The sequence below is a fragment of the Ruegeria sp. AK4 genome (genome assembly GCF_056541025.1).
Window position 1 is genome coordinate 1 of the sequence record NZ_JBQFXS010000007.1, and the last position, 57495, is coordinate 57495.

Below are 57495 nucleotides of genomic sequence, written 5' to 3' on the forward strand. Positions count from 1 at the left end.
CCGGCGCGCTTGCCCAAAACAACGACGACGAATATGAAAACCAAACCCGCAGACTCTCGTTATGAATGAGGGAGCCTCGGGGGGCAGGTCATGTTTCTTAAAAACATCACCCATCAATACATTCGAGTAGCGTCAGGTTCACACATGCGAACCACATAATAACATTGGACTTCAACATGCTCAGTCACTTTAAGGTTGTCAAAAATGCGCGTATTCAGATCAGTTGTTTTTGCGATCATTTGCACTCTTGTGGCCACTGCATCAGTTCCAAGAAGTAGCATTGCCCAAACCTGGGACATCGCATCCCAGCACTCGGTCAGCGGCGTAACGGTGTATGATGCGGATGAGCTGTTAACTTTTGCCGGTCAGTTGGCCTTTGATCGATCAGGGCGCATTACAGCGGTGGAGGTCGCATCAACGATCACTCAGATCTACCGAGAAGACGGCTACTTCTTGGCTGAGGCGTGGCCTGGTCCCGATGGGCAGAGCATAGTTGTTGATGAAGGGCGCATTCAAACCATCGAAATTGAAGGCGTAGATACTCGCACGTTCAAAACACTAGAGAAGATTTTTCAGCCCCTCACCACCGCATATCCAATAACTCTCAAACGATTTGAGCGGGCGGTTATGCTAGCCGAGGACATACCCGATTTGGACGTGTCGACCGAACTTGATTACCCGGATCAGGCTGGTGCTCGGCTGAGGGTATTGGGAGAACCTCTGCGCAAACAAGCCGGTAGTGCGACACTCGACAACCCTCCGCGTGAGCTTGGAGAAGCGCTCAGCTTCTATGTCGTACAAGAGTTTTATTCAACGCTGACCGTCGGGGATTTGCTGCGATTTGAGGGATCAGGCAATTACAATTGGGACAAAGACGATGAACACTCTTTATGGGGCGCTCTTACCTATCGCACGCCGCTGAACAGCAATGGTCTGTACGGTGAGATCTTCTACGGGAACATAAACGCAAAACGTGACCTCTCGGGGGACTTTGCGAGAACAGATATTGACGGCGAGAACTTCACAGTCGCGATGGGTTACCCCGTGATCCGCGATGTGGCCCGTTATGGGTATCTTCTGTTGGACTATCGCCTTTCAAAAGCGGACTCAGTCAGTGGTGGCGTTCCACTATCCAGTGACGCGAGTGTCGTTGGCCTTACATATCTTTACGGGCAAAACTATCCAAAGGGACAAGCTCTGGAAGCGGGGCTAACCTTATCTTTTGGTGACAATGACAACGACACGACAGACGCGAATTTTGACGACGGGGACTCTTCGTTCTGGCATCTACGAGGCGGCGTCGGATACGAAAGCCCGCTAACGGGCTTGTCTCCCAACACAGCTTGGCGAACCGAGATCTGGGGGCAGTACACAACAGACCGGCTGCCCTCGGTCGAAGAGTACTTCCTTGGTGATCGTTATGCTTTGCGCGGATATCGTTTTGACGAAGTGGATGGCGATTCCGGGATTTCCGCGATTTTCGAAGTGTCTCATTCCTACTTCCCCAGTTCCCAGAGCATACATCGCTTAACGCCCTTTGCCTTTTTCGACGTGGGTTACATCTCGAACAATGACCCTGCGAGTTTCGAAGTTGATAATGCTACACTGGCGTCGACAGGTCTGGGTTTGGACATTGAGTTTAAGAAAAATCTATTTCTGTCCGGATATGTCGGTGTCCCTTTGAGAGACGGCCCTTTGACCGACTCTGGCGATCCTGGCGCGTATCTTGCTCTGACAACAAGTTGGTGAGAATGTTATGAAACTGAACCGAATTGCTGTACTTACCGCAACTTGTCTAATTACAGAACTGGCCGTTACTCAGGTCTTTGCCCGCGGAAATCACTACGGGTGGTGCCGAGGTGTAGGGAACCCACACCAGTCGAGCCAAGGGTGCGGGCAGGCTGGTGGGCAAGGGGCAGGTAATCAAGTTACTGGCCCAACTCAGCCGGTGGCAAATCAGTTGCCGCCTAAGGGAACGCAGCAAACGCCCACGTCCGTTACTGTTCCAGTCCTTGCGCCGGGCGCGGTCCCGAACGCAATTCCCGGTCAGGTTCCTATTGCGACACCGATAGCGGTTCCTGGTCAGGTTCCCACGCCGGTAGTAGCGCCAACTCTAGCTCCGCCTTTGGCACCAAACGCGACACCAAACCGGGTTCCGACAGCCGTTCCCAATCAGGTTCCACCATTGGTCGCCGGTCCTACCGCGGTGCCGTCGCAAGTTCCGACTGCAACTCCCAATCAAGTTCCGGTCGCTACCCCTGGCCAGGTTCCGCCTCAACCCACCGGCCCAACAGCGGTGCCGCCACTTGTGCCCACCGCAACACCAAACCAAATACCAGTCGCAGTTCCTGGTCAGGTCCCACCTCAGCCCACTGGACAAACTGCTGTGCCACCGCTCGTCCCAACTGCAACACCAAACCAGATTCCGGTCGCAGTGCCCGGCCGTGTTCCGCAACCCAGCGGTACTACGGCGACACCACCGCTTGTCCCAACCGCAACCCCCAATCAGGTTCCCACGGCGGTTCCTGGCCAGGTTCCACAGTTGACACCAAAACCGACGGCAACTCACGTGGCAGTCCCAGGGCATCCGAAGCCACAAGGCGTCGTGACAATCATGCGCCCTAAGCCGAGGCCGACAACCGGTACTGTCCAGCAACCTGGCACAACACAAGTGACCCACCATCTAACGCACCAAAGCAATGCGAAGAAACACGATCACGTCGCAGCAACACCTGGACGACATGACCCGCACGACCTACCGAGATTCCGCAACGCGGCGGCCAAGGAAGACTGGGAATGCGTTGCCAGCGGATTTGGACAGCGCCGTTATGATGCTGGGCGAGGCGTGTTGCTGAACAACGGAGCGTTACGGCACCTGGGAAACGTGGACGCAATGGCACGGGATGTGCCTGCAAGGCATCCAAAACATTCTGGATGCATTATTTCGGTCAAACGAAAGCAGCGCTGAAGCTCGCATGGTAGGTTTTGCTCGGACAATGAGATTAGTCGACCAATAGTTCGTCAATTGTCATCTGGATAATTGGATTTCGTATTGCCCATATTCCCTGGCGTTTACGTTGGCTGACGTAGCCCAAAAATGCTCTGTACCTAAATTTGCCTCAATTAGGACAACAATCTAAAGTGCCGCACTTCCAAGAAGAGCCTCCGACCATCTGGGACGGTCAGGTCGGGCAAGCGAAACGTTGAACGGCAACTTTGCAAAGTCAGCTTTCTGCGCATAGCCGCCGTCGGTTGATCGCGCAGCATCGGTCACAATGGGCTCGAAGCGGACATCCACCGAAACGCGGCGAATGTCTGGTTTGCGGACAAAGCGAACCTTCGTTGTATACGCCCCAATGTCTGCTTCCAGACATCTGAAAAGAAACGGGCGTTTTATGATCCATAGGTACTGGCAGGGGGATTATGGCCTGTGTGCGGAATAAGAGACGGAGGTAAACCGATACTGATGTTTGATCTGCAACAAGTGGGAGCAGACATTCTGCCAATGGTGGGCATTCTGATATCTCGTATCAGCCAGGCGGTTGTGTTTACTTTCCGAAAGCATTTTATTGCAGATTTATGCTGCATCCCGGATTACCTCGCGCGGTAGTCACGTTTCTTGTCATGGCCCAACTTAAGTAGTTGAAATTTGAACACGGATAGATTTGGCTGCCCTGTGTCCGATCATCATGCTCGGAGCATTTGTATTTGCCGAAGTGATTTTTGGCATGATCGAGGCGTCGGCCACCCAAAGGCCATCAATACCCTTAACGTTCAGATCTGGCGTGATTGGGTTTGTACCATCAACTCCCATGCTAATCGTTCCTACTGGGTGGTAAGCCGTTCCGCAGTGAGATCGCACATAATCAGCAATCTGTGCGTCAGTAACCACACACTCACCCGGATATACCTCCGGTGCTGACATATACTCAAACGGCGCGGCAGCAAGAACATGCCGCAATTTCTTTATTCCTTTGACCAGAACAGCAACGTCGGCAGGATCGGAAAGGATGCCAAGATCGATCTCGGGCGAAATGCGCGGGTCCTTTGATACCAGTGAAAGTTGGCCTCGCGACAAGGGTCGACACACGCCAACATCCGCAAAGTAGCCCGAACCAAGTGTGATCGAACGGCCTTTATGACCCATCATATAAGGAATGAAGTGGGTCTGTACGTCCGGCCTGATGTCGCCATCCGGCCCTGGGGGCATCGCACGAAAGAATGCACCGGCCTCAACGAAATTGGATGTCATGCGGCCCCGCCGCTGCAAGAGCCAGTGGAAGGGTGAAACTGCCCAGGCCAGAGCCTGGTTCGCCGTCAGGCCGTAGCCGGAGTTTGGTCCCTTGTGATGAACGCCGCAAGCTGGATGGTCGTGCAAGTTTTTGCCTACCCCCGGCGCATTTACTTGGACGTTGATACCAAGTTCTTGGAGATGAGCGGCTGGGCCGACGCCAGATCGCATCAGAATCGCGGGTGACCCAATGCTTCCAGCGCTTAGGATAATACCGCACCGTGCGGTGACAATCCTTCGGTCTACGAGAACAACGTGTCTGGCGCGATCTACTTCAAATTCAATCCGATCGACATTGGCTCCCGTTATCGTTTCCAATCGGCCGGTCTGTTTTGCAGGGCGAAGAAAAGCGTCCGCTGCGGACCAACGCCGGCCGTTTCGCATATTTGTGTGAAAGACGCCTGCACTTTCGTGTTCCGGTGTAGGAGGCGCAAAGCCATTCGAACCAAACGATCGACCGAATGCCTCAGAAATTGGATGCGGCTCCGGTAGTCTGCGCGGTTCAATACGGGCTTCGACCTCTTCGAAGTCCTGTTCGACGTCCGACCACGACCATCCTGGCACCGACCAGTTGTCAAAATCGTCATGACGACCGCGAAACCAGACCATCGAGTTGATCGAGCTGGACCCACCCAGCATTCGGCCGCGGTTAACGTCCAGAATACGATTTGCCGCGCCAGGTTGGGACTTCGATTTGAATTTCCAGTCCCGGCTGCTCCCCATTGTGTAAAGAAGCCCAAACGGTATTTTCACCTGCGGGACGGCATCCGTGGGCCCGGCTTCCAAAACGCATACCGTCCCAATATTCGCTTCGGCGAGGCCGCTAGCTACTGCACAGCCCGCTGACCCCGCGCCAACAACCACAAAGTCAAACTCCAAAACCCAGCTCCTGATTTGATCTGTAACTCTTGAAAATTGCCAATTATTCGGCAATCCGGCTAACAAGCTGATCACCTACTACTTCAAGTTCGAATACGTTTGCAACTTTTTTCAGATTTGCCGGACTGGAGAAGACTTCTGCTCGTGGGTGGTTGGCTTGGTCAGAACTGATATAGTTATTTTTCTTTTTGCTACGTTTTTCAATTCCAATATTGGTCGGAATGCATACTCATGCAAAAAGATCCGAGACTAAGGTTCAACTACACGTTCAACAAGATGCTTTGATCATCCACTTGCGATACGAACCCAAGGTCTCAAACGGGCTCGTTCCAAGCCTTCTCTAGATAGTAGGATGTGCCAAAACTCAACCGTGTGTGTCACCGGCGGTAACGGTCATTTTTGTCCCTCATAACCGCCCGGACAGAATCCCTGAAATATCTTGTGCCGCAAACCCTTGGCAAAACCGCATCTGGTTTTGTCACGTTATTGGCCACCCTTGAAGAGCAGACGTCAGTGCGATGCGCAGCATCGGTCGAAGTGGGCTCACATCGGACCTTCGCCGCGATCTGTACCAAGGGCCGGTCTGGTTTGGATCGACTTTCGCTGCACGCCGCATGAATAGGCAACACTCGGACAAAGCGGCTATTGGTCAAAACCAGAGTAGGTATTATTCAAAAAAGAGTTTGGAAGAGAGGGCGCGTTAGGGAATTAGTTTTGTGGACGTTCGCCAAAGGCCAAATCCAGCTCCCGCAACCAAACTTTCCACAATGAGAACCGGCGCGGCCTCACCGTCGGTGCTATCAGTCAAAGCCAAAATAAATGGCTTGAGGTTCTTTACTCGTTAGTTTTGTGATGCTGGTAGCCAAACGATACCGCGAAAAGAAGGGGCGCACAGCAGCGTGCCCCTTCCTTTGGGCGTTGTCGTCGCTAGCCAGTCACGCCGATCTGAGGGCAGTTCTTCGCCTGCATGGCTTGCGTGATGGCATCGTAGTTCCCTTTAGCCTGGGCCAACTGGTCGGCGTGATCCTGCGTCGCGGCTAGTGCGAACGCAGCAGGCCAGAACAGGACAAGTGTAACACCGGTGATGACCGCATCATTCGTCGATGATTTTTTCTGATCCGCCGTCAACTTGTTGACGTTGCTCGCAATCTGGTTGCGCTCTGCGTGCAACTGCTGGCACGAACGTCCATCGAAGATCGCAGGGCTGACATACGTGGCCCCGACTTTGTCCGGTCACTGCGCACAAGCGGCGACAAATGGTAGCAGGGCAACAGTTGCGATAAACCTGCGCATGAAATACTCCTTTACATACAAGCGGTTGTGGTCCGGAGACACCACGGGAATGCGGCAGCACTATGGCGATCTCAATCCTTACTGATGACATTGCAAGTGTATTTAGGGGTGTCGCTCGCCTGCATTTTTGCAGCGCGCAGGTTCGATATTCGCGCCGACATTTCCCATAGATTTGCACTTCGAAAGCAAGCGACCGACCCAAGGGGGCGAACGCCTTAGTACTAGTCACGTTAAGCCTCAAATTGAAGCCGGAACGGAGTCCGCCGTCAGCAAATTCTAGCAAGCCATTGATCTTGAGTCTTATCGTGCAATGCACGGTCATTGGCATCTCAAGAGCAGTGGTTTGCGCCGCAGGCGGCGAATTCGTGGTCTTAGCCCATGCCTTCCGAATGCTGCGCGATGCCTAAATAGCGGCTAAGCGTCGAAAAGCAGACATCATTCGCTACTAAGGCGGCACAAACTTAACATCGAAACGAATTGTCAGCTTCGCAAGGCGACCTATCCAATGCTGACATTGGTATAAGGAAAGAACGCTTAAACAGAGATGCTTGTTGGTCCTCGAACGCGCTGCGTAGTGTCCATACCGATGCGCCAAAACCTACGATGCGCCGCCGTTCATTCAGATCACTTCGTTTTATGACGGGCGGCTCACGGCCCAACTCGCCTCGGTCTGTTCCCGCATGATGAACTTCTGAGGTTTGCCAGTGACAGTCATTGGAAATTCGGAAACTTGCCGGATATGAGCCGGAATCTTGTAGTGCGCGATTTGGTTTTTGCAGAAATTGCGAAGGTCCTCTTCATCCAAAGCGACTTGACTTCGCCCTATAACCCAGGCGGCAACGATTTCGCCAAATTTAGGGTCGCTGACACCAAACACTTGGGCGTCCACAATGTCCGGATGTGTCAGCAAAAACTCTTCGATCTCGCGCGGATAGATGTTCTCGCCCCCGCGAATGATCATATCCTTGAGCCGTCCGGTGATGCGGCAAAATCCGTTTTCGTCCAAAATTGCCAGATCACCCGTATGCATCCAGCCGTCCTGAATGCTCTCGGCGGTCTTTTCGTCGTCGGACCAATAGCCTGCCATGACCGAGTAGCCCCTTGTGCATAGCTCTCCCGGAACGCCGACTGGTGTGGTGGCGCCCTCTGCATCAACGATTTTGACCTCGAGATGCGGCATAATCCGGCCCACGGTTTCGCATCGCTTTTCCAGCGGATCGGTTGTGAAACTCTGAAAGGAAACCGGCGAGGTTTCGGTCATGCCATAAGCTATCGTCACCTCCTTCATGCTCATCTGATCCTGCACACGACGCATGATTTCAACCGGGCAAAGCGAGCCTGCCATGATACCTGTGCGCATATTCGAAAGGTCGCGGCGTTGCTGGTCCAGTGCCTCAAGCATGGCCACAAACATTGTGGGTACACCGTAAAGCGCGGTGCAGCGTTCTGCGGCAAGTGTATCGAGTGTTTTGCTCGGCTCGAACGCTTCTCCTGAGAATACCATTGTTGCGCCTTTGCTGACCACGCCCAGAACGCCCATCACCATTCCGAAACAATGATAGAGCGGCACGGGAATGCACAACCGATCCGCGTCGGTCATGTTGATACGATCCGTGACCGACCGGGCATTGTTGACGATATTGAAATGAGAAAGCGTGGCACCCTTTGGCTGCCCGGTCGTACCAGAGGTAAACTGGATATTGATGGGATCTTCGGGCGCCAGAGTTCCGGTAATCTGGTCAAGCTTGGCCTGGCCATGGGTATCTGGCGGTTGGAGCAACTGATTGAACCCGATCATTCCTTCAGGCGGAGAGTCGGTCATGGCAATGACCGACCGCAACTCGGGCAACCGCGCGGCCTGCAAGGCGCCGGGGTCTGATATGGCCAACTCAGGAGCCAATTCCGAGATCATCCCAAGATAGTCGGAGGATTTGAACCGGTCCGCCAACACCAGTGCCCGGCACCCCACTTTGTTCAGTGCGTATTCAAGTTCGGATAACCGATAGGCGGGGTTTATATTCACCAAGATGACCCCAATGCGTGCGGTCGCGAATTGCGTCAGCACCCATTCGAGCCGGTTGGGCGACCACAAACCCAGCCTGTCACCCTTTTCCAATCCAAGCGCGTGAAGTCCCAGCGCCAATTCGTCGACTCTTTGGGCAAAATCTTTGTAGCTCAGCCGCGCTCCGCCATCAGTAAAAACGCAACATTCTTTGTCACCGTGAGTGGTAACAGCAGCACGAAGCAAGTCGGGAATCGTAATGTGCTGCAGCGAAGGTTGGTTTGCGCCCCTGACATGGGACCGGTTGTTGAGCGGGGCAAGATCACTGTTGGAATCTGGGGTCATTGGGGTTGCTCCTGCAATTTCAAAGCTGGTCGCGCCAATAGTCGCCTTTCCCAACGGGCGCATTCATGTTCACCAAGGGATTGGGCAAGACCAATGCCAATCAGGGTGCTGAGTTCCGGCTGCGCGGTAGGGCTCAAACGTATGTCAAGCCCGACGACCTGCACCAAAATGCCGGTGCCGCTTTGCCCCCTGAGGTGCCCCTTTACCCGGAACAGCGCGTCGGGACGTGATGCCAATGCATTGGCCAGATGCCTGGGGTCGAAACTCCGGTCACTTAAGTGGGACCATTTGGTATAGGCAGCGTGCGGTCGGCTTGCGGCCTCTTCCAGAACGGCATCCGGTAACAGGATCGAGGAAAAATCAAGCTCTGCGGCAGACACAACCTGAGCTTTGGGATTCAGAGCGGACAAGCACTGTCGCAATGATGACGTCACAGGAGACTTGGCGACGGCCAGAAGATCAGCGTTCGATATCTGACCTTCAATTTGTGGCGCTATCCTCGTGTCGCCAAGCAAGTCGGCAATCTGATCGCCGTCCACAACGGTGACGATTCCCGCGTAAGCCAGTTCAGGTTCGGCGCGGGCTACTTGCGCAATGCGGGCCGGGTCCGCGATTCCGCTGGCTTCAATCAACAGATGATCCGGTCTTGGATGACGGTCCAGCACGTCACCAACGGCCATGAAAAGATCCGCCCCCATGGTGCAGCAGACGCAGCCATTGGCCAGTTCGATGGTATCTTCATCGGCAGAGATCAGCAGGGTCGCGTCAATGTTGATCGCGCCGAAATCATTAACAAGAACAAGGATGCGTAACCCGTGATCTTCAGACAAAAGGCGATTGATCAGTGTGGTTTTCCCAGCGCCGAGATACCCTCCGATGACCGAAAGCGGTAGCGTGTTCATGGCCTGTGCACCTCGCCACCAAGAACAGTGCCCAACACCTCGATATCTTTCAGAATCGTGCTGTCGACCTGCGTAGGATCTTGATTCAGAAGCACAAAATCTGCCATCTTGCCCACCTGAATCGAGCCGATTTCACCATCCATCTTCAGGGTCTGCGCAGCACCCAATGTGATTGCGTACAGGGCCTCTTCAACCGATATTTTTTGCGCCGCGCCAAGAATCTGGCCGCTCATCGTCAGGCGATTGACAGCGCACCATGCGGTGAACAACGGGGCCATAGGTGTAACCGGGGCATCGGAATGAATGGTTGTTATCACACCGGCGTCCAGACTGTCGCGCACCGCATCCATTGCATGCGCCCTTTCCGGGCCGATTGTGAGAGCTGCGTGCTGGTCGCCAAAATACCAAAGGTGATTTGCGAATATGTTGCACGCCACCCCCAATTCGGCGGCGCGGCAGAACAGGGCGGCGTCCATCATCTGGCAATGCTGCAAGACATGGCGTGCGCCCGGCCAGGGGTGTTTCCGCGCCGCTGCTTCCAGCGCATCCAGCGATACTTCGGCAGCCTCATCGCCATTGACATGAATGTGCATCTGCACGCCGTTTTTCTGCATCTCTTCGCAGAGCTGATAGATTAGTTCAGGCGGCGTATTCCAGATCCCGTTCGGTTGCCCGCCGACATATCCCGGCGCGCGCACGCGGGCTGTCCAGCCCTGAATGGACCCGTCCGTCATTAGCTTAACCGATCCCAGACGCAATTTGTCGGTTGAGGCCTTGCGCAGGCTCAGCGCATTGGCCGCAATATCGGCAGGGGTCGCACCCATGGCGCCCACCGCCGGGATCAGCCGAACGGGAAAGTCGGGTCGCGCTGTGACGTTTGTCAATCGTTGAACATCATGCTCATCCAGCGTCGCAAAAAGGTCCGTAACTGTTGTGACACCCGCCCGGAGACATACCTGTCCGTAGGTGGTCAAGGCCTCTTCGGTTTGCGTCAGCGCGCGAAAATCGATCCCCATGCGCCGCATGACCGGAAACATCGCGGCCATCTCCTGCAACTCGCCACTCGGTTCGCCGTCATCGTTCCTGATAACGCCTTCCAGGTTGGTCGTTGCGTCATAACCGGCCAATGCGAGCGCAGGGCTGTTTGCGCAGAGCAGGTGGAAGTTTGAAAAGATAATCGCAATCGGACGATCCGTGCTGACCTGATCAAGATGTTTGCGCCCGAGCCGCTCACTGGCCAGAAAAATCGGATCGAAGCCCCAACCGACAAGCGGCTCGCCCGGCGCAAGTGTCGCTTCGAACTGCTTCAACCGAGCGATGACCTGATTAATGTCCGTCATCCCCTTGTGCAGTTTGCCCGCTGGGTCGATCCGATCATGAAAGCCGCAATAGGCATAAGACCACATCGCGCCTGCCATCAGATGCGCGTGACCTTCGACAAATCCTGGCATCAAGATGCTGTCCGACAGGTCGACGGTTTCCTCTGCTCCGCCCCAGATATCGGCACAATCGGCTCCGCCCACCGCCAAAATCCGACCATCCCGCACAGCGACATGTGAGGCTCGAGGCTGAGTTCTGTCCATGGTCAGTATTGATTTTGCAGCGAAAAGGGTTGTCTTAGCCATTGTTAACCTGTCGATCTTCTTTACAGCTATCCAAGCTTGGAAGCCGGGAAAAATAGAATTAGTGTTGGACTATCCGGCAAAAAATGATGGTTATCCAGTGCGGTTCTCGATCAAACAACTGACTTACTTCGACGCGGCACTTCGCACGGGGTCGATTGCAAAGGCGTCGACCGACGTGAATATTTCGCAGTCTTCGATCACGGCCGCCATCGACATAATCGAGGAAACAACTGGGGCCGAACTGCTGCGCCGAATGCCGGCCAAGGGGATCGTGCCGACCGACAAGGGCCTGGAAGTCGGAGCACGCATTCGCGACTTTCTCGAACAGGCCCGCATATTCGAAGCAGACTTACTGACGTTGACGGGTGATCCTGCGGGAACCTTGCGGCTTGGGTGCTATGCGCCCACCGCCCCGTATGTATTGCCGCCTATCCTGAAAAGGATTTCGCAGGACTATCCGCAGATCCGGGTCGAGATCAAGGAAGGCGATATGGTTTCTATCATTGAGTACCTGAACGCCGGGGTTGTCGATCTTGCACTGACCTATCGGCGCGCGGCTCCGAAGGCGCAGCCCTTTCTTCCCATGTTCGAAGCGAAGCCAATTGCCATGATACCGGATGTCTCGCCTTTGGCGCGGAAAAAAGAGATCGCATTATCCGAGCTGGCTGACCTGCCGATGATTCTGCTCGATCTGCCCGGGGCCCCCAGTTACTTTGAAAGTCTTTTCGCGGCCGAAGGGCTTTCCTTCAATGTAGCGCATACCACCAAAAGCTCGTCCGTCTTGCGCGGTTTGGTTGGCGCAAACCTTGGGTATGCGGTGTTGAACATCTGTGGCCCACTGGACCGCAAGGGCCAGAATGGCTACGTGGCCAAGCCCATCAAGGGAGAACATGACTCACCGCATTACGGTGTCGCTTACACCGGTGCGGGCAAGCGCTCCTCGCTTGTCCAAAATGTGTTGAAGACCTGTCGCGAAATCGCCGAGCAGGATGGATTTGGGCATCTTTTGACACCGGACGCGATCGACTGACAGCTATCCACTAAAAAATAGAACAATAGTTCAGTAAAAGACTGTTTTGTGGGTTATAGCGGAGTAGCTAGTCTTCCAAATCATAAATACTGCCGGCTGACACCAGCCTGCGAGATAAAAAAATATCGCAAGGAGGACTACATGCTATTCAAACACTTGAAGAAAATGTCGATTTCAGCGGTGGCGCTCACGCTTACTGCAGCATCCGCATGGGCGGCTGACATTACGATGAATGTCGGATTCGGTGCCCCCGAGGATTCTATCTATGGCCGGTTCGGTGCCATTTTCCAGGAAAAGGTGGCCGAACACACCAATGGCAATATCGAGGTCAAGCTTCGCTGTTGTAACCAGATTTCCAGCGAAGATGAGGCCTTCAAGGCCATGCAGCTGGGCACTGTTGACGGGTTTTTCATCACCGCCAACAATATATCACCGCATTGGCCGATGATGGATGTTACCGTTCTGCCATATATCTTTCAGAACAAGGAACATCTTGACCGCGTTCTGAATGGTGATGTCGGGCAGATGATGAAGGACAAGTTGCAAGCCGATACCAGCGTGCATCTGCTTGCTTTCGGTCCGGCGCTCTATCGTGATTTCTACAATTCGGTTCGACCCGTGAATACAATGGCCGACATGAAGGGGCTGAAAGTCCGTGTTCCCAAGAACGAGGTAATGATCGCCACGTTTGAAGCCTTTGGTGCAAATCCCGTACCTCTGGCATGGTCGGAAACCCCAACGGCGCTGCAAACCGGAACGGTGGACGGTGGCGACAACGGAACTTCGTTCATCCGTGATATGAAGTTCTTTGAATTTGAGCCGCATCTGGTGATCCTTGAGCACTTCGTGGCTTTCGCGCCGCTTTTTGCCTCTGACACGTTCATGAGCAAGCTGAACGATGAACAGCGCGCGCAAATTCTGGCCGCCGCTGAAGATGCAGGTGCAACCTTTGCCGCTGAAGTCGCGAGCGAGACCGAAGAAATTCGCAACTGGCTGGCGACCGAAGGCGGAATGGCGCGGACAGACCCGGACCGGGCTGAATTTATCGCTGCGGCGCAAGGCGTTCAGCAGGAGTTCGCTGAAAAGCGCGGGCCGGAGTTCATCGCTTTGGTCGAGGCCATTCAGGCCGCGGCCCAATAAACCGCGATGCAAACAAAAAGGGCGCCAATCACGGTGCCCTTTTTCAGCGAAGATACCGGGAGGGGAACATGTCGGGCATCAGATGGCTCGGGCGGCATTTCGAAGAACTGATCTGTTGTACATGTCTGGCGATCATAGCTGTCGCTGTCTTTGCACAGGTCGTCGCCCGATATGTATTCGAAGTCGCCCTGCACTGGACGGAAGAAACGGCGGCAATCTGTATGGTTTGGGCGGTGTACACAGGCGCATCGCTTTGCGTCCGCGAACGTTTCCACATTCGCATTATGGTTGCCGTTCAGGCCCTGCCGCAGGGCATCGGAAAATACGTCATCTTCGTAGCGGATATTTTCTGGGCCTTCTTCTGCCTCTTCATGATGCGGATCAGCTGGGACTACCTCTACGTCTTCTGGCGCTTCCCAGAGACCAGCCCGAGTCTGGGTATCAACCAGTTTTACCCGCAGACCATCCTCGTGATCGGCTATGGCCTGATGCTGATCCGGTTGTTTCAGACCTATGTGGTCTGGTGGCAAGAGGGCAGAAATGGATTGCCGGGGATGCTTGAGGAAGAGTGGGAAACCACGACACAGGATCAGGAGCGTCCGCTATGAGCCCGTTGATGATTCTGGCTGTCGCCTTTGTCGTGCTGACGACCATGGGTGTGCCGCTGTTCGTTTCGGTGGGGCTGACCACCGCGTTGGCCCTCTTCCTGATCGACATACCCTATACATTGATTGCACAAACAGGCTACGGCAGTTTGACGCCGTTTCCGTTGCTGACAATTCCTCTCTTCGTTTTGGCCGGTCGTTTGATGGAGGTGGGTGGCATGGCGACCCGCATGATCGCCATCGCAACCAATCTTGTGGGGGCCTATCGCGGTTCGATGGGTCTGGTCACCGTTTTCGCGTGTATGCTTTTTGCCGCTCTTTCAGGGTCAGGACCCGCGACCACAGCCGCAATCGGCTCAGTCACCGTTCCCGCGATGAAACGGGACGGATACGACGTACCCTTCGCCGCTTCGATTACCGCCAGCGCAGGCGCGTTGGGCAGTCTCATACCGCCCTCAAACCTGCTGATTATCTATGGGCTGGTGTCGGAAACGTCGATCCCACGCCTGTTTCTGGCGGGCCTGATCCCAGGCGTGATGGTGACGTTTCTGTTGATGGTCACAACCTACATCATCGCCCGCAGGCGAGGTTACGGCGGCGACGGCGATCCGTTCTCGTGGCAGCCTTTCCTGAAAGCAGCGTGGGATGGCAAGTGGTCAATCGGTGCACCTGTCCTGATCCTTGGCGGCATCTATGGCGGGGCTTTCACGCCGACCGAGGCGGCAGGCGTCGCAGTTTTCTATGCATTGTTCGTTGGGCTGTTCGTCTATCGGGAACTTACCGTTAAAAAGGTAATTGAAGCTTTGCGCTTCACCGCGCTGTTGACCGGTATTCTGATCCTTCTGACGCCAACTCTGGCCTTCGGACAGCTGACGGCTTTCTATGACGTGCCCACGGCCGTACAGGAAGGCATCACGTCGCTGACCACCAACGTCTTTCTGGTCCTGCTGCTGATCGGGATTTTCTACATCTTTATTGGCACGTTTATGGAAAGCCTGGCGCAGATCGTCCTGTTCACCGCCGTCTTCCTGCCCCTGGTCTCCTCGCTTGGCGTCGATCCGGTAATGTTTGGTATCTTCACAGTAATCACCTGCGAAATCGGTTTTCTGACGCCACCTTTAGGAGCAAACCTGACAGTTGCAGCGCGCATTTCGGGTATTTCTATTGAGCGGATCTCGGTCGCTGTTCTGCCTTTCATTATGGCCTATGTTATCGGCATGGTGATCCTGATCTTCTTCCCGGATCTGACGACCTTCTTGCCCGACTGGTTGTACGGAGAGGCAAAATGACCAGTCACGACCTGATCCTGAAAGGCGGCACGATCCTTGATGGATCAGGCGCCGAGGGATTTGTCGGTGACCTTGCCATCAAAGGGGAAACCATCAGTGCGATCGAACGCGCGGATGAGTTGAATCTGCGTGATGCTGCGGAAGTGATTGACGTATCGGGGCTTGTGGTTGCCCCGGGGTTTATCGACATGCACACGCATTCAGATTTTACCCTCATCGCCGATGGCCGGGCCGAGAGTCAGGTGCATCAGGGTGTGACCACCGAAGTGATTGGCCAGTGCGGCATAAGCTGCGCCCCCGTCAATTCGCCAGAGGACATCCGGCGCGTGGCTCCCTGGTACACGGCAAAAGCCAAACACGACCAATGGCTGGGGTTCGGCGATTACCTCGATGTTCTGGACAAAACCGAGTTGGGCGTCAACGTGATGGCTTTTGTCGGGCACGGAACCGTTCATCGCGCTGTTTTGGGGGATGAGCTTCATCCAGGCAAAACAGCAGACATCGCGAAAATGGCGCGGCTTGTTGATAAATGCATGGATGAAGGAGCGGGCGGGTTTTCATCCGGTCTGGAGTATTTCCCGGGCTCGCTGGCATCACCCGAGCATTTGGTGCCAATGTGTGAAGTCGCGGCAAAATACAAGCGGCTTTATGCAACTCATGTGCGCAACCGCGACACGCAATATGATCTGGGTTTCGCCGAGGCTATCACAACGGCACAGAAATCTGGCGCCAAACTGCAGATCAGCCACATCCAGCCAAAATTCGGCGCGCCTGATCATGCCATGAACCATTCGCTTGAGATGATCGAACTGGCACGGCAGCAGGACGTAGACATTGCCTTTGACGTCATTCCCCATGACTGGAACCACACGCTGATGGTCGCCATTCTGCCCAAATGGGCCCAGGCGGGAACTCTGGACGACATTCTTGCACGTCTTGCCGACCCTGAATGCCGGGAAAAGATCAAGGCCAACCCGCAACCAATGTGGCTGATCGTCAAGGCCGAGAAGTGGTCTGACATCGTACTTCTGAATGCGACGGTCAACAAAGATATCGTTGGTGCGGATTTCGCCGAGATCGGTCGAATGCGCGGGTGCGATCCCTACGATGCAGTTCTGGATATCCTGTTGGAAGAGGGCGAAAATCTCATGGCCTGCATGTGGTCCTCGAAATCCTTTCGCGATTCAGACGTTGAACTGTGTCTAGAGCAACCTGAATGTGCCGTGATCTCGGACACGGTGGCGATTGCCAACGAGGGTATTCTGAAAGACCACGTCGGTTCGCTCTCAGGTTACGGGTGGGCCGCTCGTTTCCTGCAGTATTATGTTCGCGACCGAGGCGCTCTTACTCTGGCAGAAGGCGTTTCCAAACTGACCATGATACCGTCCAAACGCCTGGGTCTCAAAGACCGTGGTCAATTGAAACCGCGTCACAAGGCGGATATCTGCGTCTTTGACCAGGTCAATATCGCCAGCAACGCCACAGCCCGAAATCCGCGTCGATATGCTTCAGGTGTCGCTTATGTCTTGGTCAACGGGCAACTGTCCATGCGCGAAGGCAAACGAACCCGGGTAAACGCTGGTCAGGTGATACGCGAGTTCGCGGGATCAAGCTAGGAAACCATATCGGAGCTCAAATTGGCCTTATCGCCTTGGCGTTGCAAACAGTGACTCAGTACCGGTGCTCTGGCAGACTTTCCACCACCGTTTTCAGCCGCGCAGGAGGATTGATACCGTCTGAATACAATCGTGACTGAACGGCTAACGACGTTAGTCTTTCGATGAACGTCCGCTTTTTTCTCGGACGCTGGCCCTTTGTAGTAGCAGTGAACTCACGTTTCCCGCCCCGGGCGTTTGTTTTTGCTGTCGCAGCAGCACGCAAAGCGGACTTTGGTTTACAGAAGTGGAGTGGTAACTTTGTCCTTCGCTTTGTTGGTCTTACCAGGTTGCTGCGAAAGTATGGTTCCGGTTCGAGTCAAAACAACGCGTTCGAACGACCGGATTGGTGACGCACGTTGCATCGCAACAAAATCATGCTGCATCTGCGAAGCGCAAAAACTGAATGTCTGGAAAGTCCTGCTAAGCAGCCAGTAGATCGCCCATCCCTTCACCACTTCTCGCCGAATGGCCGAATATCGAGCTCGAACGTCCAAGCAGATTTGTCTTGATGCGCAATCATCAATGCCGTTTCCGCAATGCGCTGGGGATCGATAAAGAATTCGTCCGGCTCGTTTGGAGCGAAGTTCGTTCGGGTGTCTTCCGTGTCGATCACGCCGTCGATGACCAAATACGCAACGTGCACGCCTTTCGGACCCAGTTGCTTGGCAAGCGCGTTCGCCAATGTGCGTTGGGCGGACTTCGAGGGGGCAAACGCTGTTGTCCAGACGTTCCCCCGGAGCGCTGCAGTGGCCCCGGATACGATGATTGCACCGGAGCCACGTTCGCACATTTGAGGCCCCAAAGCCTTGGCGGCGGCGAAGAGACCCAGCGCTCCAACACGCCAACTTTGTTCGAACTGGAGCTCGGAAACATCGTCCAAAGCTCCAAACTGGGCGAGGTCTGCGTTGTAAATTACGACGTCGATGGGACCAAGATCGCTTTGCACGGATGTAAGAGCCCCCTTGAGATTGTCAGGGTCGCCCGCGTCGCATTTGTAGGTCCGAACCGATGTATCGGTCGCTTCCGCTCCGTCAAACCCCGCTCCCGACCTACTCAGCAGGCCAAGACTGTATCCGGCTTGATTGAAGGTCTCGGCATAAGCAGCTCCAAGACCCGGACCAAAGCCGATGATTGCACATACCTTACCCCCCATGGCGAAACCCTCCTCAAAGCATGTGGAACGCGGTCAATCCTATCACGAAGGGGCCTTGCAACATAGCGAACGGCAGCTTTGTCCGGGTAGTGTTGAAAAAGTCCGTTGATTGGATGGCCTTTCGCAGATTCGCTCGTTTTGAGAGTGGAGGGCAAGGCGGTGACCCTTGCGGCACGCCGGATGATCGACCGGATTACGGATCGATTTGACATGACACCACGCAAGCTGGTCGGCGATACGGGTTACGGATCGGCAGAGATGCTGGGCTGGCTCGTTGAAGACCGCGGCATCGCCCCGGTATTCCGGTCTGGGACAAGTCCAAACGAACTGATGGCACATTCTTATGCAAAGACTTTGTCTATGACCCCACGACCGACAGCTACACATGCCCGGGCGAAAAAAAACTGCGGACATACCGCCGGAACTTCACCAAGCCACGAAAACCCATTGGCGGCAAAGACGGGTTCATCAGATACCGCGCCTCAAAGCACGGTTGCGATATGTGCCCACTAAAGCCGCAGTGCTGCCCGGGAGACCCAGGGAGGCGCTTGATGCGCTCTGCCCATGAAGCCGCGCGTGACATTGCACGAAAAATCCGAAAGACCGATGCCTACCTGACCTCGTTCATCCAAAGGCGAAAAGTCGAGATGCTCTTCGCACACCTGAAGCGATACATCGGCGTCCCGATGATGCGGCCCCGAAGACCCAAAGGCGCATATGAGCAATTCCAACTCGCAGCAACCGCCCAAAACCTCAGGAAACTCGCCAAGCTGGTCCCGGCACCGGCACCAACAGGCTGAGAAGAAGAGCTCAGTGGCTTGCGGCTTCAACCTTCGAAACCCCAACCGCTGTCTATGTCAACACAATCTCCGCAATGCAGACCTTGATGAACCGTGCGGCTAAGGTTCGCTTCATGCGAGCAGTGATGGCTGCACAATCCTTTTGGGACTGGGCGGCAATGGTTTTAGGAAAGGTGCGGCAATCGCATTAGAATACGCAATTTAAATACGATGCGTGAAGCGGCCAATGGATTGCAGTTGGGCATAACTGATTCATCTGTCGCATGGGGTGGCAACCAAGCGCAATTGGGATGGTGGGTTTTTTGGCGGGTATCGCCATTAGAGCCGAAAAATACCATTTAAATTCAACGATATATGGCGGAGACGAAGGGATTCGAACCCTCGAGACGGTTTCCCGCCTACTCCCTTAGCAGGGGAGCGCCTTCGACCACTCGGCCACGTCTCCGTCGATGGGTATATCCTTGCAAGCGGCGGGAATACAAGGCGAAATTTCCAATTTGTGCGGGAGGTGGTCAAAACTCCTGAACCCGTTGAAATCAGGGAAAAACACGCCGCTTCCTCTGAGGTTTCGGCAGTGTTTTCAGAGTTTTTCTGACCCTAAGCCGCGCCCGCCAGGTTCAAATGAGCCAACGGCGCTGCGGCGGGACGGGGCGCGGCGATCCGTTATGCATCGCAATCGGCCCTTTTCGGGGCCGGACCGCCAGATAGGGTCAGGCTTTGATGGCCTGTCTCCTCCGGTTTGGGCGGTCCGGTGTTTGTTTTCACCTAGGTTACAGGCTTTGCCTATTTGAAGACATCCACCAGGTCCGAGACGCTGACGCCCTCTTTGATCTCTTTCAGGCGTGCGAAGATCATTGCGATGGCGACACCGCTCAGCCCATAGGCGAAGCCGTTGACGACGACCTGCACGAGGGTCAGCGGCCCGAAACCCGCGGTCGGTGTGGTTGCGAAGCTGCCGGTCAAAATGGCGACGACAAAGGCCAGCGCAAAAGAGATCAGCATGATGCAGAGGAACACCAGCACCAGCGCGCCGACGATGGGCCAGCGGTAGCCCCGGGTCAGGTCGGCGCTGCGCCGCAGGGCACCAAAGCCTGCGCCATCGATCACGATCGCGGGTGCGACGACAGAGAACACGCCGTACAGCCAGACGCCGGGGACGATGAAGAACAGCAGTCCGATCATGTTGCAGATGCCGACCACGATCGACAAAACCGCAATCGCGGGCAGATTGCTGAGGGCCGCGCCAAAATACCGGCCGATCTGCGCGGGACGTCCCAATTTGGCGTCATAGGCCAATTGAACCACCATTGCAGTTGTCAGCGCGACGGCCACCAATGTGATCAAAAACGTCACCATGAACACGAGGCCCAATCCGGCAAAGTCGATCTCGCCGGTCGGGTTGGCCCCGATGGACTGGTTCAGAAAAGGGGCGGTGGTCAGAATAATCTCGATCAGCGCGGGGATGAAACCCAGCAGAATTACAATGTGAATCTTCTTGAAAAGGATCGAAAAGGTTTCCGCGACAACCGCGCCTGTGCCGAAGGGTATGTGGGTGTCGGGATGGGGCATATCTGTCATGTTAAAGTCCTGAACTCAGTTAATGCTCCGCAGATAAGGCCGCATGGTCGCTATCACCCTCAAGACGAAAGTTGGGTTTTGTTTTCCCGGATTGGTAAAACTGCAACAGATGGGCCTAGTCCCGAGATTCGGCGTGGCGTTTGTCTTTGCGCTTCTCGCCAAAAAGCTGGCGCTGTTCCAGAAACGCACGCTGCGCCTTGTAGAATGCCTCGAGAAAAGCCTGATGGTCCTGCTCGCGCACCGGATCGGCATATTCGATCTTCTGGCGAATCTGGGTGACAACGGCGGCCAGTGTCTGTTTCTGGCGTTTATATGCCTCGGGGCCCATGGCGCGGTTTGCGGCGCGCAGCACGCTTTCGAGCGTTTGCAGCTCGTAGGCTCCGTAATATTCCAGCTGATGCGACAGGAACCGGAATTTCGGCTGCACGGCGGACGGTGGCCGGGCCATTTTCGTCATGTCCGGCAACAGGATCGGTTTTGGCAGGTGGATCACGAAGGTCCCGGCGACGAAATCGCCCAGCCGCTGCCTGCGCCGGTTGAACAGCGGCACGGACAGAACCGCAAGCACCCAGATCAGCGACAGGATTGACGGTATCAGCATTGCGGTGTTCAGGGTCACGACCATTGTGCCGGGCAGGAAAATCTCGGCCTCTTTCATCAGGTTGCGCACGACCAGAGATTGCGTGGTCAGCGCCTGACCATCGGCCGAGACCACCTTGATCCTCATCATCCGTTTGCCGATGGTCTGCCCGTTCCAGATGAGCTCGGATGCCGCGTAATAGGGGATGCGGATGAAGAAGAACAGCATGGCGGCAATCGCCGTTGCGGTGCCCGAGCTGACGAGTTCCAGCGCCAGCGCCAGCAGGAAAACGGCGATGGCGCCAACGACGGTGATCACAAGATCGGTCAGTTGCGCGGCGGTTCGCACGCCGACGCCAGCGACCCGGAAGTACAGAGGCACGCCTTCGGGCGGCAGCAGGCGGTCCAGCGCGGGTTTGGTCATGACCGTTTTCTCCCGCCCAGCAGGAACCAGAGCAGCCAGAGCAGGCCGATCCCCCAGCCAATCGCGATACGGGTGCTGCGGTCCTGCACCAACTGGCGTCCGAACCCTTCGAGCAGCGCGGCGGCCACCAGCATCAGCGCCGCAATCAGGGCCAGCTTGACCGCGTCATGGCCCGCTGCGCGCAAGGCGGCTTTTCGTGTCTGCTGGCCCGGAAACAGGACCGCAAGACCCAGCTTCAACCCTCCGGCCCCGGCGATGCAGATCGCAGACAGTTCGGTCACGCCATGGATCGAGAGCCAACCGAATATGTCCCAGCCCAGCCCCCGGTCGACATGCAGCGCGTAGAAAACGCCCAGCATCAGGCCGTTATAGAACAGCAGCAAAACCGTCGGCGCGCATAGAAAGGCGCCAAGGCCAAAGACGAGGATGGCGATGCGGGTGTTGTGGGAAAACAGGTAGGTGGCAAAGGCCCCAAGACCGTTGCTTGAGGCGTCGCCATAGATGCGTGAACGCAGGAATTCGGTCGTAGCCTCTGGCCCCCGCCCGCCGGCCAGTTCGGGGGCCATGAAGACATAGAACCATTCGGGATTGTCGAAATAGAAGAAATACCCGGCAACCGTCCCGGCCGCCATGCACAGAAACCCCAGCAGCGTCACCCGCCAGGATGACCGCATCGCCCGCGGGCCGCCGCTGGTCAGGAACTTGCGGAGGATGCCGCCCAGTCTTTGCTGCGGGGCATAGACGCTCAGATAGGCGCGGCTGGTCAGGGCTTCGAGATATTCAAGCAATCCGCGGTCCAGCGATATTTCGCGCGCGATGGACAGGGATGTGGTGGCCTGACGGTAGAGGTCGGCCAGATCGCGCGCCTCCTGAAAGCTCATGCGGTGCAGGCCCCGGGTTTCGGCCTTGTCGACAAGCGCGGATAATCTGCGCCAGTCGCCTTCGCGCTCCTGCCGGAACCGGGCCGAGCGGATCAGATCGCCCCGTGCCATCAGATCATCTCCCGCGCTTTGATTTCCAGATAGGTCGAGATCAGCCGGGCCGAGGCGGTGCCGGGTTCCGCATCGATCACGGTGATGCCCAACTGGTGCAGCCGTTCCAGCACCAGACGGCGTTCCTGTAGCAATTGGCCGGTCGACACGGTCCGGGCCACCCCGTCCATGTCCTGCGGCGGCTGGCTGACCTGCGCCTCGAGAACTGGATCGCGCAGCGCCACGAAAACAATCAGGTGACGTTTGGCCAGAATGCTGACATTTTCCACCATCAACTCGGCCGAGGTTGTATCGACGAAATCCGAGAATACGATGATCAGGCTGCGCTTTGGTGTCCGCGCGTTCAACTCGGTCATCGCCAGCGTGTGATTGGTCTCGACGCTTTCATAAGCCAGTTCGGCGGTGCGGCTGCGTAGGCGGGTGAACGCAGCGCGCCCCGGTTCGGGGGGCAGGAACAGCCGGGGTTTGGCGTCATAGGCGTAAAGCCCGACCAGATCGCCGCCGATGGCCGCCGCCCACGCCGTTGCCAGCGCCGCAGTGATGGCGTGGTCGATCTTGGGTAGGCCCGCGATTTCCTCGCGCATCTGAAAGCCGTTATCTAGGGCAATGATCACATGGTGGTTGCGCTCGGCCCGGACCTCTTTGGCGACCAGCGCGCGGTGCCGGGCCGAGCGTTTCCAGTCAATCGAGCTGGCATCCATGCCGGGGACAAATTCGCGAAGCTGATGAAACTCGGTGCCTTCGCCGATGGCCCGGTTTTCCTTGACGCCGAACAACCGGGACTGAACGGTTGTGGAAATTTCACCCGACTGCACCCTGCGGATATTCGGGATCACTGCGATTTCTAGGCCAAAGGCGACCTTGGGCACAAACTCGAACAGGCGCAGGCGCGAGGTCCAGGACAGCCACAGGTTCGACAGCACCCATGTCCCGCGCCGGATGGCCCGGAAGGGAATGCGGGCATGGCCCGTGGACAGGTCGACATTCGCGGGGCCTTGCAGGCCCTGGGGCCAGTCCAGTTCTCCGCGCAGACCTTGGGTGGTGGGGCTGACGGTGAGGTCGATCTGCGCGTCTTCGCCGACAAAGATATCTCCCAGCGGTTCGACTGAGATCGCCCGTTTGCGCGGCCAGGACAGCAACAGATCGCCGACCGCCAGCAGGCCCAGCACCGCCCACGGCAACCCGGCCACGGGGCGCGTGGCCTCGCCCATGATCACGGCGGCCAGCGACAGGCAAAGCGCCGCGCAGGCCGCGATCAGCAATATGCGGGATGGCCGGATCAGCGGGGGGCCTCGATCTGGTTGAGGATGTTTTCCAGAACCTGCCGCGCGCCGCGTCCTTCGATCTCGGCCGAAGGCGACAGGACGATCCGGTGCTGCAGCGCGGGGATGATCAGGGTCTTGACGTCATCGGGGATGGCAAAGTCGCGCCCGTTCAGCGCCGCTGTCGCGCGGGCCGCCCCGGCGATGGCATCCGCCGCACGGGTCGAGGCGCCAAAGGCGATATCGGCACTTTCGCGGGTGGCGCGCACCAGCCGCAGGATATAGGCTAGAATGTCGTCATCCAGCACGATCCCGTCGATCAGGCCGCGCGCCGCGGCCATGGTGGGCGCGTCCAGCAGGGGTTTTACCGTCTCTACCGCGCCCAGGAAATCCAGCGGCCGGCTTGCATGCTGGCGCAGGATCGACAGTTCGACCTCTTCGGGCGGAAAGATCAGGTTCACCTTGAACAGGAACCGGTCCAGCTGCGCCTCGGGCAGGGGATAGGTGCCTTGCTGCTCGATCGGGTTCTGGGTCGCGACAACGATGAATTCCGAGCCCAGCGAATGGTCGGTGCCATCAATCGTCACCATCCGCTCGTTCATCGCCTGCAGCAAAGCGGCCTGCGTTTTCGGCGGGGCGCGGTTGATCTCATCCGCCAGCAGAATCTGGCTGAAAACCGGGCCTTTGGTCAGAACGAACTCGCTGGTCTGAAAGTTGTAGATCGAGGTGCCCAGAACGTCGCCCGGCATCAGGTCGGGGGTGAACTGGATGCGCCCGAATTCCAGGTTCAGCGCGCCGGCAAAGCTGCGCGCCAGCAGGGTCTTTGCGGTTCCCGGCGGGCCTTCCAGCAGGACATGGCCGCGGGCAAACAGGGCGGTCAGCAAAAGGTCGATCACCTCATGCTGGCCCTGAACAACCTTGCCGATCTCGGCCCGCATGGCCTCGGCATGGGCGAATAAGTCATCAAGCGTCATCGGCAAGCTGCTCCAATATCGATTCAAATTGGTCTACGTAATGTATCGCGTCGTTGGGCCCCAGATGCGCGGGCAGGGCGCGGATCTTTGCGATCACATCCTCCAGCCGCGCCGCGAGGTCGGGCTTTCGGGCCCGGACGAAATTCAGATAGGCCACCTCGGGCGAGGTCTGGGTTTTGTGGCCTGCGCCAAACACCTGCGCCGCGCGGGCGCGCAGGCGGGTGTCGATGAAATCCGACAGCATGGCCCCGTCCTGATCCGTCATCCGCATCAGCCGCGCGCGCACCCGGTTGGCCCGGCGCTTGCCGGTTCCCTGCGCCAGCGGCAGGTCCGCGACCTGCCCGCTGCGCAGGCCACCGCGCCAGATTGCCAGCGCCAGCAGCAGCCCCGCGCCGATCCACAGGATCAGAAACGGCGGTTCGAACAGGCGTTTCAGGTCCTCCCAAGTGCGGTCCCGCTGAACCGCCTGTTCCGGCTTTGTCAGCCAGTTCCGGTCGCTGTAGTCGATGATGATCCGCTTATCCCCTGCAATACCGGGCAGCAGTTGCGCGGCGATAAACGCGTTGTCGCCCAAGGTCAGGCCGTGATTGTTCAGCAGATCGGGGTCGGACAGAACATAGACGTGATCCTGTTCGCCGTCCCCCGGCAGGGGGCACCGCCCCAGCAGCATTGCCCCGTTCCGGCCCAACAGGGGCTCGCACCCGAGCCCCTCAAAGGTCTGGGCCGCATAGATCCGCGCAACCAGATCGCGGTCTGAATTCAGCGCATACTCCCGAAACGGAGACCGCACAAAAGAGACACGCCCGACCTCGGGCCCCAGCACCTGATGCAGCACGGCCTGAATATCAGCGCGCGGGGCAATCAGAACCGGATGCCCGAACCCGGTCAGACGCATGCCGCTGCGCCACTTGGGCAGGATGACAAGGCTGGGTACGGCTTGCGCCCGTTCACGGATGACGTCGACGTCCTGATCAAACTCATCCGCCTGAAACAGCAGGTCTTCCTTGGTCTTGGCCGGGGTCCGGTCGGTGCCGGGATGGGTGTCGTAGATCGGTTGCACCAGCAGCCCGATGGTGCTGCGGTCCAGAGGCCACCCTCCGGTAAAGCTTTGGGCGGCGTGGCCTTCGCTGGTCAGCCAGTAATCCAGCCCGTCAAACCCGCTGGCGGATTCGCGCAGCGCGTATTGCCGCCCGGCCAGGATGTAAAGAAAGATGCCTGCGCACAGCACCACGACGACGCCGATCACGATCCAGTCCAGCCGCATCCGGCCATCGGTGTCGTAGAGGGTGATATCCGTCATGCGGGCACCTCGCGCAGGATCGGGCGGACGCGCGCGACCAGCGCGTCGAAATCCGTCTGACTGATCGAACGATGGCCGAAATTCACCCGCTCGCTCGCCAGCACCAGCGCACGCAGGTCCGGCATGTACCACAGGCTTTGGGGCAGGCTGCGCAGCGCCTCGCGATGGGTCCAGCTGCGTTTGAACAGCACCTCATTGGCGGCAAGGCAGCGGGTCAGGGCCATCTGCGCAAGACCCACAACAGCCAAGTCGCGATTGCCTGACCTGAGCAGGGCGTCAAGGTCCGGCAGCCTGTTTGCGTCCGGCATTTGATCCTCTGGCGACTGACCGGGCTTTCGCCGCGCATTCTCGCCGGCCGAGCGGAACGATACCGAGGCCCGCCCGGCGCCGAAATAGACGAGGGTGAAAATGAAAACCAGAACCAGCGCAGAAATGCCCGCCACGATCAAGCCTTCGCTGTCACCCTCGGACGGGTCCGTTTCAGGCGCGTCGTCCTTTTTCGGGGTAAACTCCGTGTCCAGCGGCGGGGCGGGTTGGGTCGGGTCGAAATAGACCACATCCGTGTCAATGCCCCGATACCGGACGGCCTTTTGATACGCGGCGCCGGATGCGCTGAGGTCCGGCTGGGAAAGCGCTGAATCCTGCGCGCGGGCGACAGTAGCGGCGCAGATATGCACAATGGAAATCAGGACCAGAAGAAATCGCATCGCGGTATCGTTAGTTCACTCTCTTTCCGCATGCAACAACCCGCGCCTTATCACGCTTGGATTGTCAGACACCGGTGCGGCAGCTTTGCCACTGTGCCCCAGCGTCATGCTTTGATGTGACTATATGATGACCATTTGCCATGCCGTCCGGATGGGCGTGTCCGGCCTCAGAGCATGTTTTCAGCCTCCAGCACCTTCCGGGCCACACGGAAACACTCCAGCGCCTGCGGGACGCCGCAATAGATCCCGATCACGTGGATGATGGCGCGGATTTCCTCGCGGGAAACACCGTTGTTGATGGCCCCCCGGCAGTGAATCTCCCACTCATGCATCTTTCCCAAAGCTCCGATCATGGACAGGTTCATCATCGAGCGCGTCTTGGCGTCGATCACCTCGTCCCCCCAGCCGAAGCCCCAGCACCATGCGGTCATCGCCTCCTGAAACGGGCGGGTGAACTCATCGGCGGCGGCCAGGTTCTTTTCCACATATTCGGCCCCCAGCGTGCCTTTGCGCTGCGCCAGCCCTTTCAGGAAAAGGTCTTCGTTGAAAGTGTCGGCCATGTCAGGTCTCCGGTTCGTCAGCAGGTCAGGCGATGGTGATAGAGGTGATCATAATGCGGTTTCATCCGGCGATGCACCTGCCTGACCCGATCCGGTGCATCACCGATATCGATATACGAGCGGGGCTGGGGCGCAAGCCCGGTCGAATTGGCCAGATTGGCATGGAACGACCCGCCATCCCACCAGCTATGCGCCGACGGGTCGCCGCCCGCCTGCCATGTCAGGGCATGTTCAAGGAACGGGATGCCCACCGCCGCGCAAAACTCTTGCGTCATCCCATGCGGGTCTTCCAGCAGATCGTCGCTGTCGATCACCGGCGGCGGGGTTCCGTTCAACGCCGTCAGCAGATCGAACAGGGCGCGTTGTTCCGGAAAACCAACCTCCCCTTCGGCAAAATCCGGCCAGCGTTTGTACATCGAGGTGATGGTCTTGGCCGGATCGCGGATCAGGAAGGCGTGGTTGAAGTGGGACAGGAATTCCGCATCCCACATGTGGTTGATGTAATGGGGGAAATCCTTGATGAAAACCGGACCGCGTTCCGCACGCGCCTGAATGTCGGCCCAGACTGACTCCAGCGTCAGGCCCGGTGTCGTCACGTCCCCCGGCTGAAACCGGTGCCACAGCGGATCTTCGCCCTGATACCAGGCCTCGCCAAACGGTTCGTGCAGGCATTCCATATCGCCGCGCTGGCGCATCATCCATTCAAAGGCGGTCGAGGTCGAGCGGGGCACGGCCCACAGCGCGAGGATTTTGTGCATGATCTCAGGTTCCTTGGTGCCGGAGCCGTTTCAACAACCGGCCATGCGCTGTTGCAGGCGCAAGGCCGAGCGATTTGAAAATACGCCAGTAAAGCGCGATGTCATGGCCGATCACCGGCTTGCCCAGGGCGGCCTCTAGCTGGTCGGCCAGATGCAGCGGGCGCTGCGGCAGGCCATCCGGCCCGGTGCGGAAATTGCACATGCCGTTGATCAGGATCGCATCCGCCTGCGGCGCCTGCTCGGCCACATATTCAAAGCTCTTCATCGCCAGATCACTGTCGAACACCCAACGGCAGGCGTTGATATCCTCCTGACTGTCAAACCACCCCTGATCGTGGAAATTGCCCGCATAAAGCACATCGAACCCGGCCTCCTGCAGAAACCCGACCGTGCCCTGCCACCATGCGGGCCAGTGATAGGCAGCGTTCAGCGCCACCTTTTCCACATTCATCTCGCGCAGCGCTTCGATCATGGCATAGCCCGCCATGTGAAACCGGGTGCCATACTTGTCCGACAGATCCGCGCAATGCTGCCGCACGCCTTCAACCCCCAGCCCGCAGGCATGAACCCAGTTCGAGCCGACCTGACCGCACACATCCACCCCGTTGCGCGACATGCAATGCACGAAATCCTCGAGCATGCCGAAATTCTGTTTACGCTGATCCAGCCCGTGCACATAGTCCGGCACATGCAGCATCCAGCCATGCACGCCGACCGTTTCCGGGCAGATGCGCAGAAAATCCGACGGGGCGGCGTCAAAATCGAAGGGCGGACAGGTGAAGCCGACCTGATGCGGGAACAGCTTGTGTTCGGGTCGCCAGTCTTCGGGCATCAGCATGGGGATTCTCCGGTCAAGGATCCACCGCCTCGCGCATCCATTGTTGCAACCGGGCAATCGAGTGTTCCGACATCACGCCACAGCCCGGGTCCAGCACCAGCGGGCCGGGGCGGTAGCCGCGGGATTTCAGGCCGCGGTGGACGCTCTCGACCAGACGGATGTCTTCCTCGACCGTGGTTTCGCGGTCCTGCACCGCCAACTGCCGGATTACCGCGCTTTCCGAGCCGCCCTCGGTATACCAGCCGCGCCAGACGGTGCAGTGGTCGGCATCGTTTGCGCGCCAGTGATAGGTGTTCAGCACATTGCCTGGGTAGCACTGGAACGAGAACATTGGCCACAGGAACCACGACTGATAATCCCCCGCATGCGGCACCGACAGGTCGATGGGATAGGTCATTTTGTCGAGGCTTTGGCACTCGGTGGTATGGCGCAGCACATAGCCGCCGCCCGCGTCGGGTTGGATGTCATAGGTCTCGGGCTTGACCACGCCTTCGGCAAAGGTCGGATGGTTGGTGGGGCAGTGGTAGCATTCCGAGTAGTTCTCGATACTGACCTTCCAGTTGCAGTTTTCGGGAATCTCGACCCATTCCAGCGGTTCCAGATCGTCGATATGCGGAACGAAGGCGCGGATTTCCTCACGCACGCCGGGATACCACTCGTCCATCGGCGCGGCGGTGTCGTCGAGATTAACGAAGATGAAGCCGTTGAACACCTCGGTCCGCACCGAGGTCAGGCAGATGGTACTGCGGTCAAAGCCGGGGACGGATTTGATGTTGGGCCCGGCGCGCAACTGGCCGGACAACTCATAAGTCCAGGCGTGATAGGGGCAGACGACCACGCGGGTGTTGCCTGCGCCCGTCACCATCTCATGGGCGCGGTGTTGGCAGACGTTATAGAAGGTACGGATTTCGCCGTCGCGGCCGCGGATGCAAAACAGGCTCTGACCGGCGATCTCGAAGGCGAAATAATCACCCGGTTCCCGCACCTGCGCCACATGGCCCGCGAACTGCCAGGTTCGGGCCAGCAATCCCTGCAGTTCCTGCTCGAATATCGCAGGGTCGGTGTAATAGCGCGCGTCCAGCGAGTGGGTCAGGGGGGCGTTCATTCGGGCTCCTCCGCGTAGAGGCCAAGTTGGTGTCTGCGTTGGTGAAACCGCTCCACCCGCTCGACGATCTCATCGCTGGACACGGCAATCACGAAGGACAGCAGCGTTTCCAGCAAGGCGATGGTCGAGACGGAGGAGGGGAAGAATTGCGGCGTGTCGGCGGCCACGACAAAGCCGTGCTGCGCGTTCAGGATGACCGGGCTGGCCGGGCTGTCCGAAATGCCCACCACGGTCAGCCCCTGTTGGCGGGCCAGCTTTATCGCGTCGATCACCTCGGTCCGGTAGGGGTGGCAGGTGATGGCGATCAGCACGTCCTGTTCATCGGCCCAGGCCAGATCGTCGACAGGGGTTGAGCCGGGGCGGGGAATGGCGTGGAACTGTTTCATCCCCGTCGAGGCCAGATAGGTGAAGTTGCGCGCGTTGGCGTTGTTGACACCGACGCCCAGCGTGAAAATCTGGCGGCAGGTCCAGATATCCTCGGCTGCGGATTTCAGGCTTGCGGCATCGATCCCGGCAAAGGTTTCCTCGATATTGCGGATCGCAGCGCCCACCATATCGGCATAGAGCCCGCCCAGTTCCCCGGACTTGCCGATATCCTGCAACCACCGCGCGCGGTCGGGAAAGGACACGGTGCCCTGCCGAATCGCGTCGCGGAAGGGGGCGCGGAAATCTTCATAGCCTTCGAACCCTACCTGCCGGGCCATGCGAACAAACGTGTTGGGCTTGACCTTTGCGGCCTCGGCAATCTCGCGCACGGTCGAAACCCCAACATCCGTTGGGTTTTCCAGCACATACCGCGCGGCCTTCTGAGCCTCGGGCGTCAGGGCCTCCCATTCCGCGCTCAGGCGGTCGAGAACGATTGATGATACATTTGTGTCATTCATGATTGACGATGGTACAAATGTGGAATTAGCCTGTCGAGCAGAAAAGCGACTCGGGAAGAGGAAATGTCATGTCCGAGAAGAAATTGCCGTCACACGCCCGCGTGGTCATCGTTGGAGGCGGCGTCATGGGGGTCGGTCTGGCCTATCATCTGGCGCATGAAGGCTGGGGCGACGATACCGTCCTGCTGGAAAAGGCCGAGCTGACCAGTGGCAGCACCTGGCACGCGGCGGGGCAGATCACCCATTCGACCTCGAGCTTCGGGCTGGGCAAATGTGTGGATTACAACATCGGGCTTTACTCCGGTGCGTTGGAGGCCGAGACGGGCCAGCCCGTCACATGGCATGGCTGCGGCTCGTTCCGTCTGGCCTATACCGAGGATGAGATGGACTGGCTGCGCCACACCCTGTCGGTGGGCCGGTCGCTGGGCTTCAACATCGAACTGGTCGGGCCGGAAAAGGTGGCGGAACTGCACCCGTTCTACAATCTGGAAGGCGTGTTGGGCGCGCTGCATACGCCGGATGACGGTCATGTCGATCCGACCAACGTGACCATGGCGATGGCCGCGGGTGCGCGTCAGAAGGGCGTGCGCATCTTCCGCAACTGCCGCGCCACAAACATCACGCAGGCCGAGAACGGCGAGTGGGTGGTCGAGACAGAGCAAGGAACAATCACCTGCGAGCATGTGGTGAATGCAGGCGGCACCTATGCCCGTCAGATGGGCGAATGGTCCGGGTTGCAATTGCCGATGACCTCGATGACGCACCACTATTTCGTGACCGAACCGGTGCCCGAGTTCCAGAACCTGGACACCGAACTGCCGGTGATCCGCGATGACCGTAAGGTCTCGGGCTATATCCGGATGGAGCAGCAGCGCGGGCTGATCGGGATTTACGAGAAGGAAAACCCGAATTCGGTCTGGCATGATCATTGCCCGTGGGAATACGAGAACTGGCTGTTCGATGCGGATTACGACCGGGTGATGCCATGGCTTGAGGAAAGCCTGAACCGGATGCCGATCTTTGCCGAGCTGGGCATTCAGCGGGATGTGCATGGGGCGATTTCGCACCCGCCGGATGGCAACCCTCTGATCGGGCCTGCGCCGGGGGTGCGCAACTACTGGTGCTGCTGTGGCACGCAGATCGGCATTGGCTGGGGGCCGGGTCTGACGCGCGAGCTGGCGCGCTGGATGGTGCATGGGGCTGCCGATATCTCGATGCGCGAGTTCGACCCGCGCCGGTTCGGTAGCTATGCCACCAAGGATTGGCAGGTGATCAAGGCCGAGGAAGATTACTGCCTACGCCACGAAATCCCCTTTCCGCATTTCAACCGTCTGGAAGGGCGTCCGATCAAACCGTCGCCTCTCTATGAGTTGCTGAAATCCAAGGGTGCAGTGCATGAGGAGGTTTATGGATTCGAGCGCCCGCGCTGGTTCGCCCGCGATGGCGTCGAGCAGCGCGACCACTACTCCTTCCGCCGCACGCCCGCCGACGACATGGTCGCGGCTGAGGTCAAAGCGGTGCGCGAGCGTGTCGGCATCATGGATGTGACCGCCTTTACCAAGGTCGAGGTTTCGGGCCCGGATGCCTACGCACTGCTGGATCGGCTGACCGCCAACCGGATGCCGCAGAAGGTGGGCTCGATCACGCTGACCCATATGCTGAACCGCCGCGGCCGGATCGAACTGGAAACAACTATCGTCCGCATGGCCGATGACCGCTTCTATCTGGTCTGCGCGGCCTTCTTCGAACAGCGGTTGCTGGATCATCTGGCGCAGCAGCGTGCGGGTGAGGATGTGCAGATCACCGCCCTGTCCGCCGATTGGTCGGCCCTGTCGCTGAACGGCCCCCGGTCGCGGGACGTGTTGGCGCGCTGCACCGATGCCGATCTGACCAATGCCGGGTTCCGCTGGCTCTCGGCGCAGGAAGTCACTATCGCGGGCCACAAGGTCTGGGCCTTCCGCATGTCCTATGCGGGCGAGTTGGGCTGGGAATTGCACATGCCCAACGCCGCCTGTCTCGACGTCTACACCGCGCTATGGGCGGCGGGTGAGGTGCATGGCATCGCCGACTACGGCAGCTTTGCCATGAACGTGATGCGGATGGAGAAGGGCTTCAAAGGCGCGGGCGAATTGACCAATGAGGTCACACTGGCCGAGGCGGATGTGCTGCGCTTTGCCCGCACCGACAAGGACTATCTGGGCGGGGACAAGACCCTGAACACCGACCTGCCCTGGGTCTGCGCCTATCTGGAAATCGAACCGGACGGAGAGATCGACGGCCATGGCGGCGAGGCCGTCATGCTGGACGGGCGCGTTGTGGGCTCGACCGCCTCGGTGGCCTATGGGCACACGGTCGGCAAGATCCTCGCCTTTGCCTATATCAAGCCCGAGGCCGCCAGGCCAGGGACGGAGTTGCAGGTGGTAATCCACGGCACCCCCCGCGCGGCGCGCGTGCTGGGGGAACCGGCCTATGATCCGCAAAGCCTGCTGCCCCGCACCGATGCCGTGATGGAGACTGCATGATGAAACTGCCCGATACAATGAAAGCCATGGTCACGATGGGCCATGGCGGTCTGGAACAGATGGTGCTGCACGAAGGCTGGCCGCGCCCCGATCCGGCCCCCGGCGAGGTGCTGATCAAGGTCGCGGCCTGCGGCCTGAACAACACTGACGTCAACACGCGCTCGGGCTGGTATTCGAAAACCGTCACCGATGCGACCACCGGCGGCGCGTTTGACGAGGTCGGGCAGGACGACCCCACCTGGGGCGGCGCACCGATCACATTTCCTCGCATTCAGGGGGCCGATATCTGCGGGCAGATCGTGGCCGTGGGCGACGGGGTCGATCCCGCGCGGATCGGTCAGCGCGTCATCACCGATGGCTGGCTGCGCGACCCCGAGGACCCCGGCAACATGGACAAGACCGGCTATTTCGGCTCGGAACGGGACGGCGGGTTTGCCGAATACGCCACGACACTGGCGGTGAATGCGGTGCCGATCACCTCAGACCTGTCGGATGCAGAACTGGCAACGTTTTCCTGCTCTTACTCCACCGCCGAAGGCATGCTGACCCGCGCCAATGTCACCGAGGAAGACACCGTTCTGGTACCCGGAGCCTCGGGCGGCGTCGGCGGCGCGTTAGTGCAATTGGCGAAACGGCGCGGCGCGCGTGTGATCGCCCTGGCGTCCGAGGCGAAACATGCCGACGTGGCCGAACTGGGGCCGGACATGATCCTGCCGCGCGCGCCCGAAAATCTGCGCGCCGCGCTGGGCAGCGAGAAGATCACCGTGGTCGCGGATGTGGTCGGCGGCCCCTATTGGCCGAACCTCATCGACTGTCTGGAACGCGGCGGGCGTTATACCTGCTCGGGCGCGATTGCAGGCCCAATGGTCGAGTTCGACCTGCGTACTTTCTACCTGCGTGACCTGACCTTTACCGGATCAACCGTGATCGCCCCGCAGGTCATGCGCAACCTCGTCACGTATATCGAAGCGGGTGAGATCAAACCCGCCCTCGCCGCGACCTATCCGCTGGAGGAGTTGCGCGACGCCCAGGCGGCTTTCATCGCCAAACAGCACACCGGCAATATCGTGGTGGTACCATGACGCTGGACGATGTTCTGGAAGCCGCCCGGCAGGTGCATCAGGCCCATCCCGATCTGTCGGCTTTTGGGCCGTGGCCCGATGACCTGACCCCGACCGAATTGCACCCAAACGCGGTCCCTGCCGTTCCTCTGGTGCAAGAGATCCCCACCAGCGACGCGCCAACGAATCCGCTAACCGACGCGATCCGCGCAACCGCACATCTGGCCCATTGGAAACACACCTATACCGAGGCCGAGGTCGGAGCCGATTTCCTGAACCGCTATGGCTACTACGAACTCTTCGGCCCGACCGGCCATTTCCACAGCACCCAGTTGCGGGGCTACGTGGCCTATTGGGGCGCGGGCCTGACCTATGACTGGCACAGCCATCAGGCGGAGGAACTGTACCTGACCCTGGCCGGTGGCGCTCTGTTCCGGGTCGATGGAAACGACGCCTATATCGGCCCGAACCAGACCCGCCAACATGGCAGCTGGCAGAGCCACGCCATGATCACGCCCGACGAGCCCATCCTGACCTTCGTACTGTGGCGCGGTGAAGGCATGGCCGATCTGCCCCGGATGGACGCCGCATGAAAATCACCCGCATCCGCATCTACAAGACCGCGCTGCCCTATGTGGGTGGGGCCTATGTCTGGGGCGCGGGCAATGCGATTGAAACCGCCACCGCCTCGGTTGTGGTCATCGACACCGATGCCGGGCTGCAGGGATGCGGCGAATTCACGCCCTGCGGTGAAAGCTACATGGTCGCCCATTCCGAAGGCGTGGCAGCGCTGGCGCGTCTGGTCGCGCCGAAACTGCTGGGCGAAGACCCGCGTCAGGTAGCCCGGATCGAGCAGCTGATGGACCATCTGGTGCAGGGGCACGGATACGCCAAGGCCCCCTTCGATGCCGCCTGTTGGGACATTCTGGGACAGGCCTGCGACCAGCCGGTCTGGATGCTGCTGGGCGGCAAGCTGACCGATGGCGCGCCGATGTACCGGGTCGCGCCGCAAAAAACGGTCGAGGAAACAGTGGCCGAGATGAACGCCTATCGCGATCAGGGCTATCGCCAGTTTCAGATCAAGGTGGGCGGCGACTGGGCCAGTGATATCGACCGCATCCGCGCCACCGTGCCGCTGCTGCAACCGGGCGAAAAGGCGATGGCGGATGCCAATCAGGGCTGGCGCGTGGACAATGCGATCCGGGTGGCGCGGGCGACGCGCGATCTGGACTATATCCTCGAACAGCCCTGCCGCAGCTATGAGGAATGTCAACAGGTCCGCCGCGTCGCCGAACAGCCGATGAAGCTGGACGAATGCCTGACGGGCCTGCATATGGCCCAGCGGATTGTCGCGGATCGCGGGGCCGAAATCTGCTGCCTGAAACTCTCAAACCTCGGTGGGCTCAGCAAGGCGCGGCGGGTGCGGGACTATCTGATCGACAACCGCATCCCCGTCGTCAGCGAAGACACATGGGGCGGCGAGATCACGACCTCGGTCGTCGCCCATTTTGCCGCCTCAACACCCGAAGACTATCTGCAAAACACCACCGATCTGATGAACTACAACAGCCGATCCACCGGAATCGGCGGTCCGATGTCGCGGGATGGCAAGCTTTATGCCCCGGATACGCCAGGACTGGGCGTGACACCGGATTTCGAAAGCCTCGGCGCGCCCGTGGCGGAGTACGCCTGATGAAGATCAAAACCATCACCGTCTATCAGGTCGACCTGCCGCTGGAACACCCCTATTGGCTGTCGGGCGGTCGCCTGAAATTCGAAACGCTGGATGCGACGCTGGTGAAAATCGAAACCGATAGCGGCCTGACCGGCTGGGGCGAGGGCACGCCGTGGGGTCACACCTATGTTCCCGCTCACGGCCCCGGCATTCGTGCAGGGATCGAAACCATGGCCCCGTTCCTCCTCGGCCTCGACCCCCGCAAAGTGCTGGAGGTGGAACGGACCATGGACACCGCCTTGCCCGGCCACCTCTATGCCAAAAGCCCTATTGATATGGCCTGCTGGGACATCGCGGGGCAGGCGGCGGGCCTGCCGATCGCCGACCTGATGGGCGGCGGGTCCCGCACACCGCGCCCGATTGCCTCGTCTGTCGGGGCCAAGACAGCCGAAGAAACCCGCGCCGTAATGGACCGCTACCGCAACCGCGGCTACGTGGCCCATTCGGTCAAGATCGGCGGCGATGTCGAACGCGATATCGCCCGGGTCCGCGACGTGGAAAGCATCCGCCGCCCCGGCGAGATCGTGCTTTATGACGTCAACCGAGGCTGGACCCGGCAACAGGCCCTGCGGGTGATGACAGCCTGCGAAGACCTGAACGTGATGTTCGAACAGCCCTGCGAAACGCTGGACGACATCGCCGCCATCGCCCCCCGCCATGCTTCGCCCGTATCAGTAGATGAAAGCCTCGTCACCCTGCAGGACGCCGCCCGCATCGCCCGCGATGGGCTGGCCGAGGTGTTCGGGATCAAACTCAACCGCGTCGGCGGCCTGACCAAAGCCGCCCGCATGCGCGATATCGCGCTGGCCCACGGAATCGATATGTTCGTGATGGCCACCGGCGGCTCGGTCCTGGCCGATACCGAGGCGCTGCATCTGGCCGCCACTATCCCCGATGACAATTGCCACGCCGTCTGGGCCTGTCAGGATATGATCGCTGTCGACATCGCCGGCGGGCGCGGCCCCCGCAACATCGACGGCCACCTGCACCTGCCCGAAACCCCGGGCCTCGGCGTCCACCCCGACGAAGACACCCTCGGCCCCACAATCGCAACCTACGAGGCCCCGCGATGATCCCCTGCTTCATCTGTCCAAAAATATCCCGGGGCGTGAATTGGCCGCAGGCCAAGAGAGGGGCTGGCCCCTCTGACAGCGCCACGCCACACCCCACAGGACGGCCCGCATGAAGATCACCAAGCTCACCCTCTGGTCCGTCAACCTGACCAGCCACGAAACCTACCACATGGCCGACGGCAAAACCTGCGCAACGGTCAAAACCCATATCCTGTGCCTGGAAACCGATACCGGCCTGAAAGGCTGGGGCGAGGTCTGCCCGATCCCGCACTACCTGCCCGCCTATGCCGATGGTGTGCCTGCCGCAATCACCGAGATGGGGCCGGAAATCCTCGGCATCACCCCCTTCGGGGCCGACGCGCCCATGCGCAAGCTCGACGGGGTTCTGCAAGGCCACCGCTATGCCAAGTCGATTGTAGATATCGCGCTCTGGGACCTGTTCGGACAGGCCACGGGCCAGCCGCTCTATGCCCTGCTGGGCGGGCGCACGCGCAAGGACATGCCGCTCTATCACTCGATCACCTGCATCGCGCCGGATGAGATGGCGCGGATCGCCAAAGTGGCTTATCAGACCGGTATCCGCCAGTTTCAGGTCAAGCTGGGGGTCGAGGCCGACTGGCAGGCCGATGCCGAACGCCTGATCAAAGTGCGCGAGGCCGTAGGGCCGGGGCCCATCGTCTATGGTGACTGGAACTGCGGCGCATCGCGGCTGCAGGCCACCCGAACCGGGCGCGCTGTCGCACATCTGGACGTGATGCTGGAACAGCCCTGCAAGACGCTGGAGGACTGCGCCGCTGTTCGTCAGGCGACCGGCTTGCCGATGAAGATCGACGAAAACGCCCACGATCTGGCATCCCTGCTGCGCGCCCACGAACTGGGCTGCATGGATGCGGTGGCGCTGAAACTGTCCAAGTTCGGCGGGCTGTCGGCAATGCGCCGGGCGCGCGATTTGACCGTGCATCTGGGGGCCGAGATCTGCGCCGAATGCACGTGGGGCTCGGATATCGTCACCGCCGCCTCGCTGCATTTCGCGGCCTCGACCCCGCATGGATCGCTGCTGAACACCTGCGATCTGTCCTCTTACGTGGCCCCGCGCCTCTGCCCCGATGCACCCGACCGCGAAAACGGCAGGATTGCACCGCCCGACGGTCCGGGCTTAGGTGTAACCCCCGACCCCGAAATTCTTGGTTCCCCGATACTGGAGATCGTCTGAGATGCTGAAGATCAACACGCAATCCGAATGGATCGCCCGCGCGAATGAGGTTCTGCCCGCCGGGGGATTTGGCAATTTCGACCCCGGTATCCTGATCGCCCGCGGCCAGGGCAGCCGGGTCTGGGATGAAGATGGCAATGAATATATCGACTATCTGATCGGCTCGGGCCCGATGCTGCTGGGTCACGGCCACCCCGAGGTGATGGAGGCGGTGCTGGAACAGCTGCCCAAAGGCATGACCTTCTTCGCCAATAACAGCAAGGGCGTCGAACTGGCCGAGGCCATTATCGACGCCGTGCCCTGCTGCGAACAAATCCGCTTTGTCGCCTCGGGCGGTGAGGCGGATATGTATGCGCTCCGTCTGGCCCGGGCCTACACAGGCCGTGACAAAATCCTGAAATTCGAAGGCGGCTATCATGGGATGAGCGCCGAAGCGCAGATGAGCCTTGCCCCCAGCCGCGAGGTCAATTTTCCGCAAGCCGTGCCCGACAGTGCCGGTATCCCGCAGGGTGTGGCCGACCAGATGCTGATCGCGCCTTTCAACGATCTTGAGGCGGTCGCCACCCTGCTGACCGAGCATGACGATATCGCCGCGATCATGGTCGAGCCGTTGCAGCGGATTATACCGCCCCAGCCCGGCTACCTGCAGGGGCTGCGCGATCTGTGCTACAAGCATAACGTGCTGCTGATCTTCGATGAGATCGTCACCGGTTTCCGTCTGACCTATGGCGGTGCGCAGGAACGATATGGCGTGACCCCGGATATCTGTACGCTGGGCAAGATCACCGGCGGGGGGTTCCCTCTGGCCGCGCTGGGCGCGAGTGCTGAAATCATGAAGCATTTCGACAAGTCGCAAGTGGGCGAGGAGGGCTGGCTGATGCAGCTGGGCACCCTGTCCGGCAACCCCGTGGCCTCGGTCGCGGGTCTGAAAACGATGGAAATCCTGCGCCGGGACGGGGCCTATGAGCATCTGCGCGGCATCGGAAAGCGCCTGCAGGACATGCAATCCGACGCGCTGACCCAAGCCGGTATTCCGCACCGCATCTGCGGGGATGAGACGCTGTTCGACATCTATTTCACCGAAAACGCCTGCCGCGATTACCGCAGTGCCAAACACGATGATCCGCAGCGCAATACTGTCTACAACGCCGCGCTCAGGGCCAATGGCGTGTTCAAGGCCCCCGGCAAGCTCTACCCGTCGATGGCCGTGACCGAGGCCGATCTGGAGCAGACAAAAGCCGCCGTCCAGCGCGCGGTCGAGGCGATTGGCCGGGTCTGAGGCGCGCCCCAAATCAAACGGGCCGCTGTTGCAAACAACAGCGACCCGCTACCTATTGAAGTCGGGGGTCAGCCTCGCCCCCTCGAATACTGAAATAACCACCAACAATCTGAAACTTTTCGATACTTTCGAGGCTGACCCGACTTAACAACTGGTATGCCCTTATAGTGCGGGAAGAAGGGCCGCGCGACTGTGAAGCAGTTCACACAGGCTAAACTTTTACGTGTTTTTCCAGTCAAAGAACCCGGGACCCGCTTGTTTCAGCAGGGTTTCCGCCATTGCACGGCCCATTTCCGCGCCATCGCTGACCGCGCCGGTGGTGTCGTCGGCAATCGCTTCGGCGCCATTGGGGCGCAGCACTTCGCCGCGCAGACGCAACTGGCCATCCTGCAGTTCCGCCAATCCGGCGATGGGCGTTTCGCAGGACCCGTCCAGCGCCTGTAACAGCGCACGTTCGGCGGCCAGACGCTGGCTGGTCTCGGTATGGTGGATCGCCTCGAGCATCCCGGCGGCGCGGCTGTCGTCGCTGCGGCGTTCGATGCCGATGGTTCCTTGTGCGATGGCGGGCAGCATGTCGTCGGTCGAAATTGCCGTGGCCGGGACCTCGGCCATGTTCAGGCGCCGGATGCCCGCCATGGCCAGAAAGGTGCAATCGGCCACGCCATCGGCCAGCTTTTTCAGCCGGGTCTGCACATTGCCGCGAAACTCGACCACCTGCAGGTCGGGCCGCCGGTTCAGCAATTGCGCCCGGCGGCGCAGGGAGGAGGTGCCCACAACCGCGCCCTGCGGCAGTTCGTGGATCGAGCTGAGCCAGGGCGAGATGAACGCATCGCGCACATCCTCGCGCGGCAGAAACGTGTCCAGCACCAGCCCCCCAGGCTGTTCGACCGGCATGTCCTTGGTGGAATGCACGGCGATGTCGATGTCGCCTTTCAGCATCGCCTCTTCGATTTCCTTGGTAAAGAGACCCTTGTTGCCGATCTCTTTCAGCGGGCGGTCGGCATCAATCATGGCGCGATTGTCGCCGGTGGTCTTAATCACCACGATCTCGAAGGCGTCTTCGGGCAGGTCGAACGCGTCGCGCAGCCTCTGGCGGGTCTCATAGGCCTGGGCCAGTGCCAGAGGCGAACCACGGGTGCCGATCTTCAGCGGCGATGCGGGGGTGGGCAGGGTCAAAGTCATACGCACAGCTTTAGTCGCGTCACTTTGCCCTGACAATGGGGGCAGAGCTTGACAAATTGCCACTGAGGCACGACCGGTGGCGGAAACCGGATGATTGGGGGGCAGAGATGGCCGAGACAAAGAAACTGCTGCGGGCGCTGGCGGGCGAGCTTCAGGATGTGCCGCCGATCTGGATGATGCGTCAGGCCGGGCGGTATCTGCCCGAATATCGCGCCACCCGTGCGCAGGCGGGGGATTTCCTGTCTTTGTGCTACAATCCCGAACTGGCCGCCGAGGTCACGTTGCAGCCGATCCGCCGTTACGGGTTCGATGCGGCGATTCTGTTTGCCGATATCCTGCTGGTGCCGCAGGCGCTGGGGGCGGATTTGTGGTTTGTCACCGGCGAAGGCCCGCGCTTGTCGACGATTACCCATCAAGCGGATTTCGATGCGCTGAAACCGGTCGAGGACATCCACGAGACTCTGTCACCCGTCTATGAGACGGTCCGCATCCTGTCACGGGAACTACCGTCCGAGACCACTTTGATCGGCTTTGCGGGCGCGCCCTGGACGGTGGCGACCTATATGATCGCCGGGCGTGGCACCCCGGATCAGGGTCCGGCGCATGCGCTGCGCGAGGAAAACACCGCTTTGTTCGAGGCGCTGCTGGACCGGATTACCTTGGCGACGATTGAGTATCTCTCGGCCCAGATCGAGGCCGGGGCGAAAGTGGTCAAAATCTTCGACAGCTGGGCGGGGTCGCTGAAAGGTGAAGCGTTCCGGAAATATGCGGTTGAGCCCTGCCGGGTGATCACGCAGGCCATCAAGGCGCGTCATCCGGGTATTCCGGTGATCGGCTTCCCGCGCGAAGCGGGCGAGGGCTATGTCGGCTTTGCCAAGGCCACGGGTGTGGATTGCGTGGCGCTGGACAACTCGGTGTTACCGGACTGGGCGGCTGAGCATGTGCAGGTGGATGGCTGTGTGCAGGGCAATCTGGCCTCGTCACACATGGTGACGGGCGGGCAGGCGCTGGTGGATGAGACGCGCCGGATTGTCGAGGCGTTTTCCAAGGGGCCGCATATCTTCAATCTGGGGCATGGGATCACCCCGGATGCGGACCCGGAGAACGTGCAATTGATGATCGATACGGTGCGCGGGCGGTAAGCGGGGCGAAGGGGGCCAGCCCCCTTCTTGGCCTGCGGCCAATTCATCCCCCGGGATATTTTTGGCCAGATGAAGGGCGGATCAGTCGCTTTTGGAGAGGTCGGCGAGGATTTCTTCGGTGTGTTCGCCGCGGGTCGGGCTGGGTTTTTGGTTCCAGTTGTAGGTTGAGAAGCGGGGGGCGGCGGCGGTTTGCAAGGTGCCGTCGGGCTCTACCCATGTGTTTCGGGCTGCGTTCATCGGATGTGTCTGGGCCTGTTCGGGGCTGAGGACCGGGGCAACGCAGGCGTCTGATCCATGGAACAGGTCCGCCCAATGGTCGCGGGGGTGCCGGGCGAAGATTTCGGTCAGGCGCCGGGTCAGGACTGGCCAGCGGGCGCGGTCGTATTGCTGTTGGAAATTGGGGTCCCCCGACAAGCCCATGATCTGCAGGAATTCGGCGTAGAATTTGGGTTCCAGGCATTGGACTGTGATGAATTCCCCGTCGGCGCAGGTGTAAGTGCGGCTCCAATGCGGGCCGTCGAGCAGGCTTTGGCCGCGCATATCGCTCAGGTTGCCGGATTGGCGCAGGCTCATCAGCAGGTTCATCATATGGGCAGAGCCGTCATAGATGGCCGCGTCGACGATGGTGCCCTGACCGGTTCTTTGCGCGTTGAGCATCCCGGCCAGAATGCCGGCGACCAGATACATCGCGCCGCCGCCGATATCGCCGACCAGCGTGGCGGGCGTCTGCGGCGGCTGGCCGGGGGGTGAGCCGTACCACAGCGCGCCGGACAGGGCGATGTAGTTCAGGTCATGCCCGGCGGTGCCTGAAAGCGGGCTGGTCTGACCCCAGCCGGTCATCCGGCCATAGACCAGTTTTGGGTTCAGCGCGTGGCAGACCTTGGGGCCGAGGCCCAGTTTTTCCATCACGCCGGGGCGGAACCCTTCGATCAGCGCATCCCCGGTGGCGATCAGACGTTTGGCGGTGGTCAGGTCGTCTGGTTCCTTTAGGTCCAGCGCGATGGAGCGTTTTCCGCGGTCCAGAATGGACGCTTCGGGCGTGCCGGGGGCTGTTGTGTCCGCTTTGCGGTGAATGGTGATCACGTCAGCGCCCAGATCGGCCAGCATCATGGCGGCAAACGGGCCGGGGCCGAGCCCTTCGATTTCGATGATGCGCAATCCGTTCAGCATATGTCCCTCCGTCGCATATAACTTTTCGGGTGAGAGGACGGATTGCAAGCTTGGAGAATCCGGACCTGTGGTTGCGGGTCCGCGACCTCGCTCCAATTGATCCGGCGCTAAAATGCGCACCCTTCTGTGCGGAATTGCCCTGTTCCGTCCGCAAACTGCGCGATAGGGTCCATGGCCAGAACGGGGAACATGCATGACCACGATTTTGTCCATCAAGGACCTGCGGAAATCTTACGCGGACGGATTTGAGGCGCTGAAAGGCGTGTCGCTGGATATTGAAGAAGGCGAGATTCTTGCGCTTTTGGGACCAAACGGCGCGGGCAAGACCACTCTGATCTCGACCATCTGCGGCATTACCACGCCGAGCTCGGGAAGCGTGACCGTCGGTGGCCATGACATCCAGGCCGAATTCCGCGCCGCACGCCGGATGATCGGGCTGGTGCCGCAGGAGATCGCGCTGGAGCCGTTCGAGAAGGTGTGGAACACGGTGCGGCTGTCGCGCGGGCTGTTCGGCTATGGCCGGGACGATGCGCGGATCGAAGAGATTCTGCGCAAGCTGTCCCTGTGGGACAAACGCAGGAACGCCATCAAGGAACTGTCGGGCGGGATGAAGCGGCGGGTGCTGATCGCCAAGGCGCTGGCGCATGAACCGCGCGTGCTGTTTCTGGATGAACCCACTGCCGGGGTCGATGTCGAGCTGCGCAAGGATATGTGGGAGATCGTGGCCGAGCTGAAACGGTCCGGTGTCACCATCATTCTGACCACCCATTACATCGAAGAGGCCGAGGCCATCGCCGACCGCGTGGGTGTGATCGACAAGGGTGAGTTGCTGCTGGTGCAGGACAAGGACACCTTGATGGCGCAGATGGGCCAGAAGCAGATCGAGGTTATGCTGACCGAGCCCATCGCGGAAATCCCCGGCAGTCTGGCCGAGCACAACCTGACCCTGAATGGCAATGGCGATGCGCTGGTCTATACCTATGATACCCATGCGGATCGAACCGGCATCACCACTCTGCTGAACGACGTTGCCAGGGCCGGGCTGGTGCTGCGCGACGTGCAGACGCGGCAGTCGAGTCTTGAGGAGATTTTTGTCACTCTGGTATCGGGAGAGGCCGCATGAACTGGTCCGCCGTGTCCGCCATCTACCGGTTCGAGATGGCCCGCTTCATCCGCACGCTGGCGCAGAGCTTTCTGTCGCCGGTGCTGTCGACCTCGCTTTACTTCGTGGTCTTCGGCACCGCGATCGGCAGCCGGATACAAGAGGTTGAAGGGGTCAGCTATGGCGCCTTCATCGTGCCGGGGCTGATCATGCTGTCGGTTGTGATGCTGTCGATCTCGAACGCCTCCTTCGCGATCTACTTTCCCAAGTTTCTGGGCTCGGTCTACGAATTGCTCTCGGCGCCGGTGAATTTCATCGAGATCGTGATCGGATATGTGGGGGCGGCGGCGACGAAGTCGCTGTTTGTCGGTCTGGTGATCCTGATCACCGCCACCTTCTTTGTGGACATCCGGATCGAACACCCGTTTGCGATGGCGGCGTTTCTGATCCTGTCCTGCCTCAGCTTTTCGCTGCTGGGGTTCATCATCGGCATCTGGGCCACGAATTTCGAACAGATGTCGCTTGTGCCGCAGCTGGTGGTGACGCCGCTGATCTTTCTGGGGGGCACGTTCTATTCGATCTCGATGCTGCCGCCGCTGTGGCAGACCATCACCTTGTTCAACCCGGTGGTCTATCTGATTTCGGGGTTCAGGTGGTCGTTCTACGGGCTGGCGGACGTGCCGATTGTGCTCAGCCTGCTGGCCATTCTGGCCTTTACCGGGCTGTGCCTGGGCGTGATCTGGTGGATCTTCAAAACCGGCTGGCGCATCCGCAACTAGGCACGGAACCGGCGTTGCATTTTTGCCGATCAGGTTCGGGAAATTGGGTCACGTCGGGTTTAACGGTTCGCGGATATCTTGTTTACCGGTTGGGCGCACTCTACATGGGCATCCATGAAACTCAGCCTGCCATTTGTCAAAAAGCAACCCGTTGTGGCCGTCGTGCGCCTGTCCGGCGCGATCGGAATGTCTGGTCGCGGGTCGATGAACGAGCTGGCGCTGGCTCAGGTCCTTGAAAAAGCGTTTCGCAAGGGCAAGCCCGTGGCCGTCGCGCTCGAGGTCAACTCGCCCGGCGGCTCGCCCGTTCAAAGCTCGCTGATCGGTGCGCGTATCCGGCGGCTGGCCGACGAACTGGATATTCCCGTCATTGCCTTCGTCGAGGATGTCGCGGCGTCGGGCGGCTACTGGCTGGCTGCGGCGGCGGATGAGATTTTCGCCGACGAAAGTTCGGTTCTGGGGTCCATCGGCGTGATCTCGGCCGGGTTCGGCGCGCATATCTTTCTGGCGCGGCAGGGATTCGAACGGCGGGTGCATACGGCGGGCAAATCGAAATCCATGCTCGACCCGTTTTCGCCGGAAAAGGAAGAGGACGTGGCGCGCCTGCAGGGCCTGCTGGGCGATATCCACGAGAATTTCATTGCCCATGTCAAAGCACGGCGCGGCGACAAGCTGGACCAGACCGCGGACCTGTTCACCGGCGAAATATGGCTGGCCCGGCGGGCGCAGGAACTCGGCCTGATCGACGGCATCGCGCATCTGAAACCCATGATGCAGGAGCGGTTCGGAGATAAGGTCAAATTCCGCCGCTACGGGCTGCGCAAACCCCTCTGGTCGCGGCTGGGGGCCTCGGTGGCGCAGGACGCCATCGCCGGGTTAGAGGAGCGGGCGGCCTACGCGCGTTTCGGTTTGTGACGTGATCATCAAAGCCGTCACCCTGTTTCTGATCGCCATGGGCGTTCTGGCCATGTTCGGCAAGCTGCGCTTTCCGGGACAGAAGAAGCTGAGTTCCGCCAAATGCCCCCGCTGCGGGCGGTTCCGGATCGGCAAGGGCCCCTGCGCCTGCGAAAAAGGAGACCGGACATGACGGCATGGCTGTTATCCGGTCTGGGTCTGGTTATCCTGCTGCTGGCAGGCGACGCGCTGGTACGCGGTGCGGTGAACCTGAGTCTGCGGCTGGGGGTTCCGGCGCTGATCGTCAGTCTGACCATCGTGGCCTTCGGTACCTCGGCGCCCGAGCTTCTGATCGCCATCAGCGCGCTCAAGGAAAACGCTCCGGGCATCGCGCTGGGGAACGTGGTCGGGTCGAACACGGCCAATATCCTGCTGGTGCTGGGCCTGCCCGCATTGCTGGCCACGCTGCATACCAGCGAGTGTGACAGCCGCAGGAACTATGTGTTCATGCTGCTGGCGACCGTTTTGTTCATCGGTCTGGCTTTCTGCGGGGTCTTCAACCTGATCAGCGGGGCCATCCTGCTGGCGGCGCTGGCGTTGGTGCTGGGCAATGCCTTTCGCGAGGCGAAACGCCATCGCGCCGCCTGCGGCGAAGCCTGCGCCGATGATGAGGAACTGGACGGTCTGGAAGAGGCCGACCCCGACATGCCCTATTGGAAGGTGTCGATCTATCTGATCCTGGGGCTGGTCGGCTTGCCGATGGGGGCGCATCTGCTGGTGGACAATGCCACCGTCATCGCGCGCACCTATGGGGTCAGTGAAACGGTGATCGGTCTGACCCTGATCGCGGTCGGAACATCTCTGCCCGAGCTTGCGACCACGATGATGGCCGCGCTGCGCCGTCAGGCGGATGTGGCGCTGGGCAATGTGATCGGGTCGAACATGTTCAACCTGCTGGCCATTGTCGGCATCGCGACATGGTTCGGCAATATCCCGGTCGACCCGGAATTCCTGTATTTCGACCTGTGGGTGATGCTGGGTGCCTCGCTGCTGCTGATCCCCTTCGTGTTTTACAAGCAGGATATCACGCGTGGCTGGGGTCTGGCATTGACTTTCCTTTATGCGCTTTATGTCACCACCCTGCTGGTGTGATCTGACGGAAAGAGGTGATCCATGACCCGAGCTTTAGTGACCGGTGCCGGAATTCGTCTGGGCCGGGCCATGGCCGAGTATCTGGCGGGTCGCGGTTATGACGTGGCCGTGCACTACGCATCCTCGGAACAACCGGCGCAGGACACCGTATCAGACATTCGCACGCTGGGCCGTCAGGCGGTCGCCCTGCAGGCCGATCTGCTGGACGAGGCGCAGGTCACATCCCTGCTGCCCCGCGCCGCCGAGGCGCTGGGCGGGCCGATCACCTGTCTGGTGAACAATGCCTCGATCTTCGAATATGACACGATCCGCACCGCAACGCGCGAAAGCTGGGACCGGCATATGGACAGCAACCTGCGCGCGCCCTTTGTTCTGACACAGGCCATGGCCGCGCAAGGATTGAAGCCGGACACCGATGCCAATGGCGAACCGGTCGCCACCGGCCTGATCGTCAACATGGTCGATATGCGGGTGCGCAAGCTGACGCCCGAGTTCATGACCTATACCATTGCCAAGATGGGCCTGTGGGCGCTGACACGCACCGCGGCGCAGGCACTGACCCCGGCCATCCGCGTCAACGCCATCGGACCGGGCCCCACCCTGCAGGGCCACCGGCAGAGCGCCGAGCACTTCGCCGCCCAGCGGGCAAATACGGTTCTGGAGCGTGGCGCGAACCCATCCGATATCACCGCCGCGCTGGGGTATTTTCTGGATGCGCAGGCTGTCACGGGGCAGTTGCTATGTGTCGATGGCGGGCAGCATCTGGCATGGCAGACGCCGGACGTTCTGGGCGTAGAATAGACATATTCGCCGCAAGTTTTACACCGCTCTCAATCCCGTTACATGCGCGTTACAAAATTGTATTGTTTTTCATACACTTGCCTTGTGCACAAATAAATTTCCATAAAAATCAATATGTTATAGAGCTGCCTATTTTTTGTGCAAATCAAGGAAAAGGCAAGAAAACAAGGGAGAATCCCGATGCGGCAAAACTTATCATCAAACTTATCCACATAATCCGTGGATTTGTTTTCCCTTGATCCCAAGCGCTCAAGATTGCAGCCGGTGGCAGAGAATCATATCTCTGGGTCATGACCACTCAGAACGACTCGCCCTCGGACACTCAGCCTACCGGTTATGCCTGCATCCAGCGTTACGTGAAGACGCTGGACAGTTCACCGGGCGTGTATCGGATGCTGGATGCCGACAGCCGGGTTTTATACGTGGGCAAGGCGCGCAACCTGCGCGCGCGGGTGTCGAACTATACCCGTCCGGGGCATTCGGGCCGGATCGAGAAAATGATTGGCGCGACCGCCTCGATGATGTTCCTGACCACGCGCACCGAGACCGAGGCGCTGCTGCTGGAACAGAACCTGATCAAGCAGCTCAAGCCGAAATACAATGTGCTGCTGCGGGATGACAAAAGCTTTCCGAACATTCTGGTCGCCAAGGATCACGCCTTTCCGCAGATCAAGAAACATCGCGGCGCGAAAAAGGAAAAGGGCGCTTATTTCGGCCCTTTCGCCAGCGCGGGGGCGGTGAACCGGACACTGAACCAGCTGCAAAAGGCGTTCCTGCTGCGCAACTGCTCGGATTCCATGTTCGACAGCCGCACGCGGCCTTGCCTGCTGTATCAGATCAAACGCTGTTCGGGGCCGTGCGTCGGGCTGATCTCGGAACAGGATTACCGCGAAAGCGTGCGCGATGCGGAACGCTTTCTGTCGGGCCGTTCGACCAAGGTGCAGGAGGATCTGGCCGAACAGATGATGGTCGCGTCCGAGGCGATGGAGTTCGAACGCGCCGCCGGACTGCGCGACCGCATCCGGGCGCTGACGCAGGTGCAGACGTCGCAGGGCATCAACCCGCGCGGCGTGGCCGAGGCGGATGTGATCGGGCTATATATGGACAGCGGGCAGGCTTGCGTTCAGGTGTTCTTCATTCGAGCCAACCAGAACTGGGGCAACAAGGATTTCTATCCCCGGGTCGGCCCGGATGTGTCGGCGGCCGAGGTGATGGAGGCCTTTCTAGGTCAGTTCTACGACAACAAGGAACCGCCCCGGCAATTGATCCTGTCGGACGGGATCGAAAACGCCGATCTGATGCAGGAGGCTTTGTCGGAAAAAGCCGGACGTAAAGTGGACATCCTCGTGCCGCAACGCGGTGAGAAACAGGAACTGGTCGCCGGAGCGCTGCGCAATGCGCGTGAATCGCTCGCCCGCCGCATGTCCGAAAGCGCCACGCAGGCCAAACTGCTGCGCGGCGTGGCCGAGGCGTTTGACCTCGACGGCCCTCCGGCCCGGATCGAGGTATACGACAACAGCCACATTCAGGGCACCAATGCGGTGGGCGGTATGATAGTGGCGGGCCCCGAGGGGTACATGAAAAACGCCTATCGCAAGTTTAACATCCGCGGCGACGACCTGACCCCCGGCGACGATTTCGGCATGATGAAAGAGGTTCTGACCCGCCGTTTCACCCGTCTGCAAAAGGAAGACCCGGACCGCGACAAAGGCCACTGGCCCGACCTGTTGCTGATCGATGGCGGCGCGGGGCAAGTGAGTGCTGTGCATGAGATCATGGCCCAGCACGGGGTCGAGGATATCCCTATGGTCGGCGTCGCCAAGGGCGTTGACCGCGACCACGGCAAAGAGGAATTCCACCGCATCGGCCAGCGCCCCTTTGCCCTGAAACGCAATGACCCGGTGCTGTATTTCATCCAGCGCCTGCGGGATGAGGCGCACCGCTTTGCCATCGGCACCCATCGCGCCAAACGGGCCAAGGCAGTTGGGGCGACACCGCTGGACGAAATCCCCGGCGTCGGCGCGGCCCGCAAACGCGCCCTGCTGGCCCATTTCGGCAGTGCCAAGGCGGTCAGCCGCGCAAATCTGGCCGATCTGAAAGCGGTCGAGGGGATCTCAGCCGGGTTGGCGCAGAAGGTTTACGATTTCTTCCATGACAAGGGCTAGGCCCGCCGCCCGCGCCACAGGATATATAGCCCCGAGGCCACGATCAGCGCGCTGCCGATCCACATGGTCTGGTCCAGCCTCTCGCCAAAAAACACGACCCCCAGCGCAACCCCGAACAGCAGCCTGGAATAGCGAAATGGCGTGACCGCAGAAACCTCGCCCGTCCGCATCGCTTTCATCAGCGCGGCATAGGCGGCGGTGCCCATAAGAAAGGCCCCCGTGACGTGCAGGCCGGTATGCAGCGAGACCGGCGCAAGGGGGGCGCCCTCCCAAAACCGATAGAGCAGCCCGGCGACAATGACGCAGAGAAAGCCGTAAAAGCCCAGAACCTCGGTGCCAAGCGACGCGGGTGCGGCGCGGCTGGCCAGGTCGCGCCCGGCAAACCCCAGCATGCCCAGCACCGCAAGGATGGACAGGGCCGAGAAGCTGTCCCCGGTCGGTTGGATGATCACAACAACGCCGAGCAGTCCGACGACAATGGCGCTCCACCGCCGCCAGCCGACGGTTTCGCCGAAAAACAGCGCCGCACCCGCCACCACGACCAGAGGGGTCGCCTGCAAAATCACCGTGGCCGCCGACAGGGGCGTCAGCGTGATGGCCAGCACATAGAACAGCCGTCCGAAAATTTCAAAAAACACCCGAACCTTCATCGGGCGCGACAGCACATCCCGGTGCAACAGATTAGTGCCGCGCATCAGAGCGACGATGGCAAAGATCACCGACCCGCCGAGGCCGAACAGGATCAGAATCTGCCAGATCGGCAGGGCTGCGGAGGCGCCTTTCAGCAGCGCATCTTCCAGCGCGAACAGCGCCATGCCCGCTATCATCCACGCGCTGCCGATCAGGTTCGACCGGGGGTCGGTCCGGATATGGGGGGTCATGCGTCTTTACCTTTGTTTCGAGCCGCAATCTGACGCCAAATCGACCAAAGGCCAAGGGCTGCTATGCAGTGACCAACTGTCTGGGATTGGGGATGTTTTTCGCCGCCCTGTCTTTTCTGTCCCGAAACCGCGATGTAGTGTCGGGTCATGAAGTGGAACCTGCCCAATATCCTGACCGTCCTGCGCCTGTTGGCCGCACCCGGTCTGGCCGTGATGTTTCTGTATTTCACCCGGCCCTATGCCGATTGGTTCGCGCTGGTCCTGTTCCTGTCTGCCGCCATCACCGACTGGTTCGACGGCTACCTGGCCCGGGCGTGGAAACAGGAAACCAAGATCGGCGCGATGCTGGACCCAATCGCCGACAAGGCGATGGTGGTGATCGCGCTGATGATCCTTGTGGGCTATTCAACCGAAAGCTGGACGCCCTGGCTGGTGCTGCCAGCGACCGTGATCCTGTTCCGCGAGGTGTTTGTCTCGGGCCTGCGCGAATATCTGGGCGACACGGCGGGGACGCTGAAAGTCACCAAGCTGGCCAAGTGGAAAACGACTGCGCAGATGGTGGCAATTGCCGTTCTGTTTTCGCAGGGCATTTTCGAGCACTACTTTGTGATGGGATCCTTCGGCATGGACCCGGCCCTCATCGATCAGGTGCTCAGCGGGCAGGTCGAAGACGCAAACGGGCTGCGCTGGCATCTTCAGGGGATGTTCTGGTCGGGCCGGATCGGGCTGTGGCTGCTGTGGATCGCGGCGACTCTGACATTGATCACGGGCTATGACTACCTACGTAAAGCCATGCCGCATCTGAAGGAGAGTTAACGGATGGATGTGCTGTATTTCGCCTGGGTGCGCGAACGCATCGGCCTGCCCCGCGAACGCGTCGAGACGCAGGCCGCCACTGTCAGCGACCTTGTGGCCGAGCTGAGCGCGCGCGAAGACCGCTATGCCGCCGCTTTTGCCGATATCTCGGCCCTGCGCGTGGCACTGGATCAGGAACTGTCGGATTTCGATGCCTCGCTGGCAGGCGTGCGCGAGGTGGCGTTCTTTCCCCCCATGACCGGCGGCTGACATGCGTATCGTGGTTCAGGACGCCCCGTTCGATCTGGGGGCCGAGGCCAACGCCTTTGCTGCCGGGGACGACGCCAACGGGGCCATCGTGACCTTCACCGGGGTTGTGCGCGATCTGGCGGCGGGTGATCTGGACGTGATGGAGATCGAACACTACCCCGGCATGACCGAACGCGCCCTGACCAAGATCGCCGAAGAGGCAAAAGCGCGCTGGTCTTTGGGCGATGTGCTGGTGATCCACCGGCACGGACGGCTGGCACCGGGCGACCGGATCATGATGGTCGCCACCGCCGCGCGCCATCGCAAGGATGCGTTCGAGGCGGCAGAGTACCTGATGGATTACCTCAAGTCCCGCGCGCCGTTCTGGAAGAAAGAGATCACCAGAACCGGTGAGGAATGGGTCGCCGCCAAGGATGAAGACGAAGACGCACTGACGCGGTGGTAAGCGCCCGGTCTCAATCCGCGTTGTTGATCCGGCCCCGCAGTTCCTCGGCCTCCTGCCGGGCGGCGCGGAGGCCGTCCATCGCCGCAGACAATTCGGCTTCGGTCTGGGTCAGCTGGTTGGTCAGTTCCGCCTCGCGCTGCTGCAGATAGGTGATGGCCTGATCGCGGGTTTCCTCGGCCTCGTGCAACTCCTGGCTCATGCGGTCCAGATCGGCCACGTCGCTTTGGCGCACGCGGGACAGGCGATGGGCCAGCCAGTTGGCGAACCAGCCCATGCAGAAGGCGGCAAACAGGATGATGGCGGTGGCGATGATGAATTCGATTCGGTTCAACTTACTGGTCCCCTGCATCCGCGTCTGAGGCGGCATTGTCCGTCTGTTCGGCCCCGGTGGTGCCGTCTTCCATGGCTTCCAGCCCGGTTTCCGCATTCTCAAGCGGTTCGGGCCGGATCAGGCGGAACTCGATCCGGCGGTTTTCCTCGCGGCCTTCTTCGCTGTCATTGTCGGCGATGGGCTGGGTTTCCCCATAGCCCACGGCGGTGAAGCTCGAGGTCGGCACCCGCCGCCCGCGCAGCTCGTTCAGGATCGACTGCGCGCGCGCCTGGCTCAGCTGCTGGTTCATCTCTTCGCGGCCCTGACTGTCGGTGTGGCCCTGAATCTCCATCCGGATCGGGCCGCAATCGCGCAGGATCTCGGCGATCTGGTTCACTGTGTCGCGCGACTCTGATGCGATAGTGGCCGAGCCGGGTTCGAACGCGATCTTGCTCAGCGCCTGCACCTCGGCGATCCGCTCCTCACAGATCTCGGGGTCGGGCAGGGCGTCTTCGGGTTCGGGCGGCGGCTGATAGGTGATCGACAGGGTGAAATCCTGCGCCTCGCCCAGCTTTTCGGACAATTGCCCGGCGATGCGGGCCCTGGCCTCTTCATCATGGCTGAGACCGGTCAGATCGACCGAATCCGGCGTCACCGTCAGCGCCCCGTTATGCAGTTGCGACAGTGCCTCGAGCCCGGCCAGCACGCGCACGGGCCAGTCGCCGGGCAGATCGGGGGCGATGCGGGTGGCGGTATAGACCTGTTCCGAGCCAAAGGCCGCGCGCGCGTAGCTGTCGACCATGTCCCGCAGGGTTTCGTCGCCCAGCCGCCCGCGCAGCTGAACCAGCCCTTCGGGGCTGCGCGTGGCCGAGAACTCGATGGGGCCGGACTGTTCTTCGACCTCGGGTTCGGGCAGGACGGCGTGCAGGGCAAAGACGCCGGGAAGGGCATTTTCCAACTCGCCCACGGCGCGGTCGAACACCGCAGGGTCGCTGCCCTGCGCCGCGATCAGGGTGATATCCGCATCAGACATCGTGACCGAGCCCTGCCCGATCTCGGCCAGCGCGCGGATCGCCAAAGACGCCGCCTCGGGCCAGCGGGGCGAGGGCACACCCAGACCGATGGTGCAGTTGTAGGGGACCGACAGCCCCGCGTCCTGGGCGGCTGCGACAATCGCATCGCGCGCCTCTTCATCCTGTGCGGAACAGGCATCAAACCGGCCGCCGTCTGCGTCGATCAGATAGCGCAGGGTAAAGGGCGTGATCACCGGCCGCGGGGCCGAGATTGCCAGCCCGATCCGCAGGCTGGGCGGCGCGGCGCGGGTCAGGTCCTGTTCCAGTCGCTCTTTTTCCTGCTGACTGTCGGCGATTGCGGTGATCTTGACCAGACCGGGGCTGGCCGAGATTTTGGCCCGGGGCAGGCTGGACAGGGATTCGATTGCGTAAGCCATCGCCTCATCCCAGCCTTTGGGCTTTGGGTAATCCGCCGTTTCCAACAGGTCCGATACGGCGCGGTCGCTGTCCAGATCATCCAGCCGCGCGATCAGATCATCACGATCATGGCTGGCCGGGATCAGCCCGATCACCGAAATGCCGCTGTCATTGCGCAGGATTTCCGCGGAAAACCGCGGTGCCGCCAGATCGGATGTCGCCGTGATCTCCATCTCGTCAATGACCCGGGATGTATCGACCTCGGTCCCCGCAACGGTCAGGGCGTTGAAGCGGGTGGCCTCATCCGGGGCAATGCCGGTCAGCACCACGCGCAGCCCGTCGGACTCGACCTCGGCCCAGTCATGGCCGTTCAGGTCCAACGCACGCCGCACGGCGAATTCCGAGCTTTCTTCGATCTTTGTCACCGCATAGCTGGCCGCCAGCAACGACAGCCCGGCGGAGACAAGAAAAATCAGGGAAACGGCAAAAACATAGGGCAGACGCATGTGCGGCGTTGAGACTCCTCAGGCAGGTGGGCGGACTCTTACAGACCCCGGACAGCAGGTGCAATCAGAGCAGCAGGGCGACGCAGAGGAAGATCAGCGGAATAAGGCCGGTGTCACGATTCGAGCGGAACAGCATCAGCAGCCTGCCATTGTCTTCGATATCCAGACCGCGCAGTTGCCACATCATGTGCCAGCCCATCGCCCAGGGCCCGCCAAGCGCCACGATCACCGCAAAGGCCGAGGCATCCGGTACCCCGGCATCGACAATCGCCAGCCCCATCAGGGCGACGGTTGCGATCAGAAAATACTTCAGCCATTTCGCCGTGTCTGTGCCGAACAGCCGGGCGGTGGATTTGATGCCGATCATCTCATCATCCTCGGCATCCTGATGCGCGTAGATCGTGTCGTAGAACAGCGTCCAGGCGATTCCCGACAGATACAGAGTGATGGCAGGACAGCCGATGCCGCCGGTATGCGCGGCCCAGGCCAGCAGCGCGCCCCAGTTGAAGGCCAGCCCCAGAAACACCTGCGGCCACCACGTAAAGCGTTTGGCAAACGGGTAGATGGCGACTGGCAGCAGCGACAGCACGCCCATCGCAATGGCGGCCTGATTGAACGATAGCAGAATCGCCAGCGCCAGCAGGCATTGCAGGCCCATCCAGATAACCGCCTGCCGCACGCTGACCTGACCCGAGGGTATCGGGCGCGAGCGGGTGCGTTCCACCTGCCCGTCGAAATCCCGGTCGGTGATGTCGTTCCACGTACAGCCCGCCCCGCGCATCAGAAAGGCCCCGATGGCGCAGCCAATGGCGATCCACAGATCCTCCCACCTTGGGCTGCCGTCGCTGAGGATCGCCAGCGCCAGACCCCACCAGCAGGGAATCAGCAGCAGCCAAGTGCCGATGGGCCGGTCCGCGCGCGACAGGCGCAGGTAAGGGCGGGCAAAGACGGGCGCGTGGGTATCAACCCAGTTGCCGCTGACGGCATCGGCAACCTGACCGTCTGGTGTTGGGGCATTGCCTTGCATATGTAAGGTCTCATGACTGCGAAGATCAGATTGTATGTAGAGCAGCCCTTGGGTCCGGGGCAATCGGTTGATTTGACGCGCGATCAGGCGCATTACCTGTTCGGCGTCATGCGGCTGGCCGTTGGCGGGCAGGTTGCCCTGTTCAACGGGCAGGACGGCGAGTGGCTGGCCAAAGTGGCCGAGGCCGGTAAACGCGGCGGTGTATTGGCCTGTGTCGAGCAGACCAAACCGCTGCAACTGCCGCCCGACATGTGGTTCCTGTTCGCGCCGATCAAAAAGGCGCGCACCGATTTCATCGTTGAAAAGGCGGCGGAAATGGGGGCGGCGCGGATCATGCCGGTGCAGACCGAATTTACCAATTCCGAACGTATCCGTCAGGACCGGCTGCAGGCCCATGCGGTTGAGGCCGCCGAGCAATGCGGCGGCACATATGTGCCCGAGGTGCTGGACCTGCAACGCCTCGACCGGGTGCTGGATGCATGGCCCGAGGGGCGGCAACTGATGTTCTGTAACGAGGCCGAGGTCGGCTCGGCCCTGCGGCTGGCTGCCAACGAAAAAGGCCAGCCCTGGGCCATTCTGATCGGCCCCGAAGGCGGGTTTTCCGACCGGGAACGCGCGCGGCTGACCGCGTTGCCCTATGCGCATGTGGTCAGCCTTGGCCCGCGCATCCTGCGGGCAGACACGGCGGCAGTGGCGGCGCTGACCATGTGGCAACAGGCGCTGGGGGATTGGTCGTGACGTGGCGGCTGGCGCAGGAGGCAGAGGTTGCACAGATCGACCGCTTTCTGATGCAGCACATCCAGAGCTCGATGTTCCCGCTGGCCAATCTGCGCGATTATGGCCTGCGGGGGTCTGACCCGCGGGCGGTGACCGTCTGGATGCTGGGCGACCCCCTGCGCGCTGTGTTCGCCATCACCAACGAAGGCATGGTGCTGCCGCAATGCCCGGACTGCACCGATGACGAATTGACTGCCGCAATCGACCTGATCCGGGGCCGTCCCCTGTTTGGTGTGGCCGCCGAGGCGACACAGGCCCGCCGGATCATGCGGCTGGCAGGCTGGCAGGATCGGCCCGCGACGCTCAACAGCGACGAGCCGGGTTTTTCGCTGGACCTGAGCCAGCTTGTCATGCCGGACGCCAAAGGGGCCGAACTGGTGCGGCTGGGTGATCTGGGCCGCGATGTTACCGAAGGATGGCGGGCCGAATACCTGATCGAAGCGATGGATTTCGACCCTGAACGGGCGCGGTGTCAGGCGGGAAAGGACTGGGCCGCTTACACGGCGCGCAATTCTCATCGGGTTCTGCTGATGGACGGCACGCCCGTGGCCATGACTGGTTTCAACGCGCGCCTGCCCGAAGCTGTTCAGGTTGGCGGCGTCTACACACCACCCGATCTGCGTGGGCGCGGCTATGCTCGGCTGGCGGTTGCCTTGCATTTGCACGAGGCGCGAAATGCCGGGGCAACTCGCGCCGGTCTGTTCGCCGCTTCCGAATCCGCCGCGCGTGCCTATATCGCTATCGGATTCCAACCGGCAGGACAGTTCTCGCTGATCCTGTTCAAGACCCCAGAGGACCCGGCATGAGTTTCATT

Annotated in this window: 53 protein-coding genes and 1 tRNA gene (1 of these 54 only partly in view); 29 read left to right on the plus strand and 25 right to left on the minus strand. The window is 60.0% G+C overall.

Translation table 11 applies throughout. From position 1 onward, the window contains the following. The first annotated feature begins 249 nt into the window (after window positions 1–249). Window positions 250–1749, plus strand: a complete 1500-nt coding sequence (locus ACR0EZ_RS13825; RefSeq protein WP_480613948.1) for a ShlB/FhaC/HecB family hemolysin secretion/activation protein — start codon at window positions 250–252, stop codon at window positions 1747–1749. A 1885-nt stretch (window positions 1750–3634) separates the two neighbouring features. Here the strand turns inward: ACR0EZ_RS13825 and ACR0EZ_RS13830 are convergent. The 5 genes from ACR0EZ_RS13830 to ACR0EZ_RS13850 all read right to left on the minus strand — a co-directional run bounded on the left by ACR0EZ_RS13830 (window position 3635) and on the right by ACR0EZ_RS13850 (window position 11295). Further along, window positions 3635–5245, minus strand: a complete 1611-nt coding sequence (locus tag ACR0EZ_RS13830; RefSeq protein ID WP_480613949.1) for a GMC family oxidoreductase — start codon at window positions 5243–5245, stop codon at window positions 3635–3637. Window positions 5246–6097: 852 nt separating this feature from the next. Beyond that, window positions 6098–6340, minus strand: coding sequence for a hypothetical protein (locus ACR0EZ_RS13835; protein WP_480613950.1), 243 nt, complete (start codon window positions 6338–6340; stop codon window positions 6098–6100). Window positions 6341–7097: 757 nt separating this feature from the next. After that, window positions 7098–8810 carry an AMP-binding protein gene (locus ACR0EZ_RS13840; RefSeq protein ID WP_480614473.1) on the minus strand — a complete coding sequence of 571 codons (1713 nt, stop codon included), beginning with the start codon at window positions 8808–8810 and terminating at the stop codon, window positions 7098–7100. Further along, the gene (locus ACR0EZ_RS13845) at window positions 8807–9712 is read right to left on the minus strand and encodes a CobW family GTP-binding protein (protein WP_480613951.1); all 906 of its coding nucleotides are present in this window, start codon (window positions 9710–9712) and stop codon (window positions 8807–8809) included. The genes ACR0EZ_RS13840 and ACR0EZ_RS13845 overlap by 4 nt, the downstream gene beginning before the upstream one ends. Next, entirely contained in the window at window positions 9709–11295 is a 1587-nt protein-coding gene (locus ACR0EZ_RS13850; RefSeq protein ID WP_480613952.1) for an amidohydrolase, read from the minus strand. Before ACR0EZ_RS13850 ends, ACR0EZ_RS13845 begins: the two co-directional genes overlap by 4 nt. Here ACR0EZ_RS13850 and ACR0EZ_RS13855 point away from each other — a divergent pair. From ACR0EZ_RS13855 to ACR0EZ_RS13875, 5 genes are all read left to right on the plus strand, one after another. Continuing rightward, entirely contained in the window at window positions 11294–12367 is a 1074-nt protein-coding gene (locus ACR0EZ_RS13855) for a LysR substrate-binding domain-containing protein (protein WP_480613953.1), read from the plus strand. The genes ACR0EZ_RS13850 and ACR0EZ_RS13855 overlap by 2 nt on opposite strands. A gap of 141 nt (window positions 12368–12508) precedes the next feature. Then, on the plus strand, window positions 12509–13507 hold the full coding sequence (locus tag ACR0EZ_RS13860; protein ID WP_480613954.1) for a TRAP transporter substrate-binding protein: 999 nt from the start codon (window positions 12509–12511) through the stop codon (window positions 13505–13507). Between the two features lie 68 nt (window positions 13508–13575). Continuing rightward, window positions 13576–14115: a TRAP transporter small permease gene (locus tag ACR0EZ_RS13865; protein ID WP_480613955.1), complete on the plus strand. Its 540-nt coding sequence runs from the start codon at window positions 13576–13578 to the stop codon at window positions 14113–14115. Further along, on the plus strand, window positions 14112–15401 hold the full coding sequence (locus tag ACR0EZ_RS13870) for a TRAP transporter large permease (RefSeq protein WP_480613956.1): 1290 nt from the start codon (window positions 14112–14114) through the stop codon (window positions 15399–15401). The genes ACR0EZ_RS13865 and ACR0EZ_RS13870 overlap by 4 nt, the downstream gene beginning before the upstream one ends. Beyond that, window positions 15398–17017 (plus strand): N-acyl-D-amino-acid deacylase family protein, encoded by a 1620-nt coding sequence (locus ACR0EZ_RS13875; protein WP_480613957.1) that lies wholly within the window; start codon window positions 15398–15400, stop codon window positions 17015–17017. Before ACR0EZ_RS13870 ends, ACR0EZ_RS13875 begins: the two co-directional genes overlap by 4 nt. A 490-nt stretch (window positions 17018–17507) precedes the next feature. Here ACR0EZ_RS13875 and ACR0EZ_RS13880 read toward each other — a convergent pair whose 3' ends face one another. After that, window positions 17508–18212: an SDR family NAD(P)-dependent oxidoreductase gene (locus ACR0EZ_RS13880; RefSeq protein WP_480613958.1), complete on the minus strand. Its 705-nt coding sequence runs from the start codon at window positions 18210–18212 to the stop codon at window positions 17508–17510. A gap of 299 nt (window positions 18213–18511) precedes the next feature. Here ACR0EZ_RS13880 and ACR0EZ_RS13885 point away from each other — a divergent pair, with 299 nt between their 5' ends. After that, entirely contained in the window at window positions 18512–19012 is a 501-nt protein-coding gene (locus ACR0EZ_RS13885; protein ID WP_480614476.1) for a transposase, read from the plus strand. Between the two features lie 355 nt (window positions 19013–19367). On the opposite strand, the gene ACR0EZ_RS13890 is transcribed toward ACR0EZ_RS13885, so the two are convergent. The 13 genes from ACR0EZ_RS13890 to ACR0EZ_RS13950 form a co-directional block, all read right to left on the minus strand. Then, window positions 19368–19457 (minus strand) — tRNA-Ser (locus ACR0EZ_RS13890). Window positions 19458–19795: 338 nt separating this feature from the next. After that, on the minus strand, window positions 19796–20590 hold the full coding sequence (locus tag ACR0EZ_RS13895; RefSeq protein ID WP_480613960.1) for a hypothetical protein: 795 nt from the start codon (window positions 20588–20590) through the stop codon (window positions 19796–19798). A gap of 115 nt (window positions 20591–20705) precedes the next feature. Continuing rightward, window positions 20706–21593 carry an RDD family protein gene (locus tag ACR0EZ_RS13900; RefSeq protein ID WP_480613961.1) on the minus strand — a complete coding sequence of 296 codons (888 nt, stop codon included), beginning with the start codon at window positions 21591–21593 and terminating at the stop codon, window positions 20706–20708. Further along, a complete protein-coding gene (locus ACR0EZ_RS13905; protein ID WP_480613963.1) occupies window positions 21590–22585 on the minus strand; it encodes a stage II sporulation protein M in 996 nt (331 codons plus the stop codon). Before ACR0EZ_RS13905 ends, ACR0EZ_RS13900 begins: the two co-directional genes overlap by 4 nt. Then, on the minus strand, window positions 22585–23847 hold the full coding sequence (locus ACR0EZ_RS13910; RefSeq protein WP_480613965.1) for a DUF58 domain-containing protein: 1263 nt from the start codon (window positions 23845–23847) through the stop codon (window positions 22585–22587). Before ACR0EZ_RS13910 ends, ACR0EZ_RS13905 begins: the two co-directional genes overlap by 1 nt. 17 nt (window positions 23848–23864) lie before the next feature. Next, window positions 23865–24821 carry an AAA family ATPase gene (locus ACR0EZ_RS13915; RefSeq protein ID WP_480613967.1) on the minus strand — a complete coding sequence of 319 codons (957 nt, stop codon included), beginning with the start codon at window positions 24819–24821 and terminating at the stop codon, window positions 23865–23867. Next, window positions 24811–26121: a hypothetical protein gene (locus ACR0EZ_RS13920; RefSeq protein WP_480613969.1), complete on the minus strand. Its 1311-nt coding sequence runs from the start codon at window positions 26119–26121 to the stop codon at window positions 24811–24813. The genes ACR0EZ_RS13915 and ACR0EZ_RS13920 overlap by 11 nt, the downstream gene beginning before the upstream one ends. Continuing rightward, window positions 26118–26828 carry a DUF4129 domain-containing protein gene (locus tag ACR0EZ_RS13925; RefSeq protein WP_480613971.1) on the minus strand — a complete coding sequence of 237 codons (711 nt, stop codon included), beginning with the start codon at window positions 26826–26828 and terminating at the stop codon, window positions 26118–26120. Before ACR0EZ_RS13925 ends, ACR0EZ_RS13920 begins: the two co-directional genes overlap by 4 nt. 167 nt (window positions 26829–26995) lie before the next feature. Further along, window positions 26996–27388, minus strand: a complete 393-nt coding sequence (locus ACR0EZ_RS13930; RefSeq protein WP_480613972.1) for a carboxymuconolactone decarboxylase family protein — start codon at window positions 27386–27388, stop codon at window positions 26996–26998. Between the two features lie 17 nt (window positions 27389–27405). After that, window positions 27406–28146 (minus strand): sulfotransferase-like domain-containing protein, encoded by a 741-nt coding sequence (locus ACR0EZ_RS13935; protein WP_480613974.1) that lies wholly within the window; start codon window positions 28144–28146, stop codon window positions 27406–27408. Window positions 28147–28150: 4 nt separating this feature from the next. Next, window positions 28151–28984, minus strand: coding sequence for an aspartate racemase/maleate isomerase family protein (locus ACR0EZ_RS13940; protein ID WP_480613976.1), 834 nt, complete (start codon window positions 28982–28984; stop codon window positions 28151–28153). 13 nt (window positions 28985–28997) lie between these two features. Continuing rightward, on the minus strand, window positions 28998–30089 hold the full coding sequence (locus ACR0EZ_RS13945; protein ID WP_480613978.1) for an aromatic ring-hydroxylating oxygenase subunit alpha: 1092 nt from the start codon (window positions 30087–30089) through the stop codon (window positions 28998–29000). Continuing rightward, complete coding sequence (locus tag ACR0EZ_RS13950) at window positions 30086–30973, minus strand: MurR/RpiR family transcriptional regulator (RefSeq protein ID WP_480613980.1); 888 nt, start codon at window positions 30971–30973, stop codon at window positions 30086–30088. Before ACR0EZ_RS13950 ends, ACR0EZ_RS13945 begins: the two co-directional genes overlap by 4 nt. A 68-nt stretch (window positions 30974–31041) precedes the next feature. On the opposite strand from ACR0EZ_RS13950, the gene ACR0EZ_RS13955 reads away from it, so the two are divergent. The 7 genes from ACR0EZ_RS13955 to ACR0EZ_RS13985 all read left to right on the plus strand — a co-directional run bounded on the left by ACR0EZ_RS13955 (window position 31042) and on the right by ACR0EZ_RS13985 (window position 39856). Further along, entirely contained in the window at window positions 31042–33495 is a 2454-nt protein-coding gene (locus tag ACR0EZ_RS13955; RefSeq protein WP_480613982.1) for an FAD-dependent oxidoreductase, read from the plus strand. After that, window positions 33495–34577, plus strand: a complete 1083-nt coding sequence (locus tag ACR0EZ_RS13960) for an alcohol dehydrogenase family protein (RefSeq protein WP_480613983.1) — start codon at window positions 33495–33497, stop codon at window positions 34575–34577. The genes ACR0EZ_RS13955 and ACR0EZ_RS13960 overlap by 1 nt, the downstream gene beginning before the upstream one ends. Beyond that, window positions 34574–35149, plus strand: a complete 576-nt coding sequence (locus tag ACR0EZ_RS13965; protein ID WP_480613985.1) for a dimethylsulfonioproprionate lyase family protein — start codon at window positions 34574–34576, stop codon at window positions 35147–35149. Before ACR0EZ_RS13960 ends, ACR0EZ_RS13965 begins: the two co-directional genes overlap by 4 nt. Continuing rightward, the gene (locus ACR0EZ_RS13970) at window positions 35146–36249 is read left to right on the plus strand and encodes a mandelate racemase/muconate lactonizing enzyme family protein (RefSeq protein ID WP_480613987.1); all 1104 of its coding nucleotides are present in this window, start codon (window positions 35146–35148) and stop codon (window positions 36247–36249) included. The genes ACR0EZ_RS13965 and ACR0EZ_RS13970 overlap by 4 nt, the downstream gene beginning before the upstream one ends. Further along, a complete protein-coding gene (locus ACR0EZ_RS13975) occupies window positions 36249–37364 on the plus strand; it encodes a mandelate racemase/muconate lactonizing enzyme family protein (RefSeq protein ID WP_480613989.1) in 1116 nt (371 codons plus the stop codon). The genes ACR0EZ_RS13970 and ACR0EZ_RS13975 overlap by 1 nt, the downstream gene beginning before the upstream one ends. A 109-nt stretch (window positions 37365–37473) precedes the next feature. Then, window positions 37474–38577 (plus strand): mandelate racemase/muconate lactonizing enzyme family protein, encoded by a 1104-nt coding sequence (locus ACR0EZ_RS13980; RefSeq protein WP_480613991.1) that lies wholly within the window; start codon window positions 37474–37476, stop codon window positions 38575–38577. A 1-nt stretch (window position 38578) separates the two neighbouring features. After that, window positions 38579–39856, plus strand: coding sequence for an aspartate aminotransferase family protein (locus ACR0EZ_RS13985; RefSeq protein WP_480613993.1), 1278 nt, complete (start codon window positions 38579–38581; stop codon window positions 39854–39856). 219 nt (window positions 39857–40075) lie between these two features. On the opposite strand, the gene hemC is transcribed toward ACR0EZ_RS13985, so the two are convergent. Further along, window positions 40076–41038 (minus strand): hydroxymethylbilane synthase, encoded by a 963-nt coding sequence (gene hemC, locus ACR0EZ_RS13990; RefSeq protein WP_480613995.1) that lies wholly within the window; start codon window positions 41036–41038, stop codon window positions 40076–40078. Window positions 41039–41145: 107 nt separating this feature from the next. Between hemC and hemE the strand changes: the two genes are divergently transcribed. Next, on the plus strand, window positions 41146–42180 hold the full coding sequence (gene hemE / locus ACR0EZ_RS13995; protein ID WP_480613997.1) for a uroporphyrinogen decarboxylase: 1035 nt from the start codon (window positions 41146–41148) through the stop codon (window positions 42178–42180). An 81-nt stretch (window positions 42181–42261) separates the two neighbouring features. On the opposite strand, the gene ACR0EZ_RS14000 is transcribed toward hemE, so the two are convergent. Next, on the minus strand, window positions 42262–43350 hold the full coding sequence (locus ACR0EZ_RS14000) for a CaiB/BaiF CoA transferase family protein (RefSeq protein ID WP_480613999.1): 1089 nt from the start codon (window positions 43348–43350) through the stop codon (window positions 42262–42264). Between the two features lie 193 nt (window positions 43351–43543). On the opposite strand from ACR0EZ_RS14000, the gene ACR0EZ_RS14005 reads away from it, so the two are divergent. From ACR0EZ_RS14005 to uvrC, 8 genes are all read left to right on the plus strand, one after another. Continuing rightward, window positions 43544–44473, plus strand: a complete 930-nt coding sequence (locus ACR0EZ_RS14005; RefSeq protein ID WP_480614001.1) for an ABC transporter ATP-binding protein — start codon at window positions 43544–43546, stop codon at window positions 44471–44473. Next, complete coding sequence (locus ACR0EZ_RS14010; protein ID WP_480614003.1) at window positions 44470–45231, plus strand: ABC transporter permease; 762 nt, start codon at window positions 44470–44472, stop codon at window positions 45229–45231. The genes ACR0EZ_RS14005 and ACR0EZ_RS14010 overlap by 4 nt, the downstream gene beginning before the upstream one ends. Window positions 45232–45345: 114 nt before the next feature. Then, window positions 45346–46143 (plus strand): S49 family peptidase, encoded by a 798-nt coding sequence (locus ACR0EZ_RS14015; RefSeq protein ID WP_480614005.1) that lies wholly within the window; start codon window positions 45346–45348, stop codon window positions 46141–46143. 1 nt (window position 46144) lies between these two features. Beyond that, on the plus strand, window positions 46145–46315 hold the full coding sequence (locus ACR0EZ_RS14020) for a hypothetical protein (protein ID WP_480614007.1): 171 nt from the start codon (window positions 46145–46147) through the stop codon (window positions 46313–46315). After that, window positions 46312–47274 (plus strand): calcium/sodium antiporter, encoded by a 963-nt coding sequence (locus ACR0EZ_RS14025; protein ID WP_480614009.1) that lies wholly within the window; start codon window positions 46312–46314, stop codon window positions 47272–47274. The genes ACR0EZ_RS14020 and ACR0EZ_RS14025 overlap by 4 nt, the downstream gene beginning before the upstream one ends. Before the next feature lie 21 nt (window positions 47275–47295). Beyond that, window positions 47296–48075 carry an SDR family oxidoreductase gene (locus ACR0EZ_RS14030; protein WP_480614010.1) on the plus strand — a complete coding sequence of 260 codons (780 nt, stop codon included), beginning with the start codon at window positions 47296–47298 and terminating at the stop codon, window positions 48073–48075. Continuing rightward, complete coding sequence (locus tag ACR0EZ_RS14035; protein WP_480614012.1) at window positions 48042–48314, plus strand: hypothetical protein; 273 nt, start codon at window positions 48042–48044, stop codon at window positions 48312–48314. The genes ACR0EZ_RS14030 and ACR0EZ_RS14035 overlap by 34 nt, the downstream gene beginning before the upstream one ends. A 51-nt stretch (window positions 48315–48365) precedes the next feature. Beyond that, window positions 48366–50240, plus strand: a complete 1875-nt coding sequence (gene uvrC / locus ACR0EZ_RS14040; protein ID WP_480614014.1) for an excinuclease ABC subunit UvrC — start codon at window positions 48366–48368, stop codon at window positions 50238–50240. Here uvrC and ACR0EZ_RS14045 read toward each other — a convergent pair. Next, entirely contained in the window at window positions 50237–51121 is an 885-nt protein-coding gene (locus ACR0EZ_RS14045; RefSeq protein WP_480614016.1) for a DMT family transporter, read from the minus strand. The genes uvrC and ACR0EZ_RS14045 overlap by 4 nt on opposite strands. A gap of 147 nt (window positions 51122–51268) precedes the next feature. Here ACR0EZ_RS14045 and pgsA point away from each other — a divergent pair, with 147 nt between their 5' ends. From pgsA to ACR0EZ_RS14060, 3 genes are read left to right on the plus strand one after another with little or no spacing between them, the layout of a single operon-like run. After that, complete coding sequence (gene pgsA, locus ACR0EZ_RS14050; RefSeq protein WP_480614018.1) at window positions 51269–51937, plus strand: CDP-diacylglycerol--glycerol-3-phosphate 3-phosphatidyltransferase; 669 nt, start codon at window positions 51269–51271, stop codon at window positions 51935–51937. 3 nt (window positions 51938–51940) lie between these two features. Then, a complete protein-coding gene (gene moaD / locus ACR0EZ_RS14055; RefSeq protein WP_480614020.1) occupies window positions 51941–52186 on the plus strand; it encodes a molybdopterin converting factor subunit 1 in 246 nt (81 codons plus the stop codon). A 1-nt stretch (window position 52187) separates the two neighbouring features. After that, entirely contained in the window at window positions 52188–52631 is a 444-nt protein-coding gene (locus ACR0EZ_RS14060; protein WP_480614022.1) for a molybdenum cofactor biosynthesis protein MoaE, read from the plus strand. A 10-nt stretch (window positions 52632–52641) separates the two neighbouring features. On the opposite strand, the gene ACR0EZ_RS14065 is transcribed toward ACR0EZ_RS14060, so the two are convergent. From ACR0EZ_RS14065 to ubiA, 3 genes are all read right to left on the minus strand, one after another. Then, window positions 52642–52962: a hypothetical protein gene (locus ACR0EZ_RS14065; RefSeq protein ID WP_480614024.1), complete on the minus strand. Its 321-nt coding sequence runs from the start codon at window positions 52960–52962 to the stop codon at window positions 52642–52644. Between the two features lies 1 nt (window position 52963). Further along, complete coding sequence (locus ACR0EZ_RS14070) at window positions 52964–54877, minus strand: OmpA family protein (RefSeq protein WP_480614026.1); 1914 nt, start codon at window positions 54875–54877, stop codon at window positions 52964–52966. A gap of 64 nt (window positions 54878–54941) precedes the next feature. Beyond that, window positions 54942–55904 (minus strand): 4-hydroxybenzoate octaprenyltransferase, encoded by a 963-nt coding sequence (ubiA, locus tag ACR0EZ_RS14075; RefSeq protein WP_480614028.1) that lies wholly within the window; start codon window positions 55902–55904, stop codon window positions 54942–54944. A gap of 12 nt (window positions 55905–55916) precedes the next feature. On the opposite strand from ubiA, the gene ACR0EZ_RS14080 reads away from it, so the two are divergent. The 3 genes in view from ACR0EZ_RS14080 to ACR0EZ_RS14090 are tightly spaced (each overlapping or abutting the next) and all read left to right on the plus strand, a layout consistent with a single transcriptional unit that may run on beyond the window. Next, window positions 55917–56642 carry a 16S rRNA (uracil(1498)-N(3))-methyltransferase gene (locus ACR0EZ_RS14080; RefSeq protein ID WP_480614030.1) on the plus strand — a complete coding sequence of 242 codons (726 nt, stop codon included), beginning with the start codon at window positions 55917–55919 and terminating at the stop codon, window positions 56640–56642. Continuing rightward, window positions 56639–57487 carry a GNAT family N-acetyltransferase gene (locus ACR0EZ_RS14085; RefSeq protein WP_480614032.1) on the plus strand — a complete coding sequence of 283 codons (849 nt, stop codon included), beginning with the start codon at window positions 56639–56641 and terminating at the stop codon, window positions 57485–57487. The genes ACR0EZ_RS14080 and ACR0EZ_RS14085 overlap by 4 nt, the downstream gene beginning before the upstream one ends. Further along, window positions 57484–57495 carry the 5' portion of a hypothetical protein gene (locus tag ACR0EZ_RS14090; RefSeq protein ID WP_480614034.1) on the plus strand. It continues 516 nt past the right edge of the window, so only the first 12 of its 528 coding nucleotides appear in the window; the start codon lies at window positions 57484–57486; the stop codon falls past the right edge of the window. The genes ACR0EZ_RS14085 and ACR0EZ_RS14090 overlap by 4 nt, the downstream gene beginning before the upstream one ends.

Coding starts and splice junctions, on each gene's coding strand:
- ACR0EZ_RS13840 (WP_480614473.1), bottom strand. CDS start 8,810: ATGACCCCAGATTCCAACAGTGATCTTGCCCCGCTCAACAACCGGTCC.
- ACR0EZ_RS13845 (WP_480613951.1), bottom strand. CDS start 9,712: ATGAACACGCTACCGCTTTCGGTCATCGGAGGGTATCTCGGCGCTGGG.
- ACR0EZ_RS13855 (WP_480613953.1), top strand. CDS start 11,294: ATGGTCAGTATTGATTTTGCAGCGAAAAGGGTTGTCTTAGCCATTGTT.
- ACR0EZ_RS13850 (WP_480613952.1), bottom strand. CDS start 11,295: ATGGACAGAACTCAGCCTCGAGCCTCACATGTCGCTGTGCGGGATGGT.
- ACR0EZ_RS13860 (WP_480613954.1), top strand. CDS start 12,509: ATGCTATTCAAACACTTGAAGAAAATGTCGATTTCAGCGGTGGCGCTC.
- ACR0EZ_RS13865 (WP_480613955.1), top strand. CDS start 13,576: ATGTCGGGCATCAGATGGCTCGGGCGGCATTTCGAAGAACTGATCTGT.
- ACR0EZ_RS13870 (WP_480613956.1), top strand. CDS start 14,112: ATGAGCCCGTTGATGATTCTGGCTGTCGCCTTTGTCGTGCTGACGACC.
- ACR0EZ_RS13875 (WP_480613957.1), top strand. CDS start 15,398: ATGACCAGTCACGACCTGATCCTGAAAGGCGGCACGATCCTTGATGGA.
- ACR0EZ_RS13880 (WP_480613958.1), bottom strand. CDS start 18,212: ATGGGGGGTAAGGTATGTGCAATCATCGGCTTTGGTCCGGGTCTTGGA.
- ACR0EZ_RS13895 (WP_480613960.1), bottom strand. CDS start 20,590: ATGACAGATATGCCCCATCCCGACACCCACATACCCTTCGGCACAGGC.
- ACR0EZ_RS13900 (WP_480613961.1), bottom strand. CDS start 21,593: ATGACCAAACCCGCGCTGGACCGCCTGCTGCCGCCCGAAGGCGTGCCT.
- ACR0EZ_RS13905 (WP_480613963.1), bottom strand. CDS start 22,585: ATGGCACGGGGCGATCTGATCCGCTCGGCCCGGTTCCGGCAGGAGCGC.
- ACR0EZ_RS13915 (WP_480613967.1), bottom strand. CDS start 24,821: ATGACGCTTGATGACTTATTCGCCCATGCCGAGGCCATGCGGGCCGAG.
- ACR0EZ_RS13920 (WP_480613969.1), bottom strand. CDS start 26,121: ATGACGGATATCACCCTCTACGACACCGATGGCCGGATGCGGCTGGAC.
- ACR0EZ_RS13925 (WP_480613971.1), bottom strand. CDS start 26,828: ATGCGATTTCTTCTGGTCCTGATTTCCATTGTGCATATCTGCGCCGCT.
- ACR0EZ_RS13930 (WP_480613972.1), bottom strand. CDS start 27,388: ATGGCCGACACTTTCAACGAAGACCTTTTCCTGAAAGGGCTGGCGCAG.
- ACR0EZ_RS13935 (WP_480613974.1), bottom strand. CDS start 28,146: ATGCACAAAATCCTCGCGCTGTGGGCCGTGCCCCGCTCGACCTCGACC.
- ACR0EZ_RS13940 (WP_480613976.1), bottom strand. CDS start 28,984: ATGCTGATGCCCGAAGACTGGCGACCCGAACACAAGCTGTTCCCGCAT.
- ACR0EZ_RS13945 (WP_480613978.1), bottom strand. CDS start 30,089: ATGAACGCCCCCCTGACCCACTCGCTGGACGCGCGCTATTACACCGAC.
- ACR0EZ_RS13950 (WP_480613980.1), bottom strand. CDS start 30,973: ATGAATGACACAAATGTATCATCAATCGTTCTCGACCGCCTGAGCGCG.
- ACR0EZ_RS13955 (WP_480613982.1), top strand. CDS start 31,042: ATGTCCGAGAAGAAATTGCCGTCACACGCCCGCGTGGTCATCGTTGGA.
- ACR0EZ_RS13960 (WP_480613983.1), top strand. CDS start 33,495: ATGAAACTGCCCGATACAATGAAAGCCATGGTCACGATGGGCCATGGC.
- ACR0EZ_RS13965 (WP_480613985.1), top strand. CDS start 34,574: ATGACGCTGGACGATGTTCTGGAAGCCGCCCGGCAGGTGCATCAGGCC.
- ACR0EZ_RS13970 (WP_480613987.1), top strand. CDS start 35,146: ATGAAAATCACCCGCATCCGCATCTACAAGACCGCGCTGCCCTATGTG.
- ACR0EZ_RS13975 (WP_480613989.1), top strand. CDS start 36,249: ATGAAGATCAAAACCATCACCGTCTATCAGGTCGACCTGCCGCTGGAA.
- ACR0EZ_RS13980 (WP_480613991.1), top strand. CDS start 37,474: ATGAAGATCACCAAGCTCACCCTCTGGTCCGTCAACCTGACCAGCCAC.
- ACR0EZ_RS13985 (WP_480613993.1), top strand. CDS start 38,579: ATGCTGAAGATCAACACGCAATCCGAATGGATCGCCCGCGCGAATGAG.
- hemC (WP_480613995.1), bottom strand. CDS start 41,038: ATGACTTTGACCCTGCCCACCCCCGCATCGCCGCTGAAGATCGGCACC.
- hemE (WP_480613997.1), top strand. CDS start 41,146: ATGGCCGAGACAAAGAAACTGCTGCGGGCGCTGGCGGGCGAGCTTCAG.
- ACR0EZ_RS14000 (WP_480613999.1), bottom strand. CDS start 43,350: ATGCTGAACGGATTGCGCATCATCGAAATCGAAGGGCTCGGCCCCGGC.
- ACR0EZ_RS14005 (WP_480614001.1), top strand. CDS start 43,544: ATGACCACGATTTTGTCCATCAAGGACCTGCGGAAATCTTACGCGGAC.
- ACR0EZ_RS14010 (WP_480614003.1), top strand. CDS start 44,470: ATGAACTGGTCCGCCGTGTCCGCCATCTACCGGTTCGAGATGGCCCGC.
- ACR0EZ_RS14015 (WP_480614005.1), top strand. CDS start 45,346: ATGAAACTCAGCCTGCCATTTGTCAAAAAGCAACCCGTTGTGGCCGTC.
- ACR0EZ_RS14025 (WP_480614009.1), top strand. CDS start 46,312: ATGACGGCATGGCTGTTATCCGGTCTGGGTCTGGTTATCCTGCTGCTG.
- ACR0EZ_RS14030 (WP_480614010.1), top strand. CDS start 47,296: ATGACCCGAGCTTTAGTGACCGGTGCCGGAATTCGTCTGGGCCGGGCC.
- ACR0EZ_RS14035 (WP_480614012.1), top strand. CDS start 48,042: ATGGCAGACGCCGGACGTTCTGGGCGTAGAATAGACATATTCGCCGCA.
- uvrC (WP_480614014.1), top strand. CDS start 48,366: ATGACCACTCAGAACGACTCGCCCTCGGACACTCAGCCTACCGGTTAT.
- ACR0EZ_RS14045 (WP_480614016.1), bottom strand. CDS start 51,121: ATGACCCCCCATATCCGGACCGACCCCCGGTCGAACCTGATCGGCAGC.
- pgsA (WP_480614018.1), top strand. CDS start 51,269: ATGAAGTGGAACCTGCCCAATATCCTGACCGTCCTGCGCCTGTTGGCC.
- moaD (WP_480614020.1), top strand. CDS start 51,941: ATGGATGTGCTGTATTTCGCCTGGGTGCGCGAACGCATCGGCCTGCCC.
- ACR0EZ_RS14060 (WP_480614022.1), top strand. CDS start 52,188: ATGCGTATCGTGGTTCAGGACGCCCCGTTCGATCTGGGGGCCGAGGCC.
- ACR0EZ_RS14070 (WP_480614026.1), bottom strand. CDS start 54,877: ATGCGTCTGCCCTATGTTTTTGCCGTTTCCCTGATTTTTCTTGTCTCC.
- ubiA (WP_480614028.1), bottom strand. CDS start 55,904: ATGCAAGGCAATGCCCCAACACCAGACGGTCAGGTTGCCGATGCCGTC.
- ACR0EZ_RS14080 (WP_480614030.1), top strand. CDS start 55,917: ATGACTGCGAAGATCAGATTGTATGTAGAGCAGCCCTTGGGTCCGGGG.